Annotated in this window: 49 protein-coding genes and 1 other RNA gene (1 of these 50 running past the window's edge); 28 read left to right on the forward strand and 22 right to left on the reverse strand. The window is 38.0% G+C overall.

Going from position 1 to position 57,671, the window contains the following annotated elements; translation table 11 throughout:
• Positions 1-481: 481 nt before the first annotated feature.
• The 3 genes from rnpB to hisS all read left to right on the forward strand — a co-directional run bounded on the left by rnpB (position 482) and on the right by hisS (position 2,843).
• An RNA gene (gene rnpB, locus BM141_RS13900) (RNase P RNA component class A) lies at positions 482-871 on the forward strand.
• A 107-nt stretch (positions 872-978) separates the two neighbouring features.
• Positions 979-1,389: a hypothetical protein gene (locus BM141_RS22990; RefSeq protein WP_091546687.1), complete on the forward strand. Its 411-nt coding sequence runs from the start codon at positions 979-981 to the stop codon at positions 1,387-1,389.
• A 116-nt stretch (positions 1,390-1,505) separates the two neighbouring features.
• Positions 1,506-2,843, forward strand: a complete 1,338-nt coding sequence (hisS, locus tag BM141_RS13910; RefSeq protein ID WP_091546691.1) for a histidine--tRNA ligase — start codon at positions 1,506-1,508, stop codon at positions 2,841-2,843.
• Positions 2,844-2,940: 97 nt separating this feature from the next.
• On the opposite strand, the gene BM141_RS13915 is transcribed toward hisS, so the two are convergent.
• From BM141_RS13915 to BM141_RS13925, 3 genes are all read right to left on the reverse strand, one after another.
• Entirely contained in the window at positions 2,941-3,291 is a 351-nt protein-coding gene (locus tag BM141_RS13915; protein ID WP_091546694.1) for a hypothetical protein, read from the reverse strand.
• 282 nt (positions 3,292-3,573) lie between these two features.
• Positions 3,574-4,725, reverse strand: coding sequence for a 2-isopropylmalate synthase (locus tag BM141_RS13920; protein WP_091546696.1), 1,152 nt, complete (start codon positions 4,723-4,725; stop codon positions 3,574-3,576).
• A gap of 156 nt (positions 4,726-4,881) precedes the next feature.
• A complete protein-coding gene (locus tag BM141_RS13925) occupies positions 4,882-5,703 on the reverse strand; it encodes an MOSC domain-containing protein (protein ID WP_091546699.1) in 822 nt (273 codons plus the stop codon).
• Positions 5,704-5,800: 97 nt separating this feature from the next.
• On the opposite strand from BM141_RS13925, the gene BM141_RS13930 reads away from it, so the two are divergent.
• Entirely contained in the window at positions 5,801-6,685 is an 885-nt protein-coding gene (locus BM141_RS13930; RefSeq protein ID WP_091546702.1) for a YihY/virulence factor BrkB family protein, read from the forward strand.
• A 13-nt stretch (positions 6,686-6,698) separates the two neighbouring features.
• Here BM141_RS13930 and BM141_RS13935 read toward each other — a convergent pair whose 3' ends face one another.
• From BM141_RS13935 to BM141_RS13945, 3 genes are all read right to left on the reverse strand, one after another.
• Positions 6,699-7,391: an NUDIX hydrolase gene (locus BM141_RS13935; RefSeq protein WP_091546704.1), complete on the reverse strand. Its 693-nt coding sequence runs from the start codon at positions 7,389-7,391 to the stop codon at positions 6,699-6,701.
• Positions 7,392-7,492: 101 nt separating this feature from the next.
• Entirely contained in the window at positions 7,493-8,803 is a 1,311-nt protein-coding gene (locus tag BM141_RS13940) for an amidohydrolase (protein WP_091546707.1), read from the reverse strand.
• Positions 8,804-8,998: 195 nt separating this feature from the next.
• Positions 8,999-9,616, reverse strand: coding sequence for a hypothetical protein (locus BM141_RS13945; protein WP_143090935.1), 618 nt, complete (start codon positions 9,614-9,616; stop codon positions 8,999-9,001).
• 377 nt (positions 9,617-9,993) lie between these two features.
• Between BM141_RS13945 and porQ the strand changes: the two genes are divergently transcribed.
• The 7 genes from porQ to BM141_RS13980 all read left to right on the forward strand — a co-directional run bounded on the left by porQ (position 9,994) and on the right by BM141_RS13980 (position 18,904).
• A complete protein-coding gene (gene porQ, locus BM141_RS13950; protein WP_091546712.1) occupies positions 9,994-11,055 on the forward strand; it encodes a type IX secretion system protein PorQ in 1,062 nt (353 codons plus the stop codon).
• Positions 11,056-11,132: 77 nt separating this feature from the next.
• Positions 11,133-12,602, forward strand: a complete 1,470-nt coding sequence (locus BM141_RS13955; protein WP_091546910.1) for a DUF1501 domain-containing protein — start codon at positions 11,133-11,135, stop codon at positions 12,600-12,602.
• Positions 12,603-12,695: 93 nt separating this feature from the next.
• Positions 12,696-13,850: a BamA/TamA family outer membrane protein gene (locus tag BM141_RS13960; protein ID WP_091546716.1), complete on the forward strand. Its 1,155-nt coding sequence runs from the start codon at positions 12,696-12,698 to the stop codon at positions 13,848-13,850.
• An 85-nt stretch (positions 13,851-13,935) separates the two neighbouring features.
• A complete protein-coding gene (locus BM141_RS13965) occupies positions 13,936-15,009 on the forward strand; it encodes a phosphotransferase family protein (protein ID WP_091546719.1) in 1,074 nt (357 codons plus the stop codon).
• Between the two features lie 24 nt (positions 15,010-15,033).
• Positions 15,034-15,888: a formate dehydrogenase accessory sulfurtransferase FdhD gene (fdhD, locus tag BM141_RS13970; protein ID WP_091546720.1), complete on the forward strand. Its 855-nt coding sequence runs from the start codon at positions 15,034-15,036 to the stop codon at positions 15,886-15,888.
• A 3-nt stretch (positions 15,889-15,891) separates the two neighbouring features.
• Entirely contained in the window at positions 15,892-16,332 is a 441-nt protein-coding gene (locus BM141_RS13975) for a hypothetical protein (protein WP_091546723.1), read from the forward strand.
• Positions 16,333-16,507: 175 nt separating this feature from the next.
• On the forward strand, positions 16,508-18,904 hold the full coding sequence (locus BM141_RS13980) for a M1 family metallopeptidase (protein ID WP_394331686.1): 2,397 nt from the start codon (positions 16,508-16,510) through the stop codon (positions 18,902-18,904).
• Positions 18,905-18,940: 36 nt separating this feature from the next.
• On the opposite strand, the gene BM141_RS13985 is transcribed toward BM141_RS13980, so the two are convergent.
• The 8 genes from BM141_RS13985 to BM141_RS14020 form a co-directional block, all read right to left on the reverse strand.
• Positions 18,941-20,185, reverse strand: a complete 1,245-nt coding sequence (locus BM141_RS13985) for a sensor histidine kinase (RefSeq protein ID WP_091546725.1) — start codon at positions 20,183-20,185, stop codon at positions 18,941-18,943.
• Between the two features lie 75 nt (positions 20,186-20,260).
• Complete coding sequence (locus BM141_RS13990; protein ID WP_091546728.1) at positions 20,261-21,169, reverse strand: class I SAM-dependent rRNA methyltransferase; 909 nt, start codon at positions 21,167-21,169, stop codon at positions 20,261-20,263.
• A gap of 107 nt (positions 21,170-21,276) precedes the next feature.
• On the reverse strand, positions 21,277-22,878 hold the full coding sequence (locus BM141_RS13995) for a T9SS type B sorting domain-containing protein (RefSeq protein ID WP_177217389.1): 1,602 nt from the start codon (positions 22,876-22,878) through the stop codon (positions 21,277-21,279).
• Between the two features lie 125 nt (positions 22,879-23,003).
• The gene (locus BM141_RS14000) at positions 23,004-24,200 is read right to left on the reverse strand and encodes a hypothetical protein (protein WP_091546734.1); all 1,197 of its coding nucleotides are present in this window, start codon (positions 24,198-24,200) and stop codon (positions 23,004-23,006) included.
• Positions 24,178-24,789, reverse strand: a complete 612-nt coding sequence (locus BM141_RS14005; RefSeq protein WP_091546737.1) for a hypothetical protein — start codon at positions 24,787-24,789, stop codon at positions 24,178-24,180. Before BM141_RS14005 ends, BM141_RS14000 begins: the two co-directional genes overlap by 23 nt.
• Positions 24,790-24,919: 130 nt before the next feature.
• Positions 24,920-25,540, reverse strand: coding sequence for an RNA polymerase sigma factor (locus BM141_RS14010; protein WP_091546741.1), 621 nt, complete (start codon positions 25,538-25,540; stop codon positions 24,920-24,922).
• Positions 25,541-25,650: 110 nt separating this feature from the next.
• Positions 25,651-27,234 (reverse strand): hypothetical protein, encoded by a 1,584-nt coding sequence (locus BM141_RS14015; RefSeq protein WP_091546746.1) that lies wholly within the window; start codon positions 27,232-27,234, stop codon positions 25,651-25,653.
• A 609-nt stretch (positions 27,235-27,843) separates the two neighbouring features.
• A complete protein-coding gene (locus BM141_RS14020) occupies positions 27,844-31,017 on the reverse strand; it encodes a WD40/YVTN/BNR-like repeat-containing protein (protein ID WP_091546748.1) in 3,174 nt (1,057 codons plus the stop codon).
• 296 nt (positions 31,018-31,313) lie between these two features.
• Here BM141_RS14020 and BM141_RS14025 point away from each other — a divergent pair, with 296 nt between their 5' ends.
• The 11 genes from BM141_RS14025 (at position 31,314) to BM141_RS14075 (ending at position 42,611) form a co-directional block, all read left to right on the forward strand.
• Positions 31,314-31,907, forward strand: coding sequence for a hypothetical protein (locus BM141_RS14025; protein WP_091546751.1), 594 nt, complete (start codon positions 31,314-31,316; stop codon positions 31,905-31,907).
• 21 nt (positions 31,908-31,928) lie between these two features.
• Positions 31,929-32,405, forward strand: coding sequence for a 6,7-dimethyl-8-ribityllumazine synthase (ribH, locus tag BM141_RS14030; RefSeq protein WP_091546753.1), 477 nt, complete (start codon positions 31,929-31,931; stop codon positions 32,403-32,405).
• A 66-nt stretch (positions 32,406-32,471) separates the two neighbouring features.
• Positions 32,472-34,805 (forward strand): efflux RND transporter permease subunit, encoded by a 2,334-nt coding sequence (locus BM141_RS14035; RefSeq protein ID WP_091546755.1) that lies wholly within the window; start codon positions 32,472-32,474, stop codon positions 34,803-34,805.
• Positions 34,806-34,954: 149 nt separating this feature from the next.
• Positions 34,955-36,160: a response regulator gene (locus BM141_RS14040; protein WP_091546757.1), complete on the forward strand. Its 1,206-nt coding sequence runs from the start codon at positions 34,955-34,957 to the stop codon at positions 36,158-36,160.
• A 21-nt stretch (positions 36,161-36,181) separates the two neighbouring features.
• Complete coding sequence (locus BM141_RS14045) at positions 36,182-37,201, forward strand: endonuclease/exonuclease/phosphatase family protein (protein ID WP_091546759.1); 1,020 nt, start codon at positions 36,182-36,184, stop codon at positions 37,199-37,201.
• A 177-nt stretch (positions 37,202-37,378) separates the two neighbouring features.
• A complete protein-coding gene (locus tag BM141_RS14050; RefSeq protein ID WP_091546762.1) occupies positions 37,379-38,443 on the forward strand; it encodes a DUF3089 domain-containing protein in 1,065 nt (354 codons plus the stop codon).
• A gap of 34 nt (positions 38,444-38,477) precedes the next feature.
• Entirely contained in the window at positions 38,478-38,810 is a 333-nt protein-coding gene (locus BM141_RS14055) for a hypothetical protein (protein WP_091546765.1), read from the forward strand.
• 4 nt (positions 38,811-38,814) lie between these two features.
• Complete coding sequence (locus BM141_RS14060; RefSeq protein WP_091546768.1) at positions 38,815-40,002, forward strand: DNA recombination protein RmuC; 1,188 nt, start codon at positions 38,815-38,817, stop codon at positions 40,000-40,002.
• A 265-nt stretch (positions 40,003-40,267) separates the two neighbouring features.
• Entirely contained in the window at positions 40,268-41,164 is an 897-nt protein-coding gene (locus BM141_RS14065; RefSeq protein ID WP_177217391.1) for a PIG-L deacetylase family protein, read from the forward strand.
• 136 nt (positions 41,165-41,300) lie between these two features.
• Positions 41,301-41,909 carry a GldM family protein gene (locus BM141_RS14070; protein WP_091546774.1) on the forward strand — a complete coding sequence of 203 codons (609 nt, stop codon included), beginning with the start codon at positions 41,301-41,303 and terminating at the stop codon, positions 41,907-41,909.
• Positions 41,910-41,936: 27 nt separating this feature from the next.
• Positions 41,937-42,611 (forward strand): GldM family protein, encoded by a 675-nt coding sequence (locus tag BM141_RS14075; RefSeq protein ID WP_091546777.1) that lies wholly within the window; start codon positions 41,937-41,939, stop codon positions 42,609-42,611.
• A gap of 96 nt (positions 42,612-42,707) precedes the next feature.
• On the opposite strand, the gene BM141_RS14080 is transcribed toward BM141_RS14075, so the two are convergent.
• Positions 42,708-44,210, reverse strand: a complete 1,503-nt coding sequence (locus BM141_RS14080; protein WP_091546780.1) for a hypothetical protein — start codon at positions 44,208-44,210, stop codon at positions 42,708-42,710.
• Between the two features lie 503 nt (positions 44,211-44,713).
• Between BM141_RS14080 and dnaA the strand changes: the two genes are divergently transcribed.
• Positions 44,714-46,180, forward strand: a complete 1,467-nt coding sequence (dnaA, locus tag BM141_RS14085) for a chromosomal replication initiator protein DnaA (RefSeq protein WP_245764064.1) — start codon at positions 44,714-44,716, stop codon at positions 46,178-46,180.
• 79 nt (positions 46,181-46,259) lie between these two features.
• Here the strand turns inward: dnaA and accD are convergent, their stop codons facing one another.
• The 7 genes from accD to rimO all read right to left on the reverse strand — a co-directional run bounded on the left by accD (position 46,260) and on the right by rimO (position 53,778).
• A complete protein-coding gene (accD, locus tag BM141_RS14090; RefSeq protein WP_091546937.1) occupies positions 46,260-47,099 on the reverse strand; it encodes an acetyl-CoA carboxylase, carboxyltransferase subunit beta in 840 nt (279 codons plus the stop codon).
• A 31-nt stretch (positions 47,100-47,130) separates the two neighbouring features.
• Entirely contained in the window at positions 47,131-48,207 is a 1,077-nt protein-coding gene (locus tag BM141_RS14095) for a class I fructose-bisphosphate aldolase (protein WP_091546783.1), read from the reverse strand.
• Between the two features lie 182 nt (positions 48,208-48,389).
• On the reverse strand, positions 48,390-49,496 hold the full coding sequence (leuB, locus tag BM141_RS14100) for a 3-isopropylmalate dehydrogenase (protein ID WP_091546940.1): 1,107 nt from the start codon (positions 49,494-49,496) through the stop codon (positions 48,390-48,392).
• Positions 49,497-49,667: 171 nt separating this feature from the next.
• Positions 49,668-50,270 (reverse strand): 3-isopropylmalate dehydratase small subunit, encoded by a 603-nt coding sequence (gene leuD, locus BM141_RS14105; RefSeq protein ID WP_091546788.1) that lies wholly within the window; start codon positions 50,268-50,270, stop codon positions 49,668-49,670.
• Between the two features lie 48 nt (positions 50,271-50,318).
• A complete protein-coding gene (locus BM141_RS14110; protein ID WP_091546792.1) occupies positions 50,319-50,930 on the reverse strand; it encodes a fumarylacetoacetate hydrolase family protein in 612 nt (203 codons plus the stop codon).
• Between the two features lie 25 nt (positions 50,931-50,955).
• On the reverse strand, positions 50,956-52,305 hold the full coding sequence (locus BM141_RS14115) for a TolC family protein (RefSeq protein WP_091546795.1): 1,350 nt from the start codon (positions 52,303-52,305) through the stop codon (positions 50,956-50,958).
• Positions 52,306-52,464: 159 nt separating this feature from the next.
• The gene (gene rimO / locus BM141_RS14120) at positions 52,465-53,778 is read right to left on the reverse strand and encodes a 30S ribosomal protein S12 methylthiotransferase RimO (RefSeq protein WP_091546803.1); all 1,314 of its coding nucleotides are present in this window, start codon (positions 53,776-53,778) and stop codon (positions 52,465-52,467) included.
• Between the two features lie 156 nt (positions 53,779-53,934).
• Between rimO and BM141_RS14125 the strand changes: the two genes are divergently transcribed.
• The 5 genes from BM141_RS14125 to BM141_RS14145 all read left to right on the forward strand — a co-directional run.
• Positions 53,935-54,708 (forward strand): type III pantothenate kinase, encoded by a 774-nt coding sequence (locus BM141_RS14125; protein WP_091546807.1) that lies wholly within the window; start codon positions 53,935-53,937, stop codon positions 54,706-54,708.
• A 317-nt stretch (positions 54,709-55,025) separates the two neighbouring features.
• Entirely contained in the window at positions 55,026-55,691 is a 666-nt protein-coding gene (locus tag BM141_RS14130) for an ABC transporter ATP-binding protein (RefSeq protein WP_091546810.1), read from the forward strand.
• A gap of 94 nt (positions 55,692-55,785) precedes the next feature.
• Positions 55,786-56,169, forward strand: a complete 384-nt coding sequence (locus tag BM141_RS14135; RefSeq protein ID WP_091546813.1) for a four helix bundle protein — start codon at positions 55,786-55,788, stop codon at positions 56,167-56,169.
• 110 nt (positions 56,170-56,279) lie between these two features.
• On the forward strand, positions 56,280-57,524 hold the full coding sequence (locus BM141_RS14140) for an ABC transporter permease (RefSeq protein WP_091546818.1): 1,245 nt from the start codon (positions 56,280-56,282) through the stop codon (positions 57,522-57,524).
• A gap of 82 nt (positions 57,525-57,606) precedes the next feature.
• Positions 57,607-57,671 carry the 5' end (the start) of an ABC transporter permease gene (locus BM141_RS14145; RefSeq protein ID WP_091546821.1) on the forward strand. It continues 1,186 nt past the right edge of the window, so 65 of the gene's 1,251 nt are visible here — the first part of the coding sequence; the start codon lies at positions 57,607-57,609; its stop codon lies beyond the right edge, outside the window.

Below are 57,671 nucleotides of genomic sequence, written 5' to 3' on the forward strand. Positions count from 1 at the left end.
AAGCCCGCTAATAACCCACTGCTGAGAGATAAAAAGAGTAAGTAATAGGGTTTATTTGAAAGATGCTCAAAAATGTTTCTCATTTTGATTGTTGGATTAGGCAGGGCAAAATTAAAAAATAAAATAAATAAGTATGCTTTAATTCAAGGTGGTGCTTTCAAATGTATGATAATTTTATGTGTTTAAAAAAATCCGTTCTCATCGGTACAATCTGTTTCATCAGTGTTCCAAAATAGAACACCGATAATACGGATTTGGCTGATAAACACAGATTTTTATTCAAAAAAACACTTTTCTCATCAAATTGATAACAGTAGATAAAATACCATCATACAATTGGAATCATCACCTAATTCAAAGAATAGACTTTTGCTAAGATAGTAAGTCAATGGCAGAAGTACAGCAAGCGAAAAGAAATATTCATTTCACGGAATTTAATGCAGAAATATATTTGTTATGCAAAAAGTAAGTATTTTTGTAAAAAACAAGCCGTCTTATCGCTTTTGCACAATACAGCAAAAGAGGAAAGTCCGAACAACGCAGCGCACCATACTTCCTAACAGGAAGGCAGCTTGGATAGAGCTGACAGAAAGTGCCACAGAAAATATACCGCCTTTGTCTTAGGACATAGGTAAGGGTGAAAAGGTGCGGTAAGAGCGCACCGCAAGGGCAGTGATGCACTTGGCAAGGTAAACCTTATGGGTTGCAAGACCAAATAAGCCTGCGTTTTTCTTTCTCTTGGGAAAGAAATGAAGGGTTGCGCGTCCAAGTAGGCGGGTAGGTCGCATGAACTTGTCGGCGACGACAAGTCAAGATAAATGATAAGAACTGCATTGCAGTACAGAATTCGGCTTATAGGCTTGTTTTTTTTGAAAAATTTTTTCTCTTTTATTTTTTTAAATGAAAACTTTATTACTTTTGGGTATCTAATACAAAAACCTATCTAAACTGTATTGTAAAAATATATTCTTTAAAACAATGAGCATCAATTACTTAAACTCTATACTTGCTACTGGTAAGAATATAATTTCTGTTTCCTCAGAAGTAGAAAATAAGTCAGTGAATGATGAATTAACAAGTATGCTCACTGACCAACTTCCATTAGCTTTTTTAGAAAATGACCTTATTTTCCCTTCTGAAATACTTAGTGTCATAAATGCAAAAGACGAGGACGATTTTGATGATGAAGACGATTTTGATGATGATTTCGATGACGACTTTGATGACGAAGACTTTGACGATGAGGACTTCGATGACGAAGACTTTGACGATGAGGACTTCGATGACGAGGAGTTTGATGATAGCGATTTTTATGATGATGAGTTTGATGATGACTTCGAGGATGATTTTGAAGAAGAAGAAGAAGATTCTTGGGACGACTCCTTCTAATCTTTCTTAAATATAAAACTATGTTACTTAAAACACAGGGGTTTTCCTTGTGTTTTCTTTTTCATAAGACACTTGCTTTCTAAGTAAAAAATCGACAATCCTTTAAATCGCTCAAAATGTCTGCTCAAAAACCAAGTATTCCCAAAGGAACAAGGGATTTTAACGCTGAGGTATTAGCCAAAAGATATTATATTTTTGATACTATTAAAAAAGTATTTGTCAAATATGGCTTCCAGCCCATAGAAACTCCTACTTTAGAGAACCTCAGCACGCTTATGGGCAAGTATGGAGAGGAAGGAGACCGCTTACTTTTCAAAATCCTCAACTCTGGTGATTTTCTAAAAAATGCCTCTCAGCTCACTGACTATAAAAAATTGACTTATGAAATCTCTGAGAAAGGTTTGCGTTATGACCTGACCGTACCTTTTGCTCGTTATGTAGTTATGCACCAGAACGAGATAGCTTTCCCTTTCAAACGCTATCAAATCCAGCCTGTATGGCGCGGGGATAGCCCTCAGCACGGACGATACCGCGAGTTTTACCAATGTGATGCCGATGTGATAGGCACAAATTCTTTGGTCTGCGAAGCGGAGCTAATACAAATCTATGATGAGGTTTTTGCTAAATTGGGGATTCCCGTTACTATTAAAATCAATAATAGGAAAATATTACAAGGCTTATCAGAAGTAATACAAGCACCTGATAAATTGATAGATATAACTATTGCGATTGATAAGTTAGACAAGATAGCATGGGAAGGAGTAGAAAAAGAATTGGTTGAGAAAGGTCTAAGCGTGCAAGCTTGTGAGAAAATAAAACAATTTATTTCCCTCAATGCTGATGACTTAGAATATTTCTTTGAGGAGAATGAGATAGGGAAAAAAGGAGCAGAAGAAATCAGAACCGTGCTTCACTTGCTTAAAAATATTGAGACGGTCAATCAAATAGAGATAGATTATTCCTTAGCCAGAGGGCTAAATTATTACACAGGCTGTATTCTGGAAGTAAAAGCTAAGAACGTAAAAATGGGAAGCATAGGGGGAGGAGGTCGCTATGATGACCTGACAGGCTTTTTTGGGCTAAAAGGAATGTCAGGGGTAGGTATTTCTTTTGGCGCGGATAGGATATATGATGTGTTAGAGGAATTACAACTTTTCCCTGACCTAAGCGGCAATCAAACCAAAGTCTTAATAGTTACTTTTGACCATGAAAATCTCCTCTATGCCATGCCTATATTGAGAAAAATGAGGGATTTTAACATCCATGCAGAACTCTATCCAGAACCCACGAAAATCAAAAAACAAATGGATTATGCTAACAAACGCCGTATTCCTTATGCTGTACTTATTGGGTCTGAAGAAATGCAAATAGGTAAATTGACTTTTAAGAACATGGTTACAGGAGAGCAAGAAAAGCTATACGCAGAAGAAATCATGCAGAAATTGATGAACTGAACTAATTTTTACTGAAATACAAAAACTTATGAGATGAACCATTGAAAGTCTATATCTCATAAGTTTTTTTTAGAAATAAATAAGCCAAATAGTTTTCTCATTCACACCCAAGGTCATCTATAGTCCATACGCCTTCTATCTCACAAATATCTACGTCTTCTACTATGCATACAGCCCCGTCGGCTGCCACAAATTTAACGTCCCAAATATCACAATCTACAAGCACGGTAATAGATTCATTTGGTTCTAAGACCTCATTTTTCCCTAAAATATCCTTGCCCCAAGTATTTTTGTCCACAGGAGAAAAATAAATATGGTCTATTGCCCATGAACTTTTATTGACAATCTTTATGCGTGATTCATTGTAGTTAGATGATTTTGACGAAGCTAAGCAAACTGCTAAGCACAAAGTAAAAATTAGGAGTAAGGATTTTAAAATATATTTCATAAACGCTTCTTAGATAAAGTAAAACACTAAAACAGTAATTCCTTATTGCTCTTTCCTTTCAACTACATTACTTGAATGATGAAACTTTAAATAGTGAAAATATATTTATAATAAATCAAAATCCATGCTATAATTTGAAACTATGCTATCGGCGATTGTGGCGTCCAATTTTGGAGAACAATTATTCGCATACTTTATTTTAAAAGAAGCATCACGTATATCAAAAAAAGAAAAACCTATTGAAAATCAACAGGCTTTTCTATACCTACCAATAAAAAACGACTATACCAATTGTTTTTCAACTAATTCTTCTAAGTCCGCGTCCGTGATATTTTTCTTACTATCTGCTAAGACCAAAAATCTTTCATAGGCTTCGTTCAACTCTTCTCTACCCAAATTGATACCCAGTTTCTCTAATCGGAAATTTAAGGCGGCTCTTCCGCTTCTTGCCGTCAGTACGATTTGGCTATCCCCCGCACCTACTTCCACGGGGTCTATGATTTCATAATTCTCTCTATTTTTCAGTACCCCGTCTTGGTGGATTCCAGAGGAGTGAGCAAAAGCATTTGCACCTACGATAGCCTTATTAGGCTGTACGGGCATGCGCATAGTACGGGAAACTATTTTGCTAATAGGATTTAAGTGCTGGGTATTGATGTTGGTTTGAAGGTTTAAATATGGATGGGTTTTTAGCACCATGACCACCTCCTCCAAGGAGGTATTTCCTGCTCTTTCACCTATGCCGTTAATCGTACACTCTACCTGTCTTGCCCCATTCATTAGCCCATAGACAGAATTTGCCGTTGCTAAGCCTAAGTCATTATGGCAATGCACAGAGATAATGGCTTTATCTATGTTTTTTACGTTTTCTTTCAGATATTTAATTTTTTCTCCGTACTCATGCGGCAAGCAATAGCCCGTAGTGTCAGGTATATTGACTACTGTAGCTCCTGCTGCTATCACCAATTCTATCATTTGTGCTAAAAATACTACGTCTGCTCGTCCTGCGTCTTCCGCATAAAACTCTACATCTTCTACTAAAGATTTGGCAAATTTTACGGCTCGCTGTGCCTGTTCCAAAATCTGCTCGCGTGTACTCCTGAACTTATGCTGAATATGAAAGTCAGATGCTCCCAAACCTGTATGAATACGCTTGCGTTTGGCATATACCAAGGCATCTGCTGCTGTTTGAATATCTTTTTCTACTGCTCGACTCAGACCACAAATAACAGGTTCTTTCACTACTTTGGAAATCTCTTGGACAGACCGAAAATCGGCAGGGCTGGAAATAGGAAAACCTGCCTCTATGATGTCCACTCCTAAGTACTCTAACTCTTTGGCTAATTCAATTTTTTCTTCTGTGTTCAACTGACAACCTGGGACTTGCTCGCCATCTCTCAAGGTAGTATCAAAAACATAAACTTTGTTATCCATATTTTTATTTTGAAGTTTTTTTCACTCAGCGATTTGATGTAGATTTGCTAACTATGCGTAAAAATAATGACTGATAGTCTAAAAAATAAATAATAGTCAAAAAAAATAAAAAATTTCTTAATTAGAACTCAAAACAAAATGAAAACCATGATTACCTTAAATAGTTATCTCCTTGATTATCAAGCTATCTCCTATTTTTACTTCTCCTAATGTTACAGGAAGCACATTTTGTCCGAAAAGAATTTTATTGCCTGATTTTCGGTAACTTGCCAAAGTTCGCAAGGGTTCTTTGCTATCGATTTCTCCTTTCTCAGGATTGACCGTAGTCAATACGCACCTCGCACAAGGTTTAACACCCAAAAAATCCACTGAGCCAATAGAAAATCTTTTCCAAGTTTCCTCTTCGTAAGGTAAACCTCCCTCAAAAACAAAATTAGGTCGGAATCGCCTCATTTCCACAGGGTATTCTAATCTACTATTCAAATCATCTAAGGAACTCTGCCCAATAATTAGGAAGGGATACCCATCAGCAAAACTCACGATTTCTCCTTTGAAAGCATAGTCTTGGTCAACTAAGCGTTTTTCATCTTCTGCCATTTTTACTAAGCGACAATCTACCCCTAAGGCTTCACTAAACCATTCGTCAGCCTCTTGGCTAACAGGATTTGCCTTGCAAGTATCTTCCCAAATAGTAACATTTATTTCCTTATTTTCAACAAGTTGAAAAGGAAGTTTGAATATTTCTTGTGGATAGTTTTTGTGTACAAATAACAAATTTTCTTTTTCTAAGGCTACCTGTATCAGTGCCATTCGCGGGTTTTCTCTTTGGGTGAGAAATCTGTTATCTTTGTCTATCAAGAGCCATCTGCGGTCATGTTGCAACCCTCGTTGCTCTACTTTGGCAGCGGGCAATGCCATGCCTCCCAAAGACTTGACAGGATAAATGCAAATATGAGAAAGTGTATATATATTTTTCATTATGCAAGTTTGTCTTAAAATCTGCTTACCTTCGTTTTGTTTAAAAAAGTAGAATCGTATAAAGCTATTCTACAAAATTGGCAAAAACAATACATATATGCAATTCAATCCACTGCAATACTTAAAAAAGCGACTTTTTCCCTTCATCAAAGACCTTGTCAATGAGTTTTTGAAGGATGATTGCTTCACCATGAGTGCGGCATTAGCCTATTACACTACCTTTTCTCTTGCACCTATGCTAATTATTTTAATTGCTATTGCAGGCTTTTTTCTTGAAAAACAGACTATTAGAAAACATATTTACGATTATGTTGCCGAACTTACTACTGATTTGAAAGCGGCAGATTTAATTCAAAGTTTATTGGACAACTTTTCTTTTAGTACACACGGCATTACGGTAACTATCGTTAGTGCTGTTACGGTACTGATAGGAGCAACTACGGTTTTTGCAGTCTTACACAACTCTCTCAACAAAGTTTGGGATGTAAGCGAAAGTAAAAGAAAGGGCTTTTGGAGTTTGGTAATACAGAGGCTGATTAGTCTGCTTGCTATTTTTCTTATGGGAATTTTACTCATTGCGACTTTAATAGTAAACGCTGTCTTAAACTCTCTTTACGATTTTATCATAGAGTTTATTTATTTTCCTAAGATTGTCGTTGAGCTTTTCAACGGGCTAATACCCATTTTGGTATTATTTCTATTTTTTGTAATGGTTTTCAAACTTTTGTCTGATGCCCAGCCACAGTGGAAGTATGTACTTTGGGGGTCTTTACTCACTACACTCCTACTCATGGTAGGTCGTTGGCTCATTAGTTTGTATCTATCAAGTACTTCCGTTGGCTCGGTTTATGGTACTGCGGCTTCTTTGGCGACTCTACTGATTTGGGTATATTATTCTTCACTTATGGTATTTATAGGAGCAGAATTTATAAAAGTGTATGCTAAGCATAGGGGAGAAAAATTGGGTGTAGAAGAAGATTAACAAGTTATTTGTCTTAGAGTTCAAAAGAAAAGCCTTTTGCCTCCAATTCCTTGTACTTTATCTTATCAAATTTGTACAGTTTGGCGGCGCGGTGCGATACGCCTTTTTGTCTTTCTGGAAGTTCAACTAACAGTCCCATGCTAAGTATTTTTTTGCGGAAATTGCGTTTATCCAATTCTTTATCTAAGATAAGTTCATATAGCTTTTGTAGCTGGCTAAGGGTAAATTTTTCTGGAAGCAGTTCAAACCCAATAGGCTGATAACGCACTTTGCCTTTTAAACGATTAAAAGCTACTTCAAAAATCTTGGCATGGTCAAAAGCCAAAGGAGGTAGATGGTTTACTTGGAACCACTCTGCGCGTTTGGCATCGGAGGAGGCATGCACTTGGTTGGTAAAATCACTTAGCTTTACTAAGGCATAATAGGCTACGCTTACCACTCGCCCTCTTGGGTCGCGGTTTACATCGCTAAAAGTATAGAGCTGCTCCATATACATATTTTGTATGCCTGTTTCTTCTTGGAGTTCTCTTTTTGCCGCTTCCTCTGTAGTCTCGTCCATATCTACGAACCCACCGGGGAAAGCCCAATAACCTGCATAGGGGTCATGAGCGCGTTCTATCAACAATACTTTTAGCTCGTCATCATTTAAACCAAAAATGACACAGTCCACCGAGAGTGCAGGGCGAGGGTATTCGTAAGTGTACATGCCAATAAGTAATAAATTTTAGTGATAAATTTTTAGTGTTATTTTTACACTAAGCTATCTTGTTTTTTTGGATTTTACAAAATTTTCATCAAAAATATCTTTTATTTTTTCTTCTTTATCTCCATATAGTCCAAAGTCAAGTTGCACAAGGCTTTTACGCCAAGCAACATTCCACTTTCATCTATATAAAAATCAGGTGTATGATGTGGGGCGACCTCTTCTGGATTTTTTCCTTTGGGCATACCTCCTAAGAAGAAGAATAAAGCAGGTATTTTCTGGGCATAAAAAGAAAAATCCTCAGCCCCTGTTACGGCTTTTTGTAAAGATACGTTGCTTTTCCCTGCTACTGCCTCCAAAGTAGGCACCATCATTTCTGTAAGTGTAGGGTCGTTGTAGGTAACAGGATTCCCTCTCTGGATTTTTACTTCGGCAGATGCTCCTGCACTTTCAGCTATTTTTTGCGCAGTGAGTTCTATTTTTTGATGAATTTGGTTTTGGGTTTCATTGTTGAGGGTACGGATAGTACCTTCCATTTCTACACTTTCAGGAATGATATTATTACGAACTCCACCGTGGATAGCCCCCACAGAAATGACTGCGGCATCTTCTGTCAGAGGGGTTTGACGACTAATAATAGTTTGTAAGCCATTGATTATCTGTGCAGAAACCACTACTGGGTCTATGCCTGCCCATGGGCTTGCTCCATGAGTTTGTTTACCTTTGACCTTGATAGTAAATCGGTCGGAAGCTGCCATAGTACCCTCTGGACGGTAACGAATCTTGCCTACTTCGGTCATAGAGTTGATGTGCAGACCAAAGATGACATCTACTTTGGGGTTTTCCAATACGCCTTCTTGCACCATGAGGCTTGCTCCTCCCTCTTCGCCTTCAGGTGCGCCTTCTTCTGCTGGTTGGAAAATAAACTTGACTGAGCCTGTAAGTTCACTTTTGAGTGAGGTCAAAATTTCTGCCACTCCCATCAAAATTGCTACATGTGTATCATGCCCGCAAGCATGCATTACTCCTACATTTTGCCCGTTATAAGTGGATTTTTCTTTGGAGGCAAAAGGCAAATCTACACGCTCAACTACGGGCAGTGCGTCCATATCTGCCCTCAAAGCCACCACGGGACCAGGCTTGCCACTTTCCAAAAGGGCTACAACTCCTGTTTTTGCAACATTGGTTTGGACTTTCAAACCCAAATTTCTCAGATGTTCAGCTACTTTTTCTGCGGTCTTAAACTCGCGATTAGAAAGTTCAGGAAACTGATGAAAATGCCTACGCCACTGAATGACTTTGGGTTCTATTTCCTGAGCCATCACTTCTATACGCTTGGAGAGTTTGTTTTTCTGTGCATAAGTAGGGGAAGAGCCTACAAGTGCCACAGTTAGAACTAAGAAAAGGTATTTCATAGATTTAATAGTTTGATGTTGATAAATTGGTAATCAAAAAGATACAAGTTTTAAGTCCTTAGTTAAAGCTAAATACTGATTTGCCTATCAAAGATAAAGAATAAACTATCAAAATAAAACAAAAGCAAACATTCCTCTTTATTTGGGAATGTTTGCCTTTAATGTAATAGCTACAAGTTATTTATTAGCAGTCAATTAGCTACCTTTTTTCCCACTTTTTTGCTTAGATTTCATCTCCTCATAAGCTTTATTTTGCTCAGCATTTAAAATCTTTTTTACATTTTCATCTAATTTATCTTCTATGCCATCTGCATCAAAGCTTTTGATTTCTTCTTGTTCTTTACTGATTTCTTCTTGCATCTTAGTCAGCTCTTCTTTCATTTTTTCTATTTCTGCGTTTTCTTTGTTTTTAGCTTCTTCTATCTTCTTAGCCTCTTCTTCATCTGCTACCTCTTTAGGAGAACCGTACTTTTCATTGAAAGCAGCAATTCTTGCGTTCAAGACATCTGCTTTAGCTTTTGCGTCAGCTGCCATTTTGATAAGCCCTGCTTTTTTATCATTAAAGGCTTGAATAGCAGCATAGTATTCTGTATATGCTTCTAAAAGACTTTTTTTCTGTGCAGCACTTACGACTGCTTTAGGGTCTGGTGTTTTCTTTTCAGCGATGGCTTTGTTCTTAATAGTAGCATCTATAAATTTTGCTACGCTCTCACTTTTTGTTTTTGCCTTTGCTTCTGGCGTTTGAGTTTGTCCAAAGCTAAAACCAACCATCAATAATGTCATTAGGGTACTTAACAAGATTCTTTTTGCCATAGGAATTGTTGTGAATTTGGTGAATAAATAATTTCTACTCGATTTTGATATTACCTAATTCTACAAAAATAGAAATTTGGTAAAAACAAATCGTTAAAACAGCAAATATTAACATTTTTTTAAACTTTTCGCTGTTTTCTTACAAAAGCATTTACAAAATCAAGACCTATTTGGAAAGTTTTAACAATTTTCAACTGAATAAAATGTTAATGTCCAACAAAAAGTTTTATAAAATACATCATGCTTAACTTTGCATAGCAATACATTTATACAAAACATTGAAATAATTGCGATATATAAGCCCTGTTGTATAATTTAGTATAAAATATAGGCATCAAAATTTTCTTTTGATTTCTTTCTCAAACTTTTGCAAGACAATGAAAATAAAAAAATTAGCCTTCTTTCTATCAATCTTACTTTGGTGGTATTTTCCTCTCTATGCTCAACTTGGCGGAAAACAACATTTTAGCTTTTTACACCTTGCTTCTAATGCCCGTATTTTAGGTTTAGGGGGCGTGAACTTAACGGCTGATGCCAAAGATTTAGGTATGTTTTGGGCTAATCCCTCTCTGGTAGATACGGCACATGCAACTAACTTACAACTCAACTTTTTTACGCTTAATGCTGGCAGCACCTACTCTACGCTGGCTTTCCAGAAAAATCTCTCTGCTACTCGCTTCTTGCGTCTTGGGGTTCAGTATCTTGGCTATGGTAGCTTTGACGGATTTGACCCCGCAGGGAGCAGCACAGGCTCTTTCTCAGCAGGAGATTACGCATTGACGATTTCCTACGCACACCGTATCACTCCTTTTACGCTTGGAACAAATCTCAAATTGGTTGGCTCGTCTATCGCCAATTTCTCCTCTTTCGGAATGTTAATAGATATAGCTGGGGCATTTATACACCCTGAAAAAGATTTTAAGCTTGCCCTTGCTATCAAGAATATAGGCTTCGCACTAAGTAATTATACTGACCTCTCCCAATTTTCTATGCCTTTTGATGCTCAAATAGGCTTTTCTTATCGCCCAGAGCAGATGCCCATGCGCTTTTCTTTGACTACTCATCAACTTTTCCCTGTAGCAGATATAGTTTACAATGACCCTAATAGGAAAGGGCTTATCGATGCACTTGGCAATGAAGTAAAGCAAAGTGTAAGCCTGTTTGATAAAATTAGTAGGCGGGTGGTGATAGGCACAGAGCTGCTTTTTAGCCAAAACTTCAATATTAGGTTGGGATACAATTTCCTAAGAAGGAGCGAACTTAGCGTAGAGATGAGGCGTGCCTTAGTAGGCTTATCATTTGGCTTTATGCTGAGAGTAAAAAATATAGAAATAGCTTACAGTCGTAGTATTCAGCACTTGTCTGGGGGCATCAACTGCTTTGCGGTCAGCCTGAATACGCATAGCTTAGCAGGGAAAAAAAAGAAGGTTGTGGAATGAAACATATATAGTATTTGCCAATAAATTTTTCATATACAAAGAAAAATTTTTATCTTGGTCAAAATTTGATAGTAGATATGAATGAACTCCATGACCTCGAGTTTGCCTCTAATCGTAGGCACTTCCTCTCCAAACTAAGTTTAGGCATAGGTAGCGTAGGATTGGCTTCCTTGCTTACTCCTTCTGCCCTTTTTGGTAAAAATACTACTCCTCAGCCACTCATGGAAGGTGGTGCATTAGGCAAGCCTCATTTTGTTCCCAAAGCAAAAAGAGTTATTTATTTGCACCAAAGCGGCGCACCCTCGCAAATAGATTTATTCGATTACAAGCCCACTTTAACCAAAATGTTTGGGCAGGAACTTCCTGAATCTGTGCGTAATGGTCAGCGTCTAACAGGTATGACTGCTGGTCAGGTTTCTTTTCCTCTCGCTCCTTCATTTTATTCTTTTAAGCAATACGGGCAAAGTGGCGCATGGCTGAGCGAAATCTTGCCACATCTATCTACCGTAGCAGATGAGTTGTGCTTTATTAAATCTATGCACACGGAAGCTATCAATCACGACCCAGCTATTACCTTTATCCAAACAGGTTCTCAGCAGCCAGGACGTCCAAGCATAGGAGCATGGCTAAGCTATGGCTTAGGCTCTGATAATCACAATCTTCCTGCCTTTTGTGTTTTACTTTCCAAAGGTACAGGCAATACCGGCGACCAGCCTCTTTATTCTCGCTTGTGGGGAAATGGTTTTCTTCCTTCTCTACATCAAGGAGTACAGTTCAGAGCTGGGAAAGACCCAGTGCTGTACCTGAACAACCCCGAGGGCATGACGCAGATGACGCGCCGCAATATGCTTGACCACCTCAAACAGCTGCAAGAAATGCAATTAGAAACATTTGGCGACCCTGAAATCATTACACGCATCGCCCAGTATGAAATGGCATACCGAATGCAAACCTCTATTCCTGAAACTGTGGACTTATCCAAAGAGCCAGAGTACATCTTTGAGATGTACGGACCTGATTCGCGAAAAGCAGGAACTTATGCCGCCAACTGCCTATTAGCAAGACGATTAGCAGAGAGAGATGTAAAGTTCATTCAACTTTACCATACAGGATGGGACCAGCATGGGGATTGCGTAAACCAAATCAAAAGACAAGCAAGGGACATAGACCAACCTACTGCCGCTCTTATCAAAGACCTAAAAATGAGAGGCTTACTTGATGATACACTCATCATTTGGGGGGGAGAGTTTGGCAGAACCAATTATTCGCAAGGCAAACTCACCAAAGAGAACTATGGCAGAGACCACCACCCTCGTTGTTTTACTATATTCTTAGCAGGAGCAGGGGTAAAAAAAGGATTTACCTATGGGGAAACTGATGAGTTTTCCTATAACATAGCCAAAGACCCAGTGCATGTGCATGACCTTCAAGCCACTCTTTTGTACCTTTTAGGTATTGACCATGAGCAACTGATTTTTAAGCATCAAGGACGCAGATATAGACTTACTGACGTACACGGGAAGGTAGTCAAAGGTATTTTAGCCTAAAATACAGAAATGATTTAATTTTTTTAATTGTTAAAATAATAAAAATGAGCAACTCATGAACAGTTTTTTTGTTATTTAGGCTAATAGCTAATAATGAAAATGCCATTGCATCTGCCAAAATCTTTTCTTTTATTTGTTTGCTTTATCTTTGGGAATAGTTATTTTTTACTTTCCCAAGAGAAAAAAACTTTTTGGCAAAAATACAATCCTGAAGCCTTAGCCAACCGCAGATTAAGTTTTGTCCCTGTGCCTGTTATCCAAAGCAGCCCTGAAACAGGATTGAGAGGGGGGATTACTTTGGATTATTTTTTTAATACCGATGAAGGGAAAGAATCTCCTGACTCCCTTAAAACACGCGATTCCTTTGCATGGATTCAAGCCCTCTATAGCACGCGTAGGCAGTTGGTCATCGAACCTTTTTGGCAGATTTTCACCAAAGACGAGCAGTGGTTTTTGCGAGGAAGAGGTGGATATTTGGATTTCTATGAACGTTTTTGGGGCATAGGTAATGAAACCCTCCCAAGAAAAGAATATGCAGATATTTTTTATGCTCGCTACTATTTCCAAGGCAGAGTCTTAAAGAAAGTACATAATCGTTTTTTTGCAGGATTGAACTATAACTATAGCCATATCAAAGACATAGAACTTGTAGGGGCAAGTCCTACACTTTTTGGCGAGGCTGTAGGTACAGTCGGCAGCATTGTGTCTGGTATTGGCACAACCCTAAGTTTTGACTATCGCGACAATCCTTTTAGTCCCGTTAAAGGGTGGTTTTTAGATATTTCTACCACTTATTATAGTCGTAAGTTGGGTAGCTCTTTTCGGTATAAAGAGTTTCAACTTGATTTCCGCAAGTATTTTAGGATAGGTAAAAAAGACTTTTTAGGATTCCAAACCCTTGTGCATAAAACAGATGGAGATGTACCACTGCTCGAGCTTCCTCGCTTAGGAAGCCCTAACATCATGCGGGGGTATTTTACAGGAAGGTATCGCGATGAGCAGTACTTTGCCAGCCAAATAGAATATAGGAAGCCCTTTGGAAAACTTTTGGTAGGGGCTGTTTTTGCCTCTGCGGGTGCAGTAGGTACAGAACTTCATAAGATTAAAGCATCAGATTTACGCTATACTTATGGTACAGGTCTGAGAGTATTGGTAAATAAAGCCAAAACTTTGTATGCCCGCCTTGACTTTGCAGTAAGTACCGAAGGAGATAGCGGTTTCTACTTGCGATTTGCTGATGCTTTCTAAAATATAACAAAAGTATTGCACTTTTAGCACAAACTGTAAATTTATACTAATTTGGGGAGTCGAATACCAAACTTTTCATTTGCTCATGGAAAATTACATAGATATTCCCCAAGCCATCAGACAAGGCGAAGAACTGAATATAGAAAATCTTAGGTTATTTTTACAGAAAGAAATTCCTGATTTACAAGGCGAAATCCAACTCTCCCAATTTCCTTCAGGCTTTTCTAATTTGACCTATTTGCTTAGTATTGGAGATAAAGAATATGTCCTTCGCCGTCCTCCCTTCGGGGCAAATATTAAATCTGCCCATGACATGTCGCGAGAATATCATATCTTAGGCAGCATCGCTCCCGCTTATCCCAAAGTTCCTAAGCCCTTGCTTTACAGTGATGATACAAGTATTATTGGAGCAGAGTTTTATATCATGGAAAGAGTAAAAGGAATTATCCTCAGACAGAAGCCTCCTAAAGACCTTGTGCTTACACCTGATATGATGCAAGCTATTTCAATTTCTGTTATTGATAATCTGGCAGACTTACACCTGATTGATATTCAAAAACATCAATTAATACATTTGGGAAAACCCGAGGGGTACGTAAAAAGACAAGTGGAAGGCTGGATAGAAAGATACAAAAAAGCAGAAACCGACCTCATAGTCACCATGAACAATACAGCTAACTGGCTGTTGGCTAATATGCCTGTGGATAATGCGCCAGCCTTGATTCACAATGACTATAAATATGACAACGTAGTACTCAATCCTCAAAAACTCGATGAGATTATTGCTGTATTGGACTGGGAAATGGCAACTATCGGCGACCCCCTTATGGATTTAGGCACTACGCTTGGATATTGGGCAGAGGAAACCGACCCTGAGGTCTTAAAAGGTTTTTCGCTTACCTGCTTAGCTGGCAACCTGAATAGAAAAAAAATTGTGGAAAGATATGCAGAAAAGACAGGACAAAATTCTGCGGATTTATTGGAAAAAATTGTTTTTTACTATGCTTTTGGCTGTTTTAAAATAGGTGTAATCGTGCAACAAATTTATGCACGTTATAAAAAAGGCTTTACCCAAGATAAACGATTTGCTAACTTGATTTACTTAGTGCATGCTTGCGGACAATGTGCAGATAAGGCAATCAAAACGGGGAAAATTTAGTAAATTAGCCAATAATTTAGCGAGATGACAAAGACAAGTGTAAGCAATATTGATGTTTGGAAATTTGAAGTAAAAAAAACGCATACAGAGCGAGTATCAGATTTATTGGCTATTGAGGAGCCTTTGGAAATCAAGTTGCTTTACTATAACAATTTGGAAATGACAGAGCAGAGCATAGCAGTTACTATGCGTACTCCTCCTCACGATTTTGAACTTGTCTTAGGATTTCTCTTGACAGAAGGCATTATCAAAAACTTTTCTGATGTCAAAAAGATTAGATACTGTAATGCAAATGGGAAGCAAGATACAAAGGATAACATAGTAAAAGTAGAACTGCAAGCAGAGGTAAACGTAGAGTTGGCTCGCTTACAAAGAAATTTTTACACTACCTCAAGTTGTGGCATTTGTGGGAAAAGCTCTATAGAGAACATTCAACAAACACTTTGTTATGAGTTGCCTCCTCAAGTCCCTATTTTTCATGCCAAAACAATTCTTGGGCTGAGCCAAAAAATCAAAAATGCTCAGACTAATTTTAAATATACAGGAGGTGTACATGCTTCTGCTTTGTTTGATGAAAAAGGAGAATTGATAATGATTAGAGAAGATGTAGGCAGACATAATGCCTTAGATAAGGTAATTGGAGCTATGCTTGCCCGAGAAGAACTCCCATTGAGCGATTATTTACTTTGGGTAAGTGGGAGAATAAGTTTTGAATTGGTGCAGAAAGCACTCATGGCAGGTATTGCTTGTTTGGTGGCGGTAGGAGCGCCCTCGAGTTTGGCAGTAGATATGGCGAGAGCATCAGGCATGACCTTAGTAGGTTTTACAAAAGAAGACAGGTTCAATATTTATAGCGGACAAGAAAGAATTACTTTTTAAAAAATGCACAGAGTTTCTTTTATTTGGGGAAGCAGTTTGTGGTTATTGCTAAGTATCATAGGCATCATAGCAGGCTTAATTTTCTCTATTTTAGGTCTTTCTATTATCCTAAAAGGAGATACAAAGACAGGAAGCATTGTAGGTTCACTTTTTGGCTTGCTTCCATTATCTTTAAGCATTTGGCTGATAACAAGGATATTAAAAGATGCACAAGAAAGTAAATTGAGAGCAATAGAAAGAAATATTATTGGCATAGCTATCCAACATGGAGGGAAAACTACTCCTTTGGAAGTAACTTTAAAACTTGCTCTCTCCATAGAAGAAGCCCAAAAAGAACTTGATTTACTTACCAGTAAAGATATATTTGAATTGGAGGTAAGCGAAGAAGGTCGGTTAGTATATCGTTTGAAAGAAACGCTTTTAGGAGAAAATGAAAGGACATAATAGAAAAGCAACAGTGCTAAGCCAAATAAATTTTGCTTTTCATCATAAATATTTATTCTTTTTGTAATTTTGTTGCAACATAGTAAAGTCAAAATTGACAAAGCACTCCTACAACAGTATCAATCTACCTTAGCTTTTTGAATCATTTAATCTCACAACATATCCCAATATGAGTATGAAGCATTTTTATTCCCTTTTTAAAACGTATGCACTGATAATGGTGGTGATTAGCACTATGGCTGTGAGTGCATTGGCACAGAGCGAAAATACAGATAAGTCCTATTTTAGGCAGTTAGGGCAGGAACTCCCTACGCCTAACAACTATCGTACAGGCTCAGGGGCGCCTGGACACGAGTACTGGCAACAGCGAGCAGACTACGACATCAAAGTAGAACTTGATGACGAGAAACAGCGCATTACAGGGGCAGAAACCGTTACTTATTTCAATAATTCTCCAGACCCTCTGAACTATATTTGGTTGCAGCTTGACCAAAATATTTTGGACAAAGAATCTGATTATTACAAAACTCAAACAGGTTCTGGGCGACGCGGAGGAGTAAGCCAATTGACTGATAAAATTACAACCAGCCAAATCAAAGCCTTAGCAGACCGCAGTTTTGACGGTGGGCATAAAATCCAATATGTAAGAGATGTAGCTGGTAATCCCTTGAAATACACCATAGTAAAGACAATGATGCGTATAGACCTTCCTAAACCTCTACGCAAAGGAGAAAAATTTGTGTTCAATGTGGGTTGGTACTATAATGTGAATGACCGCTTGAATCCTGCATTGGCGGCAGGGAGCAGAGGCGGTTGCGAGTTTTTCCCTGAAGATGGAAATTGGCTCTATTCTATTACGCAGTGGTTTCCAAGAATGGCAGTTTACGATGATTACAACGGATGGAATCACAAACAATTCTTAGGGCAAGGTGAATTTTCTTTGACTTTTGGAAATTATAAAGTAGCGATTACTGTACCTTCTGACCACATAGTAGGAGCAACAGGGGTACTGCAAAACCCTCAACAAGTGCTTACTGCCGAGCAACAAAGACGCTTTAACGAGGCTAAAACAGCAAAAAAACCTGTGGTAATAGTTACTCAAGCAGAAGCGATTGAAAAAGAGAAAACAAAGGCAAAAGATAAGAAAACTTGGATTTACCAAGCTGAGAACGTAAGAGATTTTGCTTTTACAAGTTCCCGTAAGTTCATTTGGGACGCAATGGGCGTAAATATCGGTGGGAAAACTGTGATGGCAATGTCTTACTATCCCAAAGAAGCAAATCCGCTATATGGTCAATATTCTACCGAAGCGGTAGCACACACATTGAGAGTTTATTCCAAATATACTTTTGACTATCCTTACCCTGTGGCTATTTCAGTAGAGGCTTCTAATGGCATGGAGTACCCCATGATTTGCTTTAATTATGGTCGTCCTGAAAAAGACGGAACTTACTCAGATAGAATCAAGTACGGTGCTATTTCTGTAATTATTCACGAAGTTGGTCATAATTTTTTCCCTATGATTGTAAACTCTGACGAAAGGAATTGGACTTGGATGGACGAGGGGCTAAATACTTTCCTCCAATTTTTAGCAGAACAGGAATGGGATAGAAACTATCCTTCGCAAAGAGGTTTCCCTAAAAATATTGTAGACTACATGAAATCTGACCAATCTGAATTAGAGCCAATCATGACCAATTCGGAGTCAGTAAAGCAGTTAGGACCTAATGCCTATGCCAAACCTGCTACTGCCTTAAATATTCTAAGAGAAACTATTTTGGGTCGTGAACTTTTTGACCACGCCTTCAAAGAATATTCCAGAAGGTGGATGTTTAAGCACCCCAACCCTGCTGACTTTTTCCGCACTATGGAAGATGCTTCAGGCATAGACTTGGATTGGTTCTGGAGAGGGTGGTTTTTCACTACTGACCCTGTAGATATTTCCATCGATAGGGTAGTAGAAGGTGTTTTTGATACTAAAAACCCAGAAATAGAAAAAGCAAGATTGCGTGCAGAGCGTGCCTCTAAACCTGAGGAGTTGGGCATACAACGCAATAGAAAAGATGTTCCTCAAACTGCGGTAGAAGCAAATCCCGATTTGTTGGATTTTTACAATAGCTATGACCCCTTAGCAGTTACCGAAGCGGACAAAAAAGCCTACCAAGCCTATATCGCTTCGCTTTCTCCAGAAGATAAAAAATGGTTAGAATCACAAAAGTATTTCTACCAAGTAGATTTTTCTAATGTAGGCGGGTTGGTAATGCCCCTGATTGTAGAGTTTGAATATGAGGACGGTACAAAAGACGTAGAAAGAATCCCTGCGGAGATTTGGAGAATTGATAATAAAAAAGTAAGTAAGATTTTTGTAAAAGACAAAAAGGTCAAATCTTTTACACTTGACCCTTACTCCGAAACTGCTGACATAGACATCAGCAACAACTACTTCCCAAGACGTTCACAACCTACTCGTTTTGAATTGATTAAACAAAATTCGTACATGAGAGGCGTAGGTGGAGCAAATCCTATGCAACAACAAAAACAAGAGAAAAAGACAAGTGGAGGCGGTAATTAACAAAAAAGGGGTTTCTCATTAGAGAAACCTCTTTTTTTATTTATTCTTAAAATATACCCTAAATGTACTTCCCACCCCTACCTCGCTTTCTACTTCTATTTTACCATTAAGAGATTCTACTTGGGTTTGAACCAAATACAAGCCAAATCCCTTGCCTTCTGTATGTGTGTGCATACGTTGGTACAAGCCAAATATTTTATATGTTCCTGATTTTAGGTCTATGCCAAGCCCGTTATCACTTACAGAAAGGCAGGTATAGCCATTTTCTATATGGGTTTTTAGCTTGACCTGTGGTGTTCTGCTGGGAGAGGAATATTTGATAGCATTGGAAAGCAAATTGTAAAGTATGCTTTCTAAATAGGCTTTGACGGTGTATAGTGTATCTGCTTGGGAAAAATCTGTAATAATTTCTGCTCCATGCTCTTTAATTTCATTTTTTAAACTTTTCTTTATAAAATTTACTATTTCATTTAGATTTACTTGCTCACGATTTTTCATGGCATTGTTGCGAATAGAGAGTACCTCGCTCAAATCTTTGATAGTCGTATCCAATCGCTTAGCAGAATCCTCTAAGTAAGGGAAAAGTTCTTTCCGATGCTCCTCCTGCATTTGCGGATTTTTAAAAAGTGAAGTCAGTCCGAGCATATTAGCCACAGGAGCGCGTAGGTTATGAGAAACAATGTATGAAAACTCCTCTAAATCTTTATTTCTCTGCAAAAGGTTCTCTGCCGCACTTTGCAGTTCCATAGTGCGTTCTTTTATTTTGCTCTCTAAATCATTGTGCAAAGCATCAAATTCTTCTCTCTGATGTTTTAGCTGCTCTTCTTTCTCGTGTAATTCATTTTTCACCTGTTCTAACTCCTCCTGCAAGTCAAATAGCTGCTCGCTGACGAGATTTTCCTTTTTATTATTTCTCAGGAAAAAATAGGCTGCCGCAGAAAGCATTAGTACTCCTATGATATAAAGATAAAACTGATTATTTTGCTTTTGAAGTATCTTATCTATAAGCAAAAGATATTTTTGACTTGTCTGAATACCCTGCTGATGACCTATTTTCTTAGCAAGAGCAAGTGCTTGTTGGCTGTATTGGAGTGCTTGCTGGGGCTGGTCTATCAAATGGATATATGCTAACTCATTGAGCAGAGCTACTTGCTGAGTATCAGAGGTAGTATTTGCTAATACATCGTGTAAGCTATCCAATTGGGTTCTTACCCTTTGGGCATGGCTTTCAGCGTATATTAGCAAAAAAGGGATAAATATAAAGCAAACAAACGTTTTCATTGTATAAAAGTCAATACGCACTATAAATATAAGTAAATATAGGTGCTTTTTACAAATTATTTCTCGTTTGTTTTCTTATACACTCACAAATCTGCAAAACACCCCCAAAGGCAACTTTTTCTCAAAACTGTCCTCTAAGTAAAGTTCGCCAATATGTAGATTATCTTTCTTGCCAAAAGCATTATGTATAAGATTGGCGCCGATGATAGCAGACAAACCTTTGGAATAAAGATTCATCACTAAAAAGTGCTGTTCTCTGTCTAACAGCTGTGCCACCAGTTTGACTAATTCGTTGATACCTTCCTCTAATACCCATTTTTCTCCATTTGCCCCTCTACCGTAAGCAGGAGGGTCTAAGATGATACCTTGATAAATAGAGCCTCTGCGAACTTCTCGCTTGACGAACTTTACCGCATCTTCTACAATCCAACGTATGTCTTTTAGTCCGCTCATTTCTCTATTTTCGTTTGCCCAAGTTACTAATTGTTTAAGAGCATCTACGTGAGTTACTTCTGCGCCTGCGCTCCTTGCCGCCAAAGAAGCAATACCTGTATAAGCAAAAAGATTGAGAACTTTGGGGACTTTGATGTTGGTTTTGGTACTAATGGCTTTGGTACTATCCATAATAAAATCCCAATTTGCCGCCTGCTCTGGGAATACGCCTACGTGCTTAAAAGAGGTTAGTGAGGCTTTGAATTTCAATAAATTGTCTTTGTAACGATAGTGCATTTGCCATTTATCTGGCATCTTTTTTAGTATATTCCAGTTGCCTTTGTCCCTCATTTCGTCAGTAATATTTTTATTCTCGAAAATCGCATGGGCTTTTTTTCTCCAATCACTTTCAGCAAGGGACTTGTCCCAAACTGCTTGTGGTTCTGGTCTGGCAGTAATATACTCTCCAAAACGTTCTAATTTTTCAAATCCTCCTGAGTCAATCAACTCGTATGCTTCCCAGTGCTGAGGAGTAAGGGTATCTATGTGCATGATGTACGACAAGTATTTTTAAGTCATTTAATTCTGTAAATATTTAAGCAATCTAAGAATAAAAGTGCTTCAAAAAGCATTTTCAAAACATTCTATTTCGCTGTTTGCTACTCCAACAGATTCAAGACACCTTGCTTTTTCCCTCTGATTATCTTTCCGTCTTCGCAACCTGTGTATTCTACCACGACTTGGTAGGCATCGGCTTGGGCAGGACTGCCTTGGAAATAGCCATTCCAACCCTCCTCGGGGTTATCTGTTTCAAATACCAATACACCCCAGCGATTATAAATTTGCATTCTAAACTTAGTCAAGTTTTCATGCCTTACCCTGAAAATATTATTTGCTGGCGTGCTATGGGGAGTAAAAGCATTAGGAAGCACCAATACAGGCGAACAGCACTCGGTAACGGTAACTTCGCCTATGGAAACACAAGCCCCCAAAGAGTCTGCTCTGGCGATGAGCTTGTAAGTACCTGCTTCTCTGAAAGTAATTCTGGGGTTAGTGGAGGAGGCAACTAATTTGTCTTGACTATCATACCACTCGTAAGTGTCGTAGCCTGCTTCAGTTTCCAATTCTGCTCTTCCATTGCAGATAACAGGTCTGCCTGTAATTTCAAGTTTTTTTAGAATACCGCTTTTGCTTAAATCTACTTCTAATTGAGCAGTTGGGTGCAGTTCGCAAAGTTTTCCTTCGGTTACAGAAAATACTCGATAGGTATAAACTGTCCCTACATTTAACCCTCTATCAGTGTAGGTAGTTGTTCCTCTGGGAATTTGCGTCAGAAAAGTAAAATTTGTACCGTCAGTAGAGCGGTATAGTACCGAGCCTACGGCATTACTTGCTGTATTTTCCCAATTGAGTAGGACAGCTCCCGCCTCTCCAGCACAGGCAGAACGCAGGTTAATCGCCTGAGCATTAGGGTAAGGAGGTTCAAAAACAAATACCCTCCTATTGCCGTCAGTATCCCCGTCTAAAGCAGTAATGACTCCTACCCCAATTCTGTTCTCTATGATGTCGTCTGTAATAGGTGAAGTAGGAGGATTAGTGGAAATATCTACCCCTCTAAACTGATTTCTGTTTGAGCCTGAGCTGATGCCTATGCGAAAACTATTAGACTCAAAAGAACTTCTTACTCGACCATACCTAAACTCTATTCTTCCGCCTCTATTGTTTGCATTGGGCAGAGGAGCGGTTTCGTACAAAATAATTTGAAAAGTAGCATCGTTGCTCGTACTTTGAAAATTGAGGTTCATATTTCTACATTCCACAACCAAAGTACGATTGGGAGCGTTGCCAAATACTTGATAATGAATCACTCCCCCATTAGCGGATACCCTCCAATCTCCAATGACTGCCCCAGTAGTGGCGTTTCTGTCCCCTGATGACATAGCAATAATACGCGCCACATCGGGAATACTATAGGCATTGCCTGCGGGAACAATAGGATTTGTCCCTAATTGGATAGCACCATTGGCATTGATAGTGAAGGAAGTATAACGCACTCCCATAAACCAAAACTCAAAGCCAATAGGCGTAACGGCAGAGGTGATATTGGTCGCTCCTGCATTGATGAGAACAGTAGGATTGTTTAATACAATCAAGGAAGAGGTTTTATTGGTTGAGTAAGCATAGTCCTCAGCTTCCTGAGCAGTAGCTTGGTAGAGAAAGAGAAAATAAGAAAAAACAATGAGGCAAAAGTATTTTTTCATTTTTAAAATGATTTCAAGGTCTGATATATCGTAGGCAAATATTTTTCCAAAAAACAAAAGCATATCCTCTACACATAGAGAATATGCAAAGTTACAATTTTTATCCTTGTTTTATTTATTTTCTTCTATCTGACCACTACCTGTCCGCCGTTTGCATGAATCTTGATGACCCTACTGCCTCTATTCCCCGAATTATTACTCAAGTTAGTTTGGGGCGAATAGCTATTCAGTGGATTGTTTGAGCGATTATTCATTAAGCTATTCAATAAAGACGAAGCATTATTTTTAGTATCATTATTAGGCTTGCTTTGATTGGCGTTGCCTTTGACGACCTCAGACGGGTTTCCTGTGATATCCAACTGGTACGCTAAGTTTTCCTCTGGGATAATTCTAATGTCAGTAGATTTGGATTGAATATCCAACCACTCAAAGCTTGACCTTAGCGTACGAACTTTAAAACTTCCTGCTTGCATTTCCAAGCGTGCTTTTTGACGCATTTCTTGGATAGAAATTTTTGAGAAAGAAGTTTTCCCTGTAATAGAAAAAGCATTGGCAATGTCGAGTTCGTCGTTGCGAGAGTCCATGTCTAAGTCTTTGATTTCGTTAATATTGACCATAGACGAGCTACTCTCTAAGTACAATCTATCTACATTTCGCAAGTTGAGTTCCCCAAATTTGACGGCAATTCTCCCACTTTTAAAATTGGAGATAAAAGCCTTGCTCGATAGCAAGTTAAGCGTACTCAAAGGAGGCAACTCATTGGCTTGCACATTGCCATAAGCCAAAGTCAGTTGCAAACTTCCCTTAAAATTTCTCTCAAAGCTAATATCCCCGTATTTGTTGTTAAGGATTAACTTAGCCGTTTCAGGAAGCAAAATCGTGATATTGATTTCTACATTGCTCTTGTCTATGACTTCTTTTGACTTATCTAAAATATTGTCAATGAGTTGGGAAACTGCTCCGCTGCCTTGCTTCTCGATAATTTCAGTAGTCAAGATAAAATATTTTTCATCAAAAACAGGTTGAATCTGTACACGCTGCAAGATTTTTTCTGCTTCGTCTTTGCTTTTAGCTACTGCATAAATATCCACTGTAAGTTTAATAGAATCTCTATCCCAAGCGATTACATTGATTTTTCCATACTTATTTGTCAGCCTAACCTCTACATTTCTTTCTACTTTGGCATCTTGGTAGATTCTTTTGCTTACTTTCTCTAACGCATCTCCTTCTCTTTTGATTGGAATGACGGGACTGGCAACCCCATACATTACATTTACAAAAAAGAGGAAAAATGCAATTTTATATACTTTTATCTTTTTCATGTGTTCCTTCATTTTTTGGATAGATTCCTTTACCGTTTGGATTCTTCTTCAGTTTGATTTCGTTGAGCATCTTCTCTAACAATTCAATCCGAACTCGATAATTGCGAATCATAGCTTCTACTACTTGCTCATTATTAGCATCTTCTTTTAAGTCATTTTTGAGGTCGTTATAAATCTCCTCCAATTCTTGGATATCTATTAATAAATCGCGGTCAAATAAATCATCATTTTCATACTGCTTAAGTTCCGTCAATTTTGCATGAAAAATCTGTTCATAGTAGGCTTCTGTCTTAGAAAGAGGCGGGTCATCCTCCAAAGCATCTATTTTATAAGACACCCAAGTAATCCCTGCAACGAGCAGAATCAGTACACTCGCCGCTACTCTCATCAGCATTGAACGGCTGAAGGAATACATTTTCACTGTCTTGTTTACCTGCTTATTTTTTTTTGACTGTTTTTCCTCAGTCAAAATTGGAAAATGTTTTTCTTCTTTTAACCGCTGACTAATGCCTGCCCAAAGTTCTTCGGGAGCTTTGAACTCCTCAAATTCTTGGCGGTTTTCATCTATAAAATTTTTTAACTTGTCCATATTTTTATTATTTTATTCTTGAATAGTTGGATTGTTTTACTGTTAGATTATTATTTTACTTTCTATACTTACAACTTAAAACTAATATTTAACAACTAACACCAAACAACTAATATCTAATATCTAACATCTAAATCAATTTCAAGCGTTTTTTCTCCTCCTCTATTATTTCCCTGAGTTTTTTTCGAGCTTTGCTGTACTGAGCCTTAGAGGTCGACTCGGTAACGTTCAAGATTTCTCCGATTTCTGCATGGTCATAGCCTTCAAAAAGGTATAAATTTAACACTACCCTACAGCCTTCGGGAAGTTGGGTAATGGCTTTTTGTACCAACTTGACTTCGTACTGGGTATAGCTATCGTCTTGGGTTTCTTCTGAAATGCGTCTGGCACTTTTGCTATCTTCCAAGCTAATCGTAAGTAACCGCTTCTTTTGCAATAAGTTAATGCACTTATTGATAACAATTCTCTTGAGCCACGAGCCAAAAGAAGCCTCAAAGCGAAAAGTATGCAACTTGGTAAAAGCCTCTACAAAAGCCTCTTGCAAGAGGTCTTTGGCTTCGTCTTCGTTTTTGACCATACGCATACAGACGTTATACATGGCATCTGCATACTGCCGATAGAGTTGGTATTGTGCTTTGCTATCATTTTCCAAACATCGCTCTATCAAGTATTTGTGTATGTCACTGTTGCTTGCTTCCAAGTTTTTGTTTATCTGTCCCGCAGGGCGGGGTATATCTGTTACAGCTTGCATTTCTTGTTAGATTTAAAGTAAAATTAAGTTTTTTACTCCTTACTTCTACTTCAAAGACAAGGGCAGGGGCAGAAGGTTGCTCTCCAATGAAAAAATTTAGGCAAATTTTTTTAGTCTGCTTTTTTTTCTCTCTCCTCTAATTTAGGTGAAAAATACGCCAATTTGCTCAGATAAAAAACCTTTCGGGAGTTTCCTGAGCTACCTGCTTTGAGTTGTTGCATTCCATAGAGAATAAAATAATCTCCATACCAAGACATGACAGCCTCTCGGTCGCGGTCGCTAATGAGTTTGTTGGCTTCCTCTTTAAGGGGAATTTCTATTTCCTTGATTTCCTCTACAGTTGTGCTTTTATCGGTGCGTTTGTAAAATATCTTTCCATCTTGGAAATTAAGTAAAGTCAAGCTATCTCTACCCATATTGACTTGAAGCTGGGGGGTTACTTGGAAATGAGATTCTAAGTCTTTGTATTCTAAGCTATTGTCCCAAAGTAGCCTGCCTGTTTTATCAAAGGCGCATACGATACCATGCCTATATTTGTACCCGACGGGACTGCGGCTTGCAGAGGGTGAGCGCATAAAATCATTGATGTTGATAAGAGAGCGATAAGACATATTCATGGCAGAAAGAAACATCGGATTTACATTAAAACCTTGATTGATGCCGTCTCTGTAAATAGGGTTATAGGAATCAGCTAAGAACAAAATTTTATCATCAAGAATCTTTAATTCCCTGATTACGAAGTTATAATCATGTTTGTATATATTTCCCTCTTCTCTCTGCCCTTTGATTTTGCTTAGGACTTTGTCTTTTCGTTTTGCTAAGTAATTAAAAAAGTTTTTGAAGTAAATGAAATCGTAAAATTTAATAAATTCTTGGGCATTATTGACTATATGAGTTACATAAATGCCCTGAGCCTTGTCTTTGGCAAGTAGAGAGTACATTCCGAAAAGATACCATTCATTTTGGCTGATGAAGTAGGGCTGGAAAGTATAGAGGATATAATCTTTTTCATAAGGTACGGCAGTGTTATTCAACAACTTACCTTCTATATCAAAAATATTGTAGTAAAAACTTTCTTTCTTCTTATTGGTAGTTGGGGTAAGCAATACGAAAATACTTTTGTCATTTTTACATATATCTAAGCGGTTAATGGTAGCTTTGAGTGTATTGATAGCAGGCAGTACTTTGGGCTTTCCGTTGATATAGTCATGATGAATTACTACGGGACGCCCATCTACCGAACCTCCAAAAAGCAGTACATTATCTATGACTGCAAAATGGGAGATTTCCATTTTTACGATTCTCTCATACTTTATAGGGATAATTAAACCACCGTGTATATGTATTTTGAGAATATCGTACTCTTTGTCTTCTTTATTGATAAGGAGATACAGGTAATCACCGTCTTGGTAATGTAAACCTACGTTACTGCTGTAATCTATACTAATGGCGCGCATCCACTGCTGTTGGAGGGTAGTATCAAATTTGCTGAGGATAATTTCCTTTCTGCCACCTTTGAGATACTCCTCGCTTTCCACAAAAACGAGCATTCCATTCTCTTCCAAATTTAGTACTTTGTAGTTTTCACCTACTTTTTTATTGATTTCCAACTCTGTACGTTGTACTACCTTTATCTGCCCCCACGCACAAATGCAATAAGTACAGAAAACAAAAAATAAAATTAGATTTTTCATAAATGATAAAGTTTAGTTCCCCAACTATCGCTTACCATGTAAATAAGACTTTATGCAAAGTCTAAATAATAAAACCAAGTACGCTTGATTAAGTTTGTTACTTGCCCAGAAGACAAGATAAAAATAACAATTAATAGCTAATATTTAACAAATTTGAGCAATGATTAGTTGTAAGATGTGGATTTATGTTTTTTATAATTGTTCTTATAGAGTACCTCAGAGGTTTAGACGATTGTAAAACTATGGTGTAGGCATTAATTCTCAATTATTACTTTTCTTAGTTTTTTTATTCTTCCTTTTTTGATATGCCCCAAAAGTTTTATAAAGACAAATAAAAAAACAGTCCCCTCGCAAAGCAAAAGGACTGTTCCAATATTTTTTTAGCGGAATACCGCCCAGCGGTTCGCCGCTCAATTTACCCCCTTAATAAATATCTTTAATGGCTCGCCGTAGCGATTATAATTTTAACCATTTTGATGTTACAAAGTTAGAGGGTTTTTATGTTCTGAGAAATAGCAGACTTTGCTCAAAAATAGTGAGTAATATTACTCAAAAATTCCAAAGACCTGTCAGGTTTTGAAAACCTGATAGGTCTGGTCTAATTTCTCCTTACTGCGACTTCTTCTCCTCTTTTTTCAACATCAATGGGTCAATATTTTGATTTTTAATGAGTTGGTTGAGTTTGGGCAAGTCGTTTTCAAAGATAGTTTTTAGCTTGGAAAGTTCGGCATCTATCTTGGCTGTGAGGTCTTTTTTCACCTCTACGGCTTGGTCAGTAGGGCGATAGTTACCGCTTGCCGCTACCCCTGCTACCCCGCTTAGTTTGTCGTTTAGGCGAATAGGGAAGTTGAGCGGGTCTTGTCCACTGCGATTTTTGGTTTGGTAGAGTTTTTCCTCTATTTCAGTGGTTTTCTTGTCAAAGTCCTTGATAGCGTCCAAGACTTCCTTGTGCTTGTCCTTGTCTAAGAGTTGTTTGTAGGCGTTCATTTGCGTTCTGATACTTCTGATGTCTTTGATAGCCTTGTGGGTTTCGGTAAGTTTGTCCCTTATTTCTATCAAAAAGTCAAATTGGGCTTGCAAATCCTCTTGGCTTACGGTCAGTCTTGGGTCTTTGACGATTTCAAATGGCACAGTTGTAGAGTCCTTACCAAATTTTATCTTGGCGTAATAAGTTCCCGGTACAGCCATCGCTCCTTGCAAGCCTCTCCTGTTCCACAGAATCATGCCCTCGAAGGTTTCTGCATTAGGGTAGCGCATATTCCATGCAAAGCGATTGCCTCCCGCTTTTGCTTCTACTTGGTCTGCTCTTTCTTTGGCATTGGAAGCGTATTTCTTAATAAGTTTTTGGTTTTTGTCCAAAATCTCAATGCTCAATACATTGGCAGAGTCAGGGGCAGATTTGAGGTAATACTGCAAAACCACACCGTTAGGAGGATTTTTACCTACTAAAAGCGGATTCCCACCATTTCCTCCTTCTATTCTGTATGTTTTCCTTGGTGTAAAAACAATCAAATTTTTATCCTTGTGTTCAGGTTTCAACTCTCGCACAGGCGTAAGGTCATCTATAATCCACAAACTTCTGCCTTGCGTAGCGGCAATGAGGTCGCCGTCTTTAATCGTCAAGTCGGTAATTGGCACTATAGGCAAGTTGAGTTGGAAAGGTTGCCAATTTGCTCCGTCATCAAAGGAAATATACATGCCCGTTTCTGTACCAGCATAAAGCAATCCTGGACGCACAGGGTCGGCACGCAATACTCTGGTAAAGTGTGATTTAGGGATTCCATTGGTAATTTTTGTCCAAGTTTTTCCGTAATCTAAGGTTTTATATAGATAAGGTTGGAAGTCATTGGCTTTATAGAGTGTACCAGCAACGTAAGCTCCTCCTTTCACGAATGGGTGCGGGTCAATGCTGTTAATCATCAACCATTCGGGCATAATGTTTTTGGGAGGGGTTACATTTTCCCAATTTTTCCCACCATCTTTGCTTACATGAATCAAACCATCATCAGAGCCTACCCAAAGCAAGTCTTTCTCGTAAGGCGATTCGCAAGCGGCGAAAATAGTGCAGTAGTACTCTACGCTGGTATTGTCTTTGGTGATAGGGCCGCCTGAGCTACCCATCTTTGAAACATCATTTCGGGTCAAATCAGGGCTTATTTTTTCCCAAGATTGCCCTTCATTCGTTGTTTTGAAAAGATGATTACCTGCGGCGTAAAGAGTATTTGGACTATTGGGTGAGAAGAAAATTGGGAAGTTCCATTGGAATCTATATTTTGCCCCAATTGCCCCATCGCCCATCGGGTTGTCGGGGTAAACATCTATGGTTCTCTCCTCGCCTGTGCTGTGGTCTAAGCGGGTCAAATAGCCATCATAAGAGCCACCATACACGATGTCATTATTCTTAGGGTCGACGGCGATGTGTCCACTCTCACCTCCTGCGGTTTCTTCCCAATCTTTTTCTGTAATTCCTGCAAAGTTGGTCGTTCTGTGGCGAACTCTTAAAGTTGAATTGTCTTGCTGGGCTACGTAGATGCGGTAAGGGAAGCTATTGTCTGTTACTACTCTGTAATATTGAGCAGTAGGTTGGTTATGATAAGTAGTAAAATTGTTTCCACCGTCAAGACTTACTTGCGCCCCACCGTCATCAGCAATAATCATATAGTTGTGGTTTTGCTTGGAAATCCAAAGGTCGTGGTGGTCGCCATGAGGAGCATTCTTCATTTCAAAATTCCTGCCTCCATCTCTGGAAACACCATAGCTTACGTTCATGACATAGACCATGTTTTCATCTTGGGTGTCCGCGTAGATGCGAGTGTAGTACCATGCTCTTTGCCTCAAGTTTCGGTTGTCATTGACCTTCGCCCAAGTAGTGCCACCGTCATCAGAACGATATACGCCGCCGTCTTGGTTTTCTATAATTGCCCAAACCCGATTGGAATTGACAGGAGAAATGGTAACGCCTACAATTCCCCAAATACCTTTGGGCAATCCTTTGTTTTTAGAAATATCTTTCCACGTTTCCCCGCCATCAGTGCTGTGCCAAAGAGCCGAACCTTCTCCACCACTTTCCATGCTATAAGGAGTGCGAATGACTCTCCAAGTGCTGGCAAAGATAATTCTTGGATTATTCGGGTCTAAAATCAAGTCCACCGCTCCTGCCAAATTGTTTACGAAAAGCACCCTTCTCCAAGTTTTCCCTCCGTCAGTAGTCTTGTAAACACCTCTCTCCTCGTTAGGTCCGAAAAGGTGTCCCATGACTGCGGCGTAGGCAATGTCAGGATTTTTTGGGTGAATACGAATGCGAGAAATACGCTGAGAGGTCTCTAAGCCAACGCATTGCCAAGTTTTTCCTGCATCATAGCTTTTCCAAACTCCGTAGCCATGCGAAACGTTGCCACGTACCGTTTTTTCGCCCCCGCCTACATAGATGATATTAGGGTCGGATTCTGCCACTGCTACTGCCCCGATAGAGCCACCAAAATAACCGTCAGAGATGTTGAACCAAGTGTTGCCTGCATCGGTGGTTTTCCATACACCACCACCCGTAGCTCCCATGTAATAAACATTGGGTTGTCCTTCTACCCCTGTAACAGCACAAGAACGCCCCCCACGAAAGGGACCAATGCTTCGCCATTCCAAGGCATTGTAGAGGGTGCTGTCGTACATTCTGGTAGCAGAGGTAGCTGTAGTCGCTGTACCAACCTTCTTTTGGGCATAGGTTGGTAAGGTAAATAATACTTGTGATAACACAAGTATTAGGGTTAATGATAAGAGTCGCTTCATGTTTTCTAATTATAAGAGATTATAAATTAATGAGTTGGTAAGTTATAAATTATGAATTATTTTTGCAAGAACTGATTTTCAATTATTTGCAAAAATAAAAATATAAGAATTGGTTGATTTTTACAGGAAGTGATACGTTTTCATTTAAGTAGTCAAAAGTAAGAAACTTTGGGTAAGATTGCTATTGAGGGCGGGGAAAGATTTGTTTTACAAGATAATTAAACCAAGATTGTAACACTTTGTCTAATTTTTGGCTAACTTGCAAGCGATTTGAAAATGAACTAACTTCCTAAATAGTGAGAAAATATACGTTTACCTTTTTTTATTTTATCTTTTTTTTGTTTTTTCTTGTCATAGAGGCATGTAGCCCTACCGCATCAAGTAAAGAAAATGAAAAAAGATATTTTGACTTAGCTTCCTTTGTACAAAAGCAAGTAGATAAACTATCCAAGCAATCCTTATTGGTAGAAAAGAAAATCTATTTAGATGGAAAACAACAAAAAATTTTCTCTGACTCTATCAACTGGGCAAAAGAGTTGGCTTTGTTTAAAGAGGCAGACGTTAATTCTCCTTCCTTAGTAGGAAGCTATGACATCAAGGAAGATAAACAAGCACATACTTTGAGTTATTTGGCTAAAGAAGATAGAGTGAAGGTAAGAGAAATACAATTAGTTTTGGGTGGTGATGGGAGCATAGAAAACATCAATGTAGAAGAAGTCAAAATTGTATATGCAGAAAATAACCAACTATACGAAATTAGTAGAAAAATGAGTATGAAAGTTAAAAATGAGCAACTTCATGCCTATACTATACAAGGATTTCAGAAAGTAGTGTTCAAGGATAGCATGGTTTATGAAATCAATGGAATCATCAAGCCAAAAAATCAGTAACTTTTCATCACTTTTAAAAAAATGTCTTCGGCTAATAAAAATTTAAGTGTGTATTCTGATAAGAACCTTACAGATATTTCTGAAAAAAGGTTTGCCTTAGTCGTTTCTGAGTGGAACGAAGAAGTAACAGAGAAACTATACAAAGGAGCTTCCCAAACCCTACTCAAGCACGGGGCAAAGGAGGAGAATATTATCAGAAAAAATGTACCAGGTAGCTATGAACTAAGTCTGGGAGCGCAATACATGGCTCAGCAAGAGGAGATTGATGCGGTGATTTGCTTGGGTTGTGTTATCCAAGGAGAAACTCGACACTTTGAGTTTATCTGTCAGGCAGTTGCCCAAGGCATTACACAAGTAGCTTTGAAATACAATAAACCTGTGATTTTTGGAGTTTTAACCCCAGATAATCAAAAACAAGCTCTTGACCGCGCTGGTGGCAAACACGGCAACAAGGGGGACGAGGCAGCAATCGCAGCAATTAAAATGCTTGGTTTTTAATTTAATTTTACAGAAATCAAATTATGGATTTTATCAGTTCATAATTTCAAAACTCATTACGTGACTATGTGGGCAAACTTTGCCAAATTTGTTATCAAATACCGACTACCATTTTTAATCCTTCTATTCACGCTGACGGGCTTCATGGCTTACCAAAGCAGAAAAGTAGAGCTCTCTTACAATTTTGCCAAACTTGTTCCCGCTGATGACCCCGCCATGATATACTTCCAAAACTTTTTGAAAACTTTTGGAGAAGACGGCAACCTCATGGTGATAGGATTCAAAGATAGTACTGTATATCAATTAGAGAAATTCAAAAAGTTAGACCAACTTTGCCAAGAAATAGAAAATATAGATGGGGTAGATGGAATTTTATCTTTGTCTAACTTAAAATACATTCATAAAAACGAAGAGGAGAAAAAATTTGAATATAGGCTACTTTTCCCAAACCTCCCAAGCAATCAGGCTCAGTTAGATAGCACTCTCCAATTTGCACGAACCCTAAAGCTCTACGAAGGACAAATTTGGAACACACAGAACGGGGCGATGATGATAGCCATCGCTATTAATCCAGATTATTTTAAAAATGTCAAAAGAGAGGCTTTACTCAACAGCATTATCAAAAAAGTAGAGAAGTTCACCGAAGCAACTAAAATAGAAGTACATTACTCAGGCGTTCCCTACATCAGAACAATTACCGCCCAAAATATCAAACAAGAACTTAGTATCTTTTTGGTGCTGTCCCTTTCCATTACTGTAGTGGTGCTTTTTTTATTTTTTAGGTCTTTCCAACCTGTCATTTTCCCTTTGATAATGATAGGTATGATTATATTTTGGACATTAGGCACACTTGGAATTTTAGGTTTTAAAATGACTATTCTTACAGGTTTATTGCCTCCTATTCTGGTAGTCATAGGTATTCCTAACTCAGTATATTTGCTCACCAAGTTTCATCAAGAGTGCATCAAAAGTGGAGATAAAATCAAAGCAATGGTGCGCGTCATTAGCAAATTAGGCATAGTAACACTCATTACTAATGCCACTACTGCCATAGGCTTTGTGGCTTTGACCACCGCTCAAATTTCTATCCTTCAAGAGTTTGGTTTAGTCGCTGCTATTAATATCATTGCTACTTTTTTGATAAGCATTATCTACCTCCCCGCTGTCTTTTCTTATTTGCCTCCACCCTCAGCAAAACAGTTAGCTCACTTAGACTTAGCTTTCATTAAGAAAATTTTAGGCAATATTATCCAAATAGTATCTTCGCACCGCACCAAAGTATATGCCATTGCTATTTCTCTGGCTGTAGTATCCGCCTTGGGAATATGGAGAATCAAAGCAGTTTCCTATATGGTAGATGACCTTCCTGACGCAAGTAAAGTCATTCAAGATTTGAGATTTTTAGAAGAAAACTTCAAGGGAGTTATGCCTTTAGAGATAGTCGTAGATACAGGCAAACCCAAATCTACGCGTAGAATTGAGGTTTTATCTAAATTGGACTCTTTTCAGCGTTACTTACAAGATATACCTTCCGTTAGTCCTGCACTCTCGGTGGTTACGTTTTTAAAAGCAGCGAAACAATCTTACTTTGACCAGAATCCTTTGGATTTTCAGTTACCAACACGTAACGAACTTGCCTTTATCCAACGCTACATTCCCAAACAAGGCGAGATAGACAACCTTACCAAGACATTTGTAGATACTTCTGGACAGTATATACGTATCTCGTTGAAAGTAGCTGACTTAGGTTCTGCAAAAATGGATTCCCTAATAGACAATCATATTACGCCCCAAGCCTTGCAAATTTTTGGACAAGCAGGTATGAAAGCACAAGTTACAGGCACTACCCTGATGTTTGTCAAAGGCAATGAATATCTCATTACCAACTTAAAGCAAAGTTTGTTGCTTGCAATCGTAGTAATAGGAGGTATTATTGCTATACTCTTTAAAAATATACGCATCATGCTTATTTCTATTTCTACCAATATGCTCCCTCTATTGATAACTGCAGGCTTGATGGGTTACTTAGGTGTTCCTCTCAAGCCAAGTACAGCACTGATTTTCAGCATTACCTTTGGCATTGCCGTAGATGATTCTATTCACTACTTGGCTCGCTATAGACAAGCCCTCTCTACCCTTAATAGCAATGTATTTGAAGCCGTGATAACTGCTATTAGAGAAACAGGCGTAAGTATGATATATACCTCTTTAGTGCTTTTTGGAGGTTTTATTATCTTCACCGTATCAGAATTTGGAGGAACGGTTGCCTTAGGAGCATTGACCTCCACTACTTTGCTCATTGCCATGCTGACAAGTTTAATCCTATTACCTTCTCTGCTCATTACTTTTGACAATGGAAAACAACAAGCAGCGCAGAATGATTGGTCTGAGGAAGTGTAAAATCCATGAAACAACATTGATTTGAAAATTAGTACCTCTTTTTAAGCAATTTTTTCTAAATTTAGCTTTACTTTTACTTTGAGTAATTGATTAGTGCGGACTCTCTTGTAATTATAAGCTAAAAGTACTATTTTGGTAACTAACAATCCATGAAAACACGGATTCTTATAGTTGATGATGAAAAACACGTTATCCGACAGGTAGGGGAAATGCTCCAGAAGTTTGGGTACGAGTATGGCTTTATCCCCAAAGCCAATTTTTTATTCCAACGTATTGAAAATGAAAATTTTGATTTGATATTGTTAGATATCTATATGCCAGAGGAAGATGGCATCAGTTTGTTGCAAGCCGTCAAAGAACACCCTCGCTACCAGCATGTACCTGTAATTATGATGACCAATGAAACCGACGATAAGGTATTGGCTCAATGCTTTGCTATAGGGGCAAGCGATTACATCACCAAACCTATCAAAGAAGAAGTTTTCAAAGCGAGAATTAAATCTGTCATAGATAACCAAAACTATATCAGAGAGATTCAGAAAAAAACTGCTCAACTTATCCAAGCTGAGAAAATGGCTTCTTTAGGACAGCTTACCGCTGGGATAGCTCACGAAATCAATAATCCCATTAACTTTATCTATGCTGGTATCAATGCCCTTAAACTGAATTTTTCTTATTTTAGAGAAGTAATAGAGGAGTATGAAAAACTCAACCAGGCTGAGGCTGACTATACTAAGTTGAAAGCACAATTAGCAAAAATCAATAGCCTTAAAGAAGAATTGGAATTTGACAGGCTGACCCATGATATTCAACGGCTAATCAATAGCATTGAGAAAGGAGCAGAACGAACTGCTGAGATTATCAAAGGTTTGCGTTCCTTTTCCAAAGTAGAGGATAGCCACCTCCAAATCATAGACATACATGAAAACATAGACACCACGCTTTTGCTTTTGCAGAGCCAATACCAAGAGAGAATCCAAATAGTCAAAAGCTATGGTAATCTTCCTCAAATAGAGTGCTATCCAAGCAAGTTGAATCAGCTTTTTATGAATATTCTCTCAAATGCTATACAATCCATTGAAAATCAGGGAACAATTTGGATAAAAACTACAAAAGAGAGAGAAGGACACGTCGTTATTTATGTCAAAGATACAGGGGCAGGCATGAACGAGGAGAGCCAACAACGTATCTTTGAACCTTTGTTTTCTCTCAACAATAATGAGCGTGGCATAGGATTAAGTCTTTCTATAGCACAAAGTATTGTAGAACAACATCACGGCAACATATTTATTACAAGTGAACTTGGTAAGGGGACAGAGTTTAAAATTTCTTTACCTATTAGGCAGTCCATTTGATACGGATTAAATGTATTACTTATGATTAGAAAGTTTTTTTACTTTATTTTGATTTTGCTGTGTGCTGGTGCAGGAGGGTTGGTCGCTTTTTTTTATTGGGGAAGTAGCCCAAAACTTAGTTCAAACCAATATCTTGCCAATAAATCCTACCCTAATGCCTCTCCATTGCCATCAGACTCTGTATTTACCATTATTACTTACAATATTGGCTATCTTTCAGGAATGACTAACAACAAGGTAGCAGACCGCACTCAAGAATTTCTTTATCAAAATTTAGCCTATGTTATTCAAACTTTCAAACAAATACAGCCTGATATAGTCACTTACCAAGAAATCGATTATGGAGGCGATAGAAGTTTTGACATAAACCAATCAGAAAAAATCGCTCAAACTCTTGGTTTTGCCTACCAACTGGACGCTATCAACTGGGACAAAGTTTATGTTCCTTTTCCATATTCTTGGAATCCAACTTACCATTTTGGCAGGGTGCTTTCAGGTCAGTCCTTACATACTCATTTCCCCGTTTTAACTCATGAAAGATTGGTTTTAGAGCGTACTAACTTACCTTTTTATGAGCAGGCATTTTACATAGACCGTTTGGCTCAGGTGGTAAAGCTCAAAATTAGAGATAGAGAAGTAGTAATAATCAACGTACATTTGGAAGCATTTGACGCTCCTACCCGCATGAAGCATGGTAAAGTGGTAACAGAACTTTTTGAACGCTATGCAAAGTACTACCCCGTCATCTTGTTAGGAGATTTCAACAGCCCTGCTCCCACAGAAGCCTCTCGTCAAAACTCTGATTATGAGCCTACGATAGATGAAATACTGAAGATTACTAACCTCAAATCGGCAGTTGCGCCTGAGCATTTTGGTAAAAAAGAATTTCTGACCTACCCTGCGGATAACCCTACCATACAAATAGATTACATTTTTTATACCTCTGACAAAATCGAGTGTTTAGCAAGTAGGGTAGTTACCGAAGTAAAAACGGCTTCTGACCACCTGCCCGTACTGATGAAATTTAGGTTCTTAGATTAGTCGGATACTCAATAAGCTGTTAAAAAATTAGTCGTTCTTATAAATGCTGTCTATCCATATAAAATATTCAATGGAGTTTAGAAACGTACAAAAAAGTTAAATTACTTAGTTTTTGACAGGGAAATTCGCATTTTTGAACAAAGAAAAAACACAATTCAAACTGATTAAGAAAAAGATATGAAAAAAAATAGTACATTTACTTTCCTTAGCTTTTGCCTGTTAGCTATCATGCTCCAAAGTTGCATTACGCTCCAAAATAAACCTACAGTATTAAGTAAGCGTTTTGAGGAGGCAGTTATACCGCCAGCCCCTGATTATAGCAATCCAGAACACTGGGCAGCACTTCCCAGTAAAAAAGATTATGCCGATAGCCTGCCAGACAAAAGCCTTAAAGAGCAACAGTCGCAAGCCAAAACAGACGTATTTTTCATTTATCCCACTATTTACACCTATCCGCCTACTCGCCCCAATGAATGGAATGCAGATGTAAACGATGCTGAACTGAATCTCAAAATTGAGCAAGGGACTATCCTCAATCAAGCAAGCATATTTAATGTAAGTGGGAAAGTCTATGCCCCTCGCTATCGCCAAGCCCATATTTATGCCTACTACACCCCTAACAAGCAAGATGCTCAAAAGGCATTTGATTTAGCGTATCAAGATGTAAGAACTGCATTCCAATATTATCTGACTAACTACAATGAAGGTCGCCCTATCATCATAGCTTCACATAGTCAAGGTACTCAGCACGCTATCAAATTAATGCAAGAATTTTTTGACGGCAAAGCTCTTAGCAAGCAGCTGGTATCGGCATACTTAGTAGGTATGCCCACCTTACCTTCGTATTTCCAAGTGTTAAAACCTTGTGAGAACCCTTCACAAACAGGTTGTTATACTACTTGGAGTACGTATGCCAAAGGCTACTTCCCTCCGAAGTATGAGGATAAACTCCAATACGCTGTTAGCGTAAACCCTCTGACTTGGACAGTTACAGAGGAATATGCCGCCAAAGATTTGCATAAGGGAGGAGTAGAACGCGGATTTAAACTTACTAAGCCTAAACTTGTAGATGCTCAAAATCACAAAGGTATGCTCTGGATAAGCAAACCCAATATCAGAGGAAAATTATTTTTAAAAGTAAAAAATTGGCATATTGCCGATTATAACCTGTTTTATCTAAATGTCAGGGAAAATGTTAAATTGCGTACGGAAACTTTTTTACAGCAGTTAGGTCAAAAATAGTCATAGTATATATTACTAAAACCTTAATAATCAGATGTACGAAGAGCAAAAAGAAATTTTACTCTTGCAAAGAGAAAAATATAAGTTGAAAATCATAGAAAACTTGTTAGAAACAAGAGAGAAAGTAGTTTCCTCTAAGGGGGCTTTTACTGTGGGTGGAACTATTTTAGCAGGTTTTTTGGCTTACAAAGGCTTAAATTGGCTTAGTAACAAGAATAAAAAAGGCAAAAAGAAAGGGGAAAAAGAGTTGAGCCAAACTGACCCCGAACCTACTTGGCTTACTTCGCTGAGAGAGCAGGCTATTAGCATGCTTTTGGAGGTAGGGAAGGAGCAGCTACAAACTTGGATTTCAAAAGCCAAAAAGTAATTAGATGGAAGAGTTTATTTTTTTGCTGTTGGGGATAGGGCTGGGCAGTCTGCTGACTTGGCTCATAGCAAGTCTTTACTTTGCTTCTAAAATGGCAATCTATAAGGCAAACAATGAAAATTTGAAAGAAAAAGTTGCTGAAAAACAGCAAGAAATTTCTCTTTTGCAAGAAAAAATCACCACAGAGTTCAAGAGTATTGCTACAGAAATCTTGGAGGAGAAAAGTAGAAAAATCACTGAGCAGAGCCATTTTAGCCTAAAAAATATTTTAGACCCTTTTGGCGAAAAACTCAGCGATTTCAGAAAAAAAGTAGAAGAAACCTACGACCGCGAAGCCAAAGAGCGTTTTTCTTTGGAAAAAGAAATCAAAAACCTCCAACAGCTCAATCAGCAAATCAGCAAAGAAGCCAATAATCTCGCTACAGCACTCAAAGGACAGTCCAAAATACAGGGGAATTGGGGAGAAATGATATTAGAAAGTATTTTGGAAAAGTCAGGCTTGGAAAAAGAAAGAGAATATTTTTTACAAAAAAGTCATACCACAGACAACGGGAAACGGCTTCAGCCTGATGTACTTATCAGCCTACCTAACCAAAAGTACCTTATCATAGATGCCAAAGTTTCGCTCAATGCTTATGAGCGATTCTGCGCCTCAGAGGAGAACGAGCAGGAGAGAACTCAGTACCTTAAACAGCATCTTGCGGCTGTCCGACAGCACATCATAGAACTTAGTCAAAAAAACTATCAAAATCTCTATGCCAACCAAAGTCCTGACTTTGTTCTGATGTTTTTACCTATAGAGCCAGCTTTTAGCTTAGCAGTACAGCACGATGCAGACCTGCTAAACCTTGCCTTTGAGCGTGGAGTAGTTTTGGTCAGTGCGACTACCTTGCTTGCTTGCTTGCGAACCGTTGCAAGTATTTGGAGGCAAGAAAAGCAAAATCGCTACGCAGAGGAAATAGCCAAAGAGGGTGGTATGTTGTACGAAAAAGCCGTTGGCTTGGTCAATGAACTCAAAGACTTAGGACTAAAAATCCAATACACCCAAAATGCCTATGAGGAGGTCATGCTCAAACTCAGTACGGGCAAGGGCAACTTACTTAGTAGGATAGAAAAAATGAAAGCACTCGGTATAAAAACGAATAAATCCCTCTCTCCCAATTTATTTGAGGAAGGAGAGTTGGATAAATAAATCCCTCATTTCCCGCCCTAAAAAAATCTCACAAATTTTTGTACCTTTTTTAAAAAACCAAATTATGAGGTTAAGAGCATCTAACTCTATCAAATTTAGTTGTTCTTAACCTCTCATTGTACTTTCCCAGCTATACACTTTCCAAGTCTAATCGCTTGGAAAGTGTTTTTACAAAAGATAAGAGTAGCTACATAGAGCCTGTATTTTACTTTTATCTGATTTTTTAGCAGTCAGCAGTTCAATGCACCACAAACGATTTGAAAATATGAAACAAGTAAAAATATGCTTAATTATACTTTTAGGTATTTGTTTTCGGTTCTGCCAAGACAAAGTAACCACTGAATACCTAAAAAGATTTGTAGCAACAGAAACCTATCCAACAGATGTTTTTTTGGACACGGTTAGCAATCAAAGAGCCTTGATTATTGTGGCACATGATGATGATGACTGTGCTATGTCTGGCATGATAGCTAAACTAACAGCCAAAGGTTGGACTATCAAGCAGTTAAGCCTACAAAGCCATATTTTGCTCACTACGGGCAGCAATCCTGCACACATCATCTGTCAAGGGAACGAGCTGATTCTAAAAGATGGATATTACCGTATAGGATTAGATACCATGAAAAACCCTTATCTGCCCATTCCGTATAAAAAGATTAAAGAGCAGTTTCTTACCGACAAAGTTGCCAGTGCAATCATCAAAAAGGTCAATGATTTTAAGCCTTCTGTCATTTTTACACTTGATAATGAAAAAGGTGGATATGGACATCCTGAACATATTTTTATTAGCCAGTTAGTAAAAGACCTGTTTGAGAAAGATAAGATTCATATTGATAAAATTTATCAATCTGTTTATACTGACCAGCTGGAAAAAGAAATTATCGATAAATGGTTGGGCGATAGATTGAAAAAGTGGGGCTATCCAAATCCAAGTGCTATTGCTAATGAGATATATGGCATAAGTGGCATGCCTGAACCAACCGTACAAGTAAATATTACAGAAGTAGCAGAGATAAAAATGAACTATCTCAGAGCATACGAGGAAGATGTCAGAAAAAACCTGAGAAAATTTATACCTTATTATGAGGAGTTTGATGCAAAGACCTATTTTGGGATTTTTGACAGAGAGTTTTTCCGAGTAATTGAAAAAATAAACTACTAAGGTCAAGAATTGAAGTTTTAACGAATCAATATATACCTTTTTACTTAATCCTATTGTGATAAAAACTATGAAAAAAACAACCATTTTACTTGCCACTATGCTCTGTCTTACAAGTGCTTATGCATAAGTAGTAACAGTGAGTAATGGTCAGTCCCCTGTCAAAGCACTTTATCAGCACTGTGCTAATGAAATGCTCATCAATATAAGCAATTATCCCGCAGAAGAAGTATCTTTCAAAGCGGAAGGAGCAGAGTTAATTTTAGGAGAGAAACAAGGGGAAATAACCTTAATACCTCGCGATTTCAAAGCTACACTCAAGATTTTTTATAAAGATAGCCTTCTCGCTACGGAGATTTTTCCAGTAAGGCTTATCCCTAAACCTGAACTTCAAATGTACGTTGGCAATAGCACCTTGCCTCACAGTTTTCCCAATGAAATAAGCAAGGTAGAACTTAACCAACTCAGGATACACGCTCAAGCACCAGAGTACTTTGAGAATAGCGTACCCAAAGATGCTCAATTCCAAGTGAGCCTTATAGAAGTTTCTTTGGCGAGAGAAAGAAAACTGATAGGTAGTCTTACCGTAAGCGATTCGGAAGTAATCAACTTAGAAAACTTGATAAAAAGTGCCGAGATAGGAGATAGGTTGATTATAGAAATTAAACGAATAGAAAGAATGACTTACAAAGGACACTGGGAAGAAAGCAAAATAAGTAATCCTGTTTTCATTATTAACATAAAATAATTTTTTCACTATCAAAAAACCAAAACCATGAAAAAAATAACTTTATTGTCTGCATTTTTGCTGATTAGCTTTTTTGCTTGGACGCAAAAAAGCACGATTTCTTATCATGCCGCTACCGTGAAGGCTTTGTACCTCAACTGTGGGAATGAGTTATACGTAAGTGCTAACAACTGCTCTAATCCACAAAGCCTAAGATACGAAGCAGATAACGCCGAACTTATCACTGACCTAAGTGCCAATAGAATTACCGTAGTACCCAAAGCGGCAAAGGTAAGCATTCGAGTATTTGACGGTGATAGCCTGATTTCTACAGAACATTTTCCTGTTAGACTTTTGCCAAAACCAGAAATTACAGTCTTTATAGGAACTCTGGAACTACCTATCAAAGAGGCTTTTGTAGAAAAAAGCCAATTAGCAGAACTAAGCGTAAAAGCCTTAGCAGGGCAAGGAATGAGAGATGCTATGCCCAAAGACATGAGATACAGAGTACGTGATTTTAATGTTTACTTATACAGAGGAGAACAGAAAATCAATGAAATCAACGTACAAGATGAGCAGGTGCAACTTAGTGATTTCTTGAAAGATGCTCAAAAAGGAGATAAGCTAATGATAGAAGTAAAAAAAGTACAAAGATTGAATTTTAAAGGGGAAGTAGAAGATGTTAAATTTGGAATGGCAAACTTCCAAGTTACAATTGGTTAAGTTTAGCTGTATCTTCCTAAGTTGGCTCATTTGAAAACTACAATGCCATCAAAAGTTCAGATTGGGCGGGGGACATCTTCATACAACTGTACTCACTTAATCTGAACTTACCCTACTTACCAACTCCTCTAAAACTTCTTGGTACTTCTTTTTCAATAGTTTAGCTTTTAGCCATGCGTAAAAGCGAATTTCTTGCAAGTCTTCTTCTGCAATAGGGTCAAAGGCAAATAACTCATCGGTTTGGGCAAAAAGTCGGTCTGGTCTGATGCTTGGATTATCGAGCATTTGCCTAATAAAATATAAATAGGCTTTTACATTTTGGAAAAGAGATTGGGCAAGCATATCGGCAAAATTCTTTTCTACGCTTTTCAATTTATTGCGAGCTAAATCATAGTTTTTTAGTTCATACTGAGCAATCAGTTCTACTAAGTTTTTTTTCAGTACCCACTCTCGCCCCATTTTTCTTACCAGCCAAGTCTCAGAGGACTGCAAAGCCAAAAAGCACTGATTAGCTTTTTTGTAGTTTTCCTCTTGGAAGTAATAAATGCTAAGGTTTAAGTAGATATTGAGAGTATCTTCTTGAGAAAGGGTATTTTTCCTTTCTTTTAACATGGTTTCTAAAAGCCTAATTGCCTCTACGGTCTGCTTGCTTAAAGCATAATTCGCAGATAGTAGTAAGGCATATTTGGTATAAAACTGAGTTTGCAAGTGAGAGTCAGCAGTAAAAAGTTCTCTCATCTTTTCTAAGTAAAGCATAGATTGGGCAAATTTTTTGTTGCGATAAAGCACATGGGCAATCATGTAAAGCAATCCAAGTTGATAGTGAGCATGTTGGGGAGTGAAACCGTACTTTTCTACTACAAATTGATATTGCTCAATAAGATACGGCTCAAAGCGGTAAAAATCCTTACTTACCAAAACTTCGCTTCGGGCTATGGTCATCAACTTATAAAGTAAACTTGGACGCTTTACAATAGTTTCCGAAAGTTGGTAGGTTTGCAAAATTTGCTTAATTACTGCCTTGAAATCTAAGTCTTTGCCTTGTAAGCGTATTTCTTTTAGCTTTTTTTGGATAAGTTGGTTAGCAATGTTAGCTTTTTCCTCTTGGTCTGCGAGCATTTTGTTCTGCTTATGTTTCTCAATGATTTCTTCTAACTTATCCGCAAACTCACTATTAGAGAGGCTGATTTGTAGATTGTAAATAGCGTTCAGTAGGTCGTACTGCTCATGCGACAAAGCCACTTTCTCTGCTTTCCTCAGAAACTCCCAGCCCAATTTCTCTAATTTTCTATCAAACAATGCCAAAGAAATCACCCCCAAAGTAGTCGCAGCTTGCTTCCCACTGCTTTTTAATAAAATAAAATCTATGAGGTGTTGCATCAGTCGCTTGCGAACTGCATGATAAGCCACTTGGTTTTGGTCGGTAGGATAAAGTTTGGCTAAAAGTTGAGCAGGCTTGTAAACCTGTTTTTGGGCAAGTAACCTAAACAGTTCCAAGTCTTTACGATTCTTTATTTTCTTTTGCCGTTGGATAAAGGAAGCAAATTCTTTCTGCTCATCGGTGGAAAAAGTGCTGATGATTTGTTTGAGGTCATCCATATCCTTGCAAATGCAAATTCTTACAAATGTAAGTAATTTTGAGTATTTTTACCTCCATACTTTGGCAAAGGTTTTGACAAAAGAAATAAATACGTAATATAGATAGGTAATTTTAAACGGCGCTTTGCGTATATGTGAATGGTATGTTAAAAAACGTGTAATATATGTTACGCACTTCGATAAAAAAAATTTTTGACGAAAAAAATTTTATCCCCTTTGTAGTGCATTTCAAACATGTCAAGTTTTTTCTCGATTTTTTTTATTAAAATCTTTTATTCAGATTTGTCTTCCCATCGTGAAGGAAAGTTGGGCTTCTTAGGAAAACCATTTGCGTTTAACCTTCCTAAGTAAATCCAAAATAAAATTCGTAAATCAGCGAATTTTATTTATAAATGATTGATTATAAATAGCTTAATTATTTAAGCCACATAATCTTTATGTGGATTGTTGTTTATTGCTAAAAAATTGATACTGAGTTTTACCCTAAATAAACCTAAATAGGTATGAGTATGCCTGATAAAATGCTAACGAACATTACAACAAAAGACTGTGAACTTGTGTGGAAAAACTGCTTGAAAGTCATTAGAGCAAGTGTAGGGGAGCAGAGTTTTAAGACTTGGTTTGAGCCAATTCGCCCTGTAAAGCTGCATCATACTGTTTTGACTATCCAAGTGCCAAGTCAGTTTTTCTATGAGTGGTTGGAAGAGCATTATGTAAATGTACTTAAAAAAGCAATTTACAGCGAGTTAGGAGCTGAAGGCAAATTAGAGTATTCTATTATCATAGACAAAGGCAATGAGCAGCATCAGCCTTTTACTATCAATATCTCGAACCCTAAAAATGTCAAGCCTGTCGACCATTCGCCGCTACCTACACAAAAGCAGTTTTTTAGTCCTTTTGATATGCGGACTGTACCTCCGCATCATGCACACTCAAACCTAAGCAACAAGTACAGTTTTGAAAATTTTATCGAGGGAGAGTGCAATCGTTTGGCGTACTCAGCAAGTTTTTCAGTAGCACACAATCCTGGAGCGACTGCATTTAATCCCTTAGTGATTCATGGAGGGGTAGGTTTGGGCAAAACACACTTGCTTCATGCCATTGGCAATGAGGTAAAAGCACTTTTTCCTGAGAAATTTGTCTTGTATGTACCTTCTGACCTGTTTATTACACAGTTTGTCGATGCCCTAAAAAACCAAGCTGTGCAAGAATTTACCAATTATTATATGCAAGTAGAGGTACTTTTGGTAGATGATATTCAGTTTTTGGCAGGTAAAGAAAAAACACAAGAAAACTTCTTTCATATTTTTAACTACTTGCACCAATCAGGTAAGCAAATCGTCATGACCTGTGATACTGCCCCAAAAGACTTAAAAGGTTTACATGACCGTTTGCTCTCTCGCTTTAAATGGGGCTTGGTTGCGGACGTACAAGTTCCTGATTATACGACACGCTTATCAATAGTAAAAGCAAAGATGCAAACAGAAGGCATCAAGATACCCAATGAGGTAGTAGAATATGTAGCTAAAAATGTCGATACTAACGTAAGAGAACTACAAGGCGTACTCATTTCTTTAGTAGCAAAAGCATCGCTGATGCGTCAAGAAATAGATATAGACCTGACCGAAAAAACACTAAACCAAATCATTCAGAATGTCAAGCAGATAGAGGTAGATTTGAACATAGAACTGATACAAAAGGCAGTTGCAGAGCATTTTAACGTTAGCTTAGATGATTTACTTTCAGGTACACGCAAAAAAGAAGTAGCCAATGCTCGTCAAATCGCCATGTTTATCTGTCAGAACTATACCAATATGTCCCTGAAAGCCATAGGAGAGTATTTTGGGGGACGCGACCACAGCACGGTTTCTCATGCCTCGCGTACTGTAACAGAACGCCTTGAAAACGACCCACTTTACAAAAATATCATTGAGGCGTTGAAAGCAAAATTGAATTTGAGAGGAAAGTAAAAGGTCAGATTTCTAATAATTTTGCTAACACCAACATTGACAAAGTGATGAACTTTGTCAATGTTGGTGTTTTTTCTTATTATTTCAACATTTTAAGCAACAAAGTCAATTTTTCCTTGAGTCTTCTTCTATCCACAATAAAATCTAAAAAGCCATGCTCCAATAAGAACTCTGCTGTTTGAAAATCTTTAGGTAAGTCTTTGCCGATGGTTTCTCGAATTACTCTCGGCCCCGCAAATCCTATCAAAGCATTAGGCTCTGCAATATTAAAATCTCCCAGCATAGCAAAAGAAGCTGAAACACCCCCTGTAGTTGGGTCTGTCATCAAAGAAATGTAAGGTACTTTGGCTTCGGAAAGCAAGGCTAACTTCGCAGAGGTCTTTGCCATTTGCATAAGCGAAAAACCAGCTTCCATCATTCTCGCCCCACCTGAGCGAGAGATGATAAGCAAAGGGTAGCGATGCGCAAGAGCAAAATCTATCGCTCTTGCTATTTTTTCTCCTACTACCGAACCCATAGAGCCACCTATAAAATCAAAATCCATACAAGCTACTACTATGTCTAATCCATTCATCTTGCCATGAGCAGAGCGTACTGCATCTTTCAGTCCTGTTTTAGCTTGGCTTTCTTTGATTCTCTTGGTATAGGGCTTATTATCTACGAACCCCAGAGGGTCGCCTGATTCCATATTTGCGTCTAACTCCTCAAAATGGTTATCATCAAACAAGATTTCAAAATATTCTTTTGAACCTATGGTAAAATGATAACCGTCATTAGGAGAAACATAGCAGTTATTTCTCAGTTCTTTGATGTGTACAATATGCCCTGCGGGGGTCTTTTTCCATAAGCCCGTAGGGGTATCTTTTTTTTCATTAGTAGGCGTAGTAATTCCTTTACTTTGCCTTTTGAACCAACTCATGCTGTCCATAGGATTTCAGTATCGTAAAAATCTATGCAATATCGACTTTCTTCGTCAAATATACGTCTTGGATAGCATTCAAGATTGCTACTCCTTCTTTCATCGGTCTTTGGAAGGCTTTTCTTCCCGAGATTAAGCCCATACCGCCTGCACGCTTGTTGATGACAGCTGTTTTTACTGCTTCTGCCAAATCAGATGCTCCAGAAGAAGCCCCCCCAGAGTTGATAAGTCCTGCCCTACCCATATAGCAGTTAGCTACTTGATAACGACAAAGGTCTATAGGGTGGTCAGAGGTCAGTTCGGTATAAATTCTTTTATCTGTTTTGCCGTAAGAAGAACCTCCCATGTTAAGTGCTGTATAGCCTCCATTATTTTCAGGAAGCTTTTGCTTGATGATGTCTGCCTCAATAGTTACGCCTAAATGATTTGCCTGCCCTGTCAAATCCGCAGAAACGTGGTAATCTACGCCGTCTTTTTTGAAAGCAGTGTTACGAGTATAGCACCAAAGGATAGTTGCCATGCCTAATTCATGGGCTTCGTGGAAAGCCTGAGCTACTTCCACAATCTGGCGAGTAGAGTTCTCAGAACCAAAGTAAATTGTCGCTCCGATAGCTACTGCCCCCAAGTTCCAAGCCTCTCTCACTGTACCAAACATGATTTGGTCCGCTTTGTTAGGATAGCTTAATAACTCATTGTGATTTACTTTGACTACGAAAGGAATCTTGTGTGCATATTTGCGAGCAACCATGCCCAGTACGCCGTAGGTAGTAGCTACAGCATTACAACCTCCTTCTATGGCTAATTTCACAATATTCTCGGGGTCAAAATAAGCAGGATTAGGAGCGAAAGAAGCACCTGCACTATGTTCTATGCCTTGGTCTATGGGTAAAATAGACAAATAGCCTGTATTTGCCAAGCGACCTGTGCCAAATAATTGCCCTAAGCTCCTCAACACTTGAGGGTTGCGGTCTGTCTGCACAAATATTTGGTCAATAAATTTGGGGTTAGGAAGATGCAAATTTTCCTTAGGGATGGTAGTAGATTTGTGATTCAATAGGCTATCTGCCTCTTTGCCGAGTAATTCAGCAATTTTGTCGTAGTTTAACATTTTTGTATATGATTAGTTGAGTAATAAGTGCATCTATTTGAGCTACGCCTCATGATACATAAAAACATCACGAAGTTTATTCTTACAACTGCCAAAAGTAGGGATATTTTAGATAAATAGCAAAAATTGATAGCTTGTTATCATATTAAGGTAGTTTTCCAATGAAAAAAGCCTAAAAAGTTTTATGCTTCTACGACCTCGTTCACTACTATTTTTTGCAAAATTTTTATTACTTGCTCTCCCATAGCTTTGGTTCCTAATATTTTCTCTTTAGGAGTATTATTATCAGCAATGTCTATAGTTCGGTAGCCCTCTTTTAAGGTTTTTTCTACTGCCTCTACTACGCTCTCGGCTTCCTTTTTCATACCAAAAGAATATTCTAAAAGCAAAGCAACCGAAAGTATAGAGGCTAAAGGATTAGCGATGCCTTTGCCTGCAATATCTGGGGCAGAACCATGAATAGGCTCGTAAAATCCTGTACTATCACCAATAGAAGCAGAAGCTAACATTCCCATAGAGCCAGCGATTTGCGAAGCCTCATCGGTGAGAATATCTCCAAAAAGATTTCCTGTAAGTATGACATCAAACATTCTTGGGTTTTTGATAAGTAGCATAGCTGCAGAATCTATAAACTGATGATGCAGCTCAACATCAGGATATTGCATGGCTACTTCATTTACAGTTTCTCTCCAAAGACGCGACGACTCCAACACGTTAGCTTTATCTACAGAATGAACTATCTTTCTTCTTCTTCTTGCGGCTTGAAAGGCTTTGTGAGCGATGCGTTCTACTTCATATTTAGAATAAATCATAACATCATAAGCCGTTTTTCCTTCATCTTTACGTGCTTTTTCTCCAAAATATACATCGCCAGTTAGTTCTCTAAAAAATAGTATATCTGCTCCTTTGAGTATTTCTGGCTTGATGCTTGAGGCATTGAGCAACTCATCAAATAATTTAATAGGACGAATATTGGTATAAAGTCCTAAGGCTTTTCTCAACCCGAGCAGTCCCTGTTCTGGACGTACTTTCAGAGAGGGGTCGTTGTCATACTTTGGGTGACCAATCGCCCCAAATAGTATAGCATCTGAGCCATGTGCTTTTCTAAGTGTTTCTTCGGGAAGTGGTGAGCCTGTAGCTTCTATGGCGGCATGACCCAATAGGGCAGTATCAAAAGCAAATGGGTGTTCGTATAGGCTACCTATCTCTTCCAATACTCTTTTACCCCATGCTGTTACTTCATTACCGATGCCATCTCCACCAATAACAAGGATTTGGTATTGCTTCATTGACTTAGTATGTTTGGTATTAACTATTTCTATCACACATTTTTGCCTTACAAAGCTTGGAAGATGCTCTATAAGGTTTATTATGTTATGACAAATAACTATGCGTAAAATTAATGACTAATAGTCTAAAAACTAAACAATCAGTCAAAAAACTTTACGATGTTTTACTGTTCAGGCAAACTGTTCTCTTTTTGATTCGTAGAGTTCAATTTTGTCTTTTAAGGAAAGTACAAAATCGATGTCATCATACCCGTTAAGCAAGCATACTTTCTTATACGGATTAATTTCAAAATTTTCAGATACATCTAAGTCAATAATTCTGATGAACTGATTTTCTAAGTCCACTTCTACTTTAGTTTTAGGGTCTTTTTCTATGGCATCAAAGAGTTTTGCCAAAAACTGCTCGGAAACCTGCACCACTAAAAGCCCATTGTTGAGGGAGTTATTTTTAAAAATATCTGCAAAAAAAGAAGAAACTACCACCCTGAAGCCATAGTCGTAGATAGCCCAAGCGGCGTGTTCGCGGCTCGAACCCGAGCCAAAATTTTTTCCTGTTACTAAGATTTCACCAGAGTAACGAGCATCATTAAGCGGGAAATCGGGCTTTGGGTTTCCTTGAGCGTCTTTTTTCCAGTCAGCAAAAAGGTTTTGACCGAAGCCTTCTCTGGTAGTAGCTTTCAAGAAGCGAGCAGGAATAATTTGGTCGGTATCCACATTCTCTATATTGATAGGTACACAAGTGGAAATCAGGTGTTTAAACTTTGGTTTTTCCATATATTATATGATTATCGAATCTAAAATACTGATTAAGTTTGAATGCTTTTACTTCACTTCAAAATCTAAAAACTTTTTATCCTCAATAAATCCTTCTAATCTATCGCCGATTTTTATAGCACTTACTCCCGCGGGTGTGCCTGTAAAAATAATATCTCCTTTTTTCAAAGTAAAAAAACGAGAGATATAGGCAATAATAGTGTCGAAGTCATAAAGCATCAGACTGGTATTTCCTTTTTGGCGGAGTTCGCCATTGACCAGTAAATGAAAATTAAGATTTTTTATGTCGGGATAATCGGTTTTAGGAACGAAATCGGAAATAGGAGCAGAACCGTTAAAAGCCTTAGCTATTTCCCAAGGCAGCCCTTTAGTTTTCTGCTTTGCCTGCAAATCTCTGGCAGTAAAGTCTATGCCTAAGCCTATTTCCTCATAGTATTTATGGGCAAACTTAGCCTCTATGTTTTTCCCTTCCTTACTGATTTTCAGCAGAATCTCTACTTCATGGTGAATATCTTTAGAAAAATCGGGGTGGTAAAAAGGAGCATTGTCCTTCAGCACTGCCGTGTCAGGTTTGCAGAAGACCACAGGGTCTTCTGGCTTTTCATTTTTTAGCTCCTCAATATGAGCCACATAATTTCTTCCAATAGCTATAATCTTCATCTTTACTAAAACTTAAAATTAGTTATTATCTTTCTGCAATGATACCTCCCGTCAGGCGAAGGAGTGTAGTATTGGCATCTATAAAGTTAAAAATTGCTTGCTGTTCGCTGAAGGCAATATTTAGATAGTTTTGCTGTAATATTCTGTAATCAAAGGAGTTGATGGAGCCATTACGAAATTTTTCCTCTGCTAATCGCAAGTTAGTCTGTGCCGCATTTTTATTTTCTACGGCTATTTGTACTTGCTGTTTTCTAAGGTTATACAGGTCGTAGTTGTTAGCTAAGTCCCTGCGAAGCTGATTTTTAAGGTTTTCTATTCTGACCTCACCTATTTTCTCTGCAGCCTTAGCGGTCTGCAAAGCCCTTTGGATAATTCCACCGTTATAGAGTGGCACGGAAAAAGTAATATTTGCAAAAATATTGGTCGTTCTGGCGGTATTATTCTCGCGAGTAGCCCCACCAGGAAAAATGGCATTGCTCAAATCTTGACGGTTCACATTATAGCTGCCGTTTACACTAAAGCCTACTCTGGGCATAAAGTCGCCTCTGCGAAGTGCGACATCATTTTTCAAAATTTCTTGGGTAATACGTAAAGTTTGAAGGTTGGCATTGCTGGCAAACATTTTTTCCTCTAAGTCTTTCAAATTATAGCTTACATTGTTAAAAACTAGCCTGTCAGTAAGTTCGTAGGTTTTCTCTACTTCTGTTTCTCCTAAAAGCACATTCAAATCTCGCAGTGTATTTCTGTAAATAAGTTGCTGATTAATATAGGCAGAGGAGTCCGTCAGGTAGTTGCTCCTTTCTAAGAGTACATCAGCGGTTACTGCATTACCAACTTCTTTTTTGAACAGAACGTACTCATAAGTATCTCTGGACAAATCCATGCCTTGTTTTAAAATATTAATCAGTTCACTTGCCAAGACTGCACTGTAGTAGGTTCTGATGATATTTTGCACGGTATTTTCTATCACAATGCGAGCATTGCCCTCTGATTGAGCTTCTAAGTTTTCTAAGCGTTTTTTGTTGATAGTGATAGCAAAGCCATCAAAGATAGTCCAGTCCAAAGCCACCGATGGAACGATGTTATTGTTGATGACTGTTCCTTGTAAGAAGGAAGCAGGATTCACCACGTTGTTATATACGTTGCCTTGTGTAGCGTTGAGCGTAATAGTGGGATATTTTCCTGCCTGCCCCCAATCATTATTAATATTGGCAATTTCTATATTCTTTTTTTCTATTTGAATATCAAAGTTTTGGGCTAAGCCTTTTTGAATAGCCTCTAAAAGGGACAGTTTCTGCTGGGCAAGAACTTGGTGGCTGAATAAAACATAAGTAGTAAAGACAAAAAAAATCCGTTTTGTAAAAGTTGGTTTCATCAGAAAAGCAGTTTAAAGAAAATCTTTTTTTAAATTAGAAAAAGTGAGTTCAAGAGGTTGAGTATGCTTTGAGAATGAATGCAAAATTAAATAAAAATTCGACAAAGCGATTTCTTTGCAAAGTTTTGTAACACAAGTTCTAACAAATGAATTGATAGCTTACAACACTACTTCGCCAAACAAGTCAAACTCCTCAGCATCAGTAATTCTCACCTGAGCAAAATCACCTAATCTCACATAGTTGCTTTTTGCATCTACCAAAACTTCATTGTCGACTTCTGGAGAGTCAAACTCCGTTCTGCCTATAAAATGATTCCCTTCTTTTCTGTCAAATAAAACTTTGAAGGTTTTACCTATTTTTTCTTGGTTCAGTTGAGTGGAAATTTCTTGCTGAACCTCCATAATTTCTGAGGCTCTTTCTTCTTTGATTTCCTCGGGTACATCGTCTATCATAGTGAAGGAATGAGTATTGTCTTCGTGTGAATAAGGGAATACACCCAATCGGTCAAAACGCATTTTCTCTACAAATTGGAGCATCTCGGCATGGTCTTGCTCAGTTTCTTGGGGGTGCCCTGCAATGAGGGTAGTTCTAAGGGCAATATTAGGTACTTTTTGACGGATAGTAGCTATAAGTTCTTCGGTTTTCTCCCTTGTAATGCCCCTACGCATGACTTTGAGCATTTTGGTAGAACCGTGTTGCAAAGGCATATCTAAGTATTTGCAAATATTTTCTCTCTCAGCCATTATGTCCAGTATCTCCAAAGGAAAGCCCGAGGGATAAGCATATTGCAGGCGAATCCAATCGATGCCTTGTACGTCAGAAAGGCGTTTGAGCAAATCAGCTAACGCTCGTTCTTTATACAAATCTAAGCCATAGTAGGTCAAATCTTGGGCTATCAAAATCAGCTCTTTTACTCCATTTTTTGCTAAATTACTCGCTTCTAACACCAAGTCTTCTATAGATTTAGAAATGTGCTTGCCTCGCATCAAAGGAATCGCACAAAAGGAGCAAGGTCTATCACAACCTTCGGAGATTTTCAAATAAGCATAATGTTTTGAGGTAGTTATTACTCTTTCGCCAAGCAGTTCATGTTTATAATCTGCCTTAAATTTTTTGAGTAAAGCTGGTAGCTCTCGCGTACCAAAATAGGCATCTACTATGGGAATTTCCTTTTGCAAATCCTCTTTATATCTTTCTGATAAGCAGCCTACTACGTATAGTTTATCTATTTTCCCTTCTTCTTTGGCATCAGCAAATCGCAAAATAGTGTCGATAGATTCTTGTTTAGCACGCTCTATAAATCCGCAAGTATTAACAATGATGATGTTGGCATCATCTTTTTGAGATTCGTGTGTAGCATTTAAGTTATTCCCTTTGAGTTGGGTAAGCATGACTTCAGAGTCGACTACATTTTTGGAGCAACCCAGCGTAATGATATTGATTTTATCCTTTTTATATGACTTTGTTTTCACAAGCTTCTTCCTGATTTTGAGGGTGCAAAGATAAAGAAAAAATTTCTTTCATGGGGTAAGTGCTGACTTAGCTTATAAAAAATCAGACCGACAAGTAAAATAAAGGTGATTTTTTGCATATTTGAAAAATTAATGTAACAAATTTTTCATATTAATATGCTATTAGCAATAGATATAGGCAACTCTAACATCGTATTTGGGGTATATAAAGATAATATATGGCAAAACACATGGAGAGTAATTACTTCTATACAAAAAAATGCTGTAGATTATGAAGTTATTTTAAGGAATTATTTTTTAGAAGCAGGGCTAAAAATCAGCGAAATCCACCAAGTAGTGCTAAGTAGTGTAGTCCCCCCTTTGACAGAGGCACTTAGGCAAACAGTGATTCATTTCTGTGACCAAGAGCCTATTTTAGTTAATGCAGAGGTTTATCCTGCCTTGAAAATAGGGATTAACAATCCCCATGAGATAGGGGCAGACTTAGTTGCTAATGCGATTGCGGCAGTGCATAGATTTCCCAACAATCACTGTATAGTAGTTGATTTTGGTACAGCCTTGACTTTTACTACTGTTTCCAAGCATCGGGAAATTTTAGGAGTTGCTATTACTCTTGGTTTGCAAACTGCGGTACGTGCTTTATCACAAAATACAGCCAAACTGCCAGAAGTTCCTTTGGAGTTACCTCATTCTCCTATTGGCAAGAACACTACTCATGCTATCCAAGCAGGTGTACTGTTGGGCTATGTAGGGGCTGTCCCTTTTATTCTTCAACAAATTGAAAATGAATTGGGTGAGAAGTGCAAAGTTATTGCTACAGGGGGGCTGTCCTCCGTTCTTACGCCTTTACAAAATTGTTTTGACCAAATAGACATGCTCTTAACCTTAGATGGGCTAAGAATCATTGGTGAAAGCGTAAACAGAAAATAAATTAAAACTACCCAAGTCTAAGCAATTAAAAATTCTGCAAAATCACTCATTAAAAGCAACCTTCTTTTCTCTTTTCACATCTTTAGCTAAACGCATGAAAAAGTAATGTTTTTTTACTGTGTTAAGTTCGTACAACTAATTGTTCATTATTGAACACAGTTTAACATTTTTTAATGTATAAATAATTGTAAATCAAATTTTTAACTTTATTGGTATCGTAATTGAAACGAGGGGATACATCGTCAAATTAATTTATATTTTTTTAAAATTCTGAAAACTGTAAAAAGGAAAATTTAAACTTTTAATTAATTTCTGCAATGGTAGTACTGCAAAATATACACAAATACTACGAGGTAGGAGCGAACAAACTTCACGTTCTCAAAGGATTGGATATGACCATAGAACAAGGCGAATTGGTTTCTATTATGGGTTCTTCAGGCTCAGGGAAGTCGACTTTGCTCAATATTCTGGGGATTTTAGATGATTACGATTCAGGGACTTACCTACTGAATAATACCCCAATGAAGCAACTTTCACAAACCAAAGCGGCATACTATCGCAACCAATTCATCGGCTTTGTCTTCCAATCGTTCAATTTGCTTTCCTTCAAAAATGCGATGGAAAATGTAGCTTTACCGCTTTATTATCAGAAAGTTCCAAGAAAACAGCGCAACAAAATTGCCTTAGAATACTTAGACAGGGTCGGGCTAAAAGAGTGGGCAGAACACTCCCCTAATGAGATGTCAGGTGGGCAGCGTCAGAGGGTTGCGATTGCCAGAGCCTTGATTTCCAAGCCCAAAGTAATTTTAGCAGATGAGCCTACAGGTGCTTTGGATACTAAAACTTCTGAGGAGGTCATGGAAATTTTCAAAGAGGTAAACCGAGAGGAAGGAATAACGGTCATTATCGTTACTCACGAAAACGATGTTGCTAAGCAAACCCAAAGGATTATCAAGCTCAAAGATGGGAATATTATAAGTTAATTACTAATGAGTAATGGCTAATTACTAAAATTGATTTATTAATTTCCATATACAATAATTTGTCATTAGCAATTGATAATTAGTAATTAAAAACATGAAAAACAATGTGATTTTGGATAGAAGTTTTGCTTTTGCATTAAGAATATTAAAACTACACAAGTATATGATTGATAATGGAGTAAATTATAATATTGCCAATCAAGTTTTAAAAAGTGGGACATCTATCGGAGCGAATGCAGAAGAAGCAGTAGGCGGACTAACTTCCAAAGATTTTTTATTTAAAATGACCATTGCTTATAAAGAGGCAAGAGAAACACATTATTGGCTGAGATTATTGAGAGATGGAGAAATTTTAGAAGAAAAATTAGCCAATTCGTTAATTAATGACTGTGAGGAAATCTTGAAAATTATTACTTCTATTCAAAAGACAGTCAAAGAAAAACTTGACAGAGAAAACAAAAAAGATGATGAAGTTTAATTACTTATTGATAATCTGATAATTACACTGTATTTTACATATAGTCATTAGTAATTAAAAATTAGTTGTTACATATAGTCATTAGTAATTAACCATTAGTAATTAAAAAAATGTTCGATTTAGACAAGTGGCAAGAAATTTTTGGTACAATTCGCCAAAATAAACTCCGTACCTTCCTGACTGCTTTTGGGGTATTTTGGGGAATTTTTATGCTTATACTCCTTCTGGGGGCAGGGCGTGGCATGCAAAATGGAGTAGGGCAAGAGTTTGCTGATGAAGCAATGAACAGCGTCTGGGTGTGGCAAGGAAAAACCTCTATGCCCTATCAAGGTATGAAAGCAGGTAGAGAGATTAGATTTACTAATGAAGATTTGAAGCTCATAGCCAATGACTTAGGGGATAAAACAAATATGATTGCTCCACGCAATAACCTCTTTGGAGAATATACCATGAACTACAAAAATAAAAATGGCTCTTATCGTGTTTTTGGCTCTGTAGGAGAGTTTTTTAAGCTCAATGGAGAAAAAATGGTCAAAGGCAGAAACCTAAACCAAAAAGACATAGATGAAAAAAGGAAAGTAGTAGTGATTGGGGAAAAAGTTCGCAAAACACTTTTTGGAGATAATGAGGCAATTGGAGAGTATATAAATATCAAAGGAGTATATTTTAAGGTCATAGGTATTTTTACTACTAACCAAAACCAAGGCAGAAACGAAGAACGTGCCTACATTCCTTTCTCTACCTTGCAAACAGTTTTTAACCAACTCAACCAAGTTCATATGTTTGGCATGAACGCAATAGATGGTGTTTCTGCCTATGAAGTAGAAAATACGATTCGCAAAGTCCTTAGTACCAAGTACAAATTTGACCCACAAGATAGGCAAGCGATTTGGTTGAATAACAACGAAGAAAACTTTGCTCGCTTTCAAGGACTTTTCAAGGGTATAGAAACTTTTGTTTGGTTTGTAGGGATAGGCACATTGATAGCAGGGATAGTAGGGGTAAGCAATATTATGCTCATTATTGTGAAAGAAAGGACTAAAGAAATCGGTATTCGCAAAGCAATTGGTGCAACTCCTTGGAGCATTGTAAGTTTGATTTTGCAAGAGTCTATTTTCATCACAGGTTTTTCGGGGTATATGGGAATGTTACTGAGTATTGCACTTTTGGACAGTTTACGATTTTTGATAGAAAGCACAGGGGCTGAGTTACCATATTTCACTCGTCCAGAAGTAGATACCTATGTAGCGGTTTCGGCAACTTTGATTTTAGTGTTGGCAGGGGCATTAGCAGGGCTAATTCCTGCTCTCAAAGCAGCGAATATCAAACCGATAGAAGCATTGAGAGCAGATTAGCCACGAATTGCACAAATTTTCACTAAAAACAACCAACAACAAAAAATTAGTCATTAACCATTAGTAATTAGTCATTAAAACTATGTTTGATTTAGATAAATGGTCAGAAATCCTTAGTACGATTCGCAAGCACAAGTTGCGTACAGC

Origin of the sequence: Thermoflexibacter ruber (genome assembly GCF_900113045.1) — a bacterium.
GTDB lineage: Bacteria > Bacteroidota > Bacteroidia > Cytophagales > Thermoflexibacteraceae > Thermoflexibacter > Thermoflexibacter ruber.

What these genes read in the sequence shown, in the direction of transcription:
- BM141_RS22990 (WP_091546687.1), top strand. Translation starts at nt 979, where the DNA reads ATGAGCATCAATTACTTAAACTCTATACTTGCTACTGGTAAGAATATA.
- hisS (WP_091546691.1), top strand. Translation starts at nt 1,506, where the DNA reads ATGTCTGCTCAAAAACCAAGTATTCCCAAAGGAACAAGGGATTTTAAC.
- BM141_RS13915 (WP_091546694.1), bottom strand. Translation starts at nt 3,291, where the DNA reads ATGAAATATATTTTAAAATCCTTACTCCTAATTTTTACTTTGTGCTTA.
- BM141_RS13920 (WP_091546696.1), bottom strand. Translation starts at nt 4,725, where the DNA reads ATGGATAACAAAGTTTATGTTTTTGATACTACCTTGAGAGATGGCGAG.
- BM141_RS13925 (WP_091546699.1), bottom strand. Translation starts at nt 5,703, where the DNA reads ATGAAAAATATATATACACTTTCTCATATTTGCATTTATCCTGTCAAG.
- BM141_RS13930 (WP_091546702.1), top strand. Translation starts at nt 5,801, where the DNA reads ATGCAATTCAATCCACTGCAATACTTAAAAAAGCGACTTTTTCCCTTC.
- BM141_RS13935 (WP_091546704.1), bottom strand. Translation starts at nt 7,391, where the DNA reads ATGTACACTTACGAATACCCTCGCCCTGCACTCTCGGTGGACTGTGTC.
- BM141_RS13940 (WP_091546707.1), bottom strand. Translation starts at nt 8,803, where the DNA reads ATGAAATACCTTTTCTTAGTTCTAACTGTGGCACTTGTAGGCTCTTCC.
- BM141_RS13945 (WP_143090935.1), bottom strand. Translation starts at nt 9,616, where the DNA reads ATGGCAAAAAGAATCTTGTTAAGTACCCTAATGACATTATTGATGGTT.
- porQ (WP_091546712.1), top strand. Translation starts at nt 9,994, where the DNA reads ATGAAAATAAAAAAATTAGCCTTCTTTCTATCAATCTTACTTTGGTGG.
- BM141_RS13955 (WP_091546910.1), top strand. Translation starts at nt 11,133, where the DNA reads ATGAATGAACTCCATGACCTCGAGTTTGCCTCTAATCGTAGGCACTTC.
- BM141_RS13960 (WP_091546716.1), top strand. Translation starts at nt 12,696, where the DNA reads ATGAAAATGCCATTGCATCTGCCAAAATCTTTTCTTTTATTTGTTTGC.
- BM141_RS13965 (WP_091546719.1), top strand. Translation starts at nt 13,936, where the DNA reads ATGGAAAATTACATAGATATTCCCCAAGCCATCAGACAAGGCGAAGAA.
- fdhD (WP_091546720.1), top strand. Translation starts at nt 15,034, where the DNA reads ATGACAAAGACAAGTGTAAGCAATATTGATGTTTGGAAATTTGAAGTA.
- BM141_RS13975 (WP_091546723.1), top strand. Translation starts at nt 15,892, where the DNA reads ATGCACAGAGTTTCTTTTATTTGGGGAAGCAGTTTGTGGTTATTGCTA.
- BM141_RS13980 (WP_394331686.1), top strand. Translation starts at nt 16,508, where the DNA reads ATGAAGCATTTTTATTCCCTTTTTAAAACGTATGCACTGATAATGGTG.
- BM141_RS13985 (WP_091546725.1), bottom strand. Translation starts at nt 20,185, where the DNA reads ATGAAAACGTTTGTTTGCTTTATATTTATCCCTTTTTTGCTAATATAC.
- BM141_RS13990 (WP_091546728.1), bottom strand. Translation starts at nt 21,169, where the DNA reads ATGCACATAGATACCCTTACTCCTCAGCACTGGGAAGCATACGAGTTG.
- BM141_RS13995 (WP_177217389.1), bottom strand. Translation starts at nt 22,878, where the DNA reads ATGAAAAAATACTTTTGCCTCATTGTTTTTTCTTATTTTCTCTTTCTC.
- BM141_RS14000 (WP_091546734.1), bottom strand. Translation starts at nt 24,200, where the DNA reads ATGAAAAAGATAAAAGTATATAAAATTGCATTTTTCCTCTTTTTTGTA.
- BM141_RS14005 (WP_091546737.1), bottom strand. Translation starts at nt 24,789, where the DNA reads ATGGACAAGTTAAAAAATTTTATAGATGAAAACCGCCAAGAATTTGAG.
- BM141_RS14010 (WP_091546741.1), bottom strand. Translation starts at nt 25,540, where the DNA reads ATGCAAGCTGTAACAGATATACCCCGCCCTGCGGGACAGATAAACAAA.
- BM141_RS14015 (WP_091546746.1), bottom strand. Translation starts at nt 27,234, where the DNA reads ATGAAAAATCTAATTTTATTTTTTGTTTTCTGTACTTATTGCATTTGT.
- BM141_RS14020 (WP_091546748.1), bottom strand. Translation starts at nt 31,017, where the DNA reads ATGAAGCGACTCTTATCATTAACCCTAATACTTGTGTTATCACAAGTA.
- ribH (WP_091546753.1), top strand. Translation starts at nt 31,929, where the DNA reads ATGTCTTCGGCTAATAAAAATTTAAGTGTGTATTCTGATAAGAACCTT.
- BM141_RS14035 (WP_091546755.1), top strand. Translation starts at nt 32,472, where the DNA reads ATGTGGGCAAACTTTGCCAAATTTGTTATCAAATACCGACTACCATTT.
- BM141_RS14040 (WP_091546757.1), top strand. Translation starts at nt 34,955, where the DNA reads ATGAAAACACGGATTCTTATAGTTGATGATGAAAAACACGTTATCCGA.
- BM141_RS14045 (WP_091546759.1), top strand. Translation starts at nt 36,182, where the DNA reads ATGATTAGAAAGTTTTTTTACTTTATTTTGATTTTGCTGTGTGCTGGT.
- BM141_RS14050 (WP_091546762.1), top strand. Translation starts at nt 37,379, where the DNA reads ATGAAAAAAAATAGTACATTTACTTTCCTTAGCTTTTGCCTGTTAGCT.
- BM141_RS14055 (WP_091546765.1), top strand. Translation starts at nt 38,478, where the DNA reads ATGTACGAAGAGCAAAAAGAAATTTTACTCTTGCAAAGAGAAAAATAT.
- BM141_RS14060 (WP_091546768.1), top strand. Translation starts at nt 38,815, where the DNA reads ATGGAAGAGTTTATTTTTTTGCTGTTGGGGATAGGGCTGGGCAGTCTG.
- BM141_RS14065 (WP_177217391.1), top strand. Translation starts at nt 40,268, where the DNA reads ATGAAACAAGTAAAAATATGCTTAATTATACTTTTAGGTATTTGTTTT.
- BM141_RS14075 (WP_091546777.1), top strand. Translation starts at nt 41,937, where the DNA reads ATGAAAAAAATAACTTTATTGTCTGCATTTTTGCTGATTAGCTTTTTT.
- BM141_RS14080 (WP_091546780.1), bottom strand. Translation starts at nt 44,210, where the DNA reads ATGGATGACCTCAAACAAATCATCAGCACTTTTTCCACCGATGAGCAG.
- dnaA (WP_245764064.1), top strand. Translation starts at nt 44,714, where the DNA reads ATGAGTATGCCTGATAAAATGCTAACGAACATTACAACAAAAGACTGT.
- accD (WP_091546937.1), bottom strand. Translation starts at nt 47,099, where the DNA reads ATGAGTTGGTTCAAAAGGCAAAGTAAAGGAATTACTACGCCTACTAAT.
- BM141_RS14095 (WP_091546783.1), bottom strand. Translation starts at nt 48,207, where the DNA reads ATGTTAAACTACGACAAAATTGCTGAATTACTCGGCAAAGAGGCAGAT.
- leuB (WP_091546940.1), bottom strand. Translation starts at nt 49,496, where the DNA reads ATGAAGCAATACCAAATCCTTGTTATTGGTGGAGATGGCATCGGTAAT.
- leuD (WP_091546788.1), bottom strand. Translation starts at nt 50,270, where the DNA reads ATGGAAAAACCAAAGTTTAAACACCTGATTTCCACTTGTGTACCTATC.
- BM141_RS14110 (WP_091546792.1), bottom strand. Translation starts at nt 50,930, where the DNA reads ATGAAGATTATAGCTATTGGAAGAAATTATGTGGCTCATATTGAGGAG.
- BM141_RS14115 (WP_091546795.1), bottom strand. Translation starts at nt 52,305, where the DNA reads ATGAAACCAACTTTTACAAAACGGATTTTTTTTGTCTTTACTACTTAT.
- BM141_RS14125 (WP_091546807.1), top strand. Translation starts at nt 53,935, where the DNA reads ATGCTATTAGCAATAGATATAGGCAACTCTAACATCGTATTTGGGGTA.
- BM141_RS14130 (WP_091546810.1), top strand. Translation starts at nt 55,026, where the DNA reads ATGGTAGTACTGCAAAATATACACAAATACTACGAGGTAGGAGCGAAC.
- BM141_RS14135 (WP_091546813.1), top strand. Translation starts at nt 55,786, where the DNA reads ATGAAAAACAATGTGATTTTGGATAGAAGTTTTGCTTTTGCATTAAGA.
- BM141_RS14140 (WP_091546818.1), top strand. Translation starts at nt 56,280, where the DNA reads ATGTTCGATTTAGACAAGTGGCAAGAAATTTTTGGTACAATTCGCCAA.